Below are 57014 nucleotides of genomic sequence, written 5' to 3' on the forward strand. Positions count from 1 at the left end.
GCGCGCGGCCGGCCGCTGTCGCGCTTCGTGCCGGGTCTCGCGATCGTCGCCATCGCCGGGGCGGCGGCGGCGTGGCTCGCGCAGAACTACGGCGTGCCGGTGATCCTCGCCGGGCTGCTGATCGGCCTTGCCGTCAACTTCGCCTCCGCCGATGCGCGCACCCACGACGGGCTCGACCTCGTCTCGCGCCATGGCCTGAGGGGCGGGATCGTGCTGCTCGGCTTCCAGGTGACCGCCGCCCAGGTCGTGCAGATGGGGATCGTGCCCTTCCTCGGCCTCGCCCTCGTCATGACCGCTGCGCTCATCGCCGCGCTGCTCGCCGCGCGCGCGACCGGGCAGAGCCCCGCGATCGGCCTCCTCGCCGGCGGTGCGACCGCGATCTGCGGGGCTTCCGCCGCGCTCGCGCTCTACGGGGTGATCGGGCGCGAGCGGGTCGACCAGGCGCTCTTCACCCTGACGCTGGTGATCCTCGCCGCCGCCAGCGCCATCGCGCTCGTCACCTATCCGCCGCTCACCCAGATGCTCGGCTTTTCCGACGCGCAAGCGGGCTTTCTGGTCGGCGCCTCAATCCACGATGTGGCACAGGCGATCGGCGCAGGCTTTGCCGTCTCGGACATCGCAGGGGCGCAGGCGACGGTGGTGAAGCTCACCCGCGTCGCCCTGCTCGCCCCGCTGGTGACGCTGGCCGCCCTGTGGATCGCCCGCGTCGAGCCGCTCCCTGCCGGCGTGGGCCGCGCCAAGGTGCCGGTGCTGCCGGGCTTCATCCTTGCCTTCCTCGCGCTGGTCGGGGTCAATTCGCTGGTCACCTTCCCCGCCGACCTCGCCGGCCACGCGCTGATCTTTTCCAAGACCCTCCTCCTCCTCGCCGTCACCGCCACCGCGATGCGCACGCGGACCGACCTCCTGCTCGGCCTCGGCTGGCGTTCGGTCATGCCGGTGCTGGCGGCGACCATCGCCTCGCTGGCGGTCGCGCTCGCCTTTGCCGAATGGGTGATCCCGTGAGCGCGCCCTACGATCTCGCGGTGATCGGCGGGGGCGTGAACGGCGCGGGAATCGCGCGCGATGCGGCAGGGCGCGGCGCCAAGGTGCTGCTGCTTGAACGCGGCGACCTTGCGGAAGGCACCTCGTCCAACTCCACCAAGCTGATCCACGGCGGCCTGCGCTACCTCGAACATTACGAATTCGCCCTCGTGCGCGAGGCCCTGTCCGAGCGCGAGGTGCTGTGGGGCATCGCGCCGCACATCATCTGGCCGCTGCGCTTCATCCTCCCTCACCGCCCGGGCCTGCGCCCCAAGTGGCTGCTGCGGCTGGGACTGTTCCTCTACGACCACATCGGCGGGCGAAGGCGCCTGCCCCCGGCAGAGAGCGTGGACTTGACGCGCCACCCCGCCGGCGCGCCGCTCAAGAGCGAATACACCCGCGCCTTCGCCTATTCCGACGGCTGGGTGGACGATGCGCGCCTCGTCGTCCTCAACGCCCGCGATGCCGCCGACCGGGGGGCGGAGGTGCGCACCCGCTGCGAGGTCACGGCCCTTGCCCGCGAAGGCGACGTATGGCGGATCGAGGCCGGGGGCGAGACCTTCCATGCCCGCGCCGTGGTCAACGCCGCGGGCCCGCGCGTGCTCGACTTGCTCGGCCGCGCCGGCGAGCCGACCACCCAGAAGATGCGCCTCGTGCGCGGCTCGCACATTGTGGTGCGCAAGCTCTTTGACCACGACTATGCCTATTTCTTCCAGCTCCCCGACGGGCGGATCTTCTTCGCCATCCCCTACGAGAGCGACTTCACGCTGATCGGCACCACCGATGTCGATCACCACGAAGGCCTCGACGCGGTGAAGGCGAGCCCCGAGGAGATCGCCTATCTGTGCGAGGGTGCTTCGGAATATTTCCGCACGCCCGTGCGCCCCGCCGACGTGGTGTGGACCTATTCCGGCGTGCGCCCGCTCGTCGATGACGGCTCGGGACGCCCCGAGGCGGCGACGCGCGGCTACCGTTTCGAGATCGACGGCGGGGCGGACGGGAGCGCGCCGCTGCTCTCCGTCTTCGGCGGCAAGATCACCACCTACCGCCACCTCGCCGCCGAGGCGGTGGAGCGGCTCCAGCCCTTCCTCCCCGTCCTGCAAGGCGGCGACTGGACCGGCACGGCCCCGCTCCCCGGCGGCGACTTCGCGCGCGACGAGGCGGGGGCGAGGATGCGCGAACTCGGCCAGCGTTATCCTTTCCTCTCAGGACAAGACACCCGGCGGCTGATCCAGCTCTATGGCACCACCGCCTTCGCATTCCTTGGGCAGGCGCGGCAGGCGAGCGACCTCGGACAGGACTTCGGCCACGGCCTCACCGCCGCCGAGGTCGATCACCTCATGGCGCGCGAATGGGCGCGCACCGCCGAGGACGTGCTATGGCGCCGCACCAAGATCGGCCTGCATTTCACGCCCGAAGAGACCGCCGCGCTTGCCGCCTACATGACCGAAAGGATTCCCCCAGCATGACCCGTATCGTGGCCCTCGGCGGCACGGTGAACCCCGGCTCCTCCACCGAGCAGGCGCTGCGCCTCGCCGCGCTGATCGCGACCGGCGAGGGGGCGGAGGTGACGGTGTTCGGCGGGGATTACCTCGCCGCCCTCCCCCATTATCGCGGCCCCGGCTACGAAACCGCGATGGGGGCCGAGATGGTCGAGGCGGTGCGCGCCGCCGACGGCCTGCTGGTGGCTGCGCCCGGCTATCACGGCACCATCTCCGGCGTGGTCAAGAACGCGCTCGACTATCTCGAGGACCTTGCGCGGGACGAGCGCCCCTATCTCGATGGCCGTGCGGTCGGCCTCATCGCCACCGCCTTCGGCGACCAGGCCTCGATGTCGACCCTGCTCACCATGCGCGCGATCACCCATGCCCTGCGCGGCTGGCCGACCCCGATGGGAGCGACGATCCGCACCTACCAGGGGATGTTTTCCCCCGACGGCGAATGCCTCGACGAGCGCGCGCGCGGCCAGATCGAGCTGGTCGGCAAGCAGGTGGTGCTCGGCGCGCGGAGCTTCGCGGCCGGGAGGGACCTTGCGTGATGCGCGGGGCGTTGGATCGCGCGCTGGAGGCGATCGCCGCAGGGCGGATCGTCGTCATCGCCGGTGATCGGCTGCGCGGCGGCGACATCGACCTGATGTGCGCGGCACAGCACGTCACACCCGAGGCGATCAACTTTATGGCGACCCACGGGCGCGGGCTGATCTGCCTGTCGGTCACGCCCGAGCGGGCCGAGCGGCTCGGCCTCAGCCTCGTCAACCCCGGCACGGCGCGCCAGACCGGGCGGCCCTTCGCCCGCTCGATCGAGGCGGCCGAGGGCGTCTCCACCGGCATCTCCGCCGCCGACCGCGCGCACACGGTGCGGGTGGCAATCGCCGAGGGGGCGAGTTCGGCCCACATCCACTCGCCCGGCCATGTCTTCCCGCTGATCGCGCGCCCCGGCGGGGTGCGCGAGCGGCCCTCCGCCTGCGAGGCCTCGATCGACCTCGCCCGCCTTGCCGGCGCGGGCGATGCGGCGGTGATCTGCTCGATCATGCGCGACGACGGCGAGATGGCGCGGATCGACGATATTGCCGATCTTGTCGCCGCTTACGGGCTCGAAGTCGCCGATATCGGCGCTCTGATCGCAAGGCTCGAAGGGGCCGAAGCGTGAGCGGCGGCAGGCTCTCCCGCCGCGCGCTGATCGCCGGGGCGGGCACCGCCGCGCTCGCCGCGCCGGCCTTGGCGAAGCTCGGCGGGATGATCGATCTCGGCCTGCCGGGCGGGCCGAGCCTCAGGCCCACCACCCCCGATTTTCCCGGCAAGCAGGGCATGATCGTCCAGCGCATCCGCCCGCCCCTGCTGGAAGCGCCGATGGCGGTGTTCCGTGAGGGCGTCATCACCCCCAACGACCGGCATTTCGTGCGCTGGAACTGGCCGATGCCGACCGAGGTCAAGGCCGCCGATCACCGCGTGGCGGTGGGCGGGGCGGTGAAGCAGCCCGTGTCGCTGACGCTGGACGACATCGCGAGTGCGGGCGAACAGGTTGAGATCGTTGCGATAAACCAGTGCGCCGGGAACGGGCGCGGGCTCTCCGAGCCGCGCGTCACCGGCACCCAGTGGGGCAACGGGGCAATGGCCTGCGCCAAGTGGACGGGGGTGCGGCTCAAGGACGTGCTCGCCAAGGCGGGCGTCGCCGAGGGGGCGAAGCGGGTCCGCCTTGCCGGGCTCGACGTGCCGCTCACCGAGGGCGCGCCGCAGTTCATCAAGTCGATCCCGCTCGATATCGCGATGCGCGATGATGTGCTGGTCGCCTGGGCGATGAACGACGAACCCCTCCCGATCCTCCACGGCTTCCCCTTGCGGATCGTGGTGCCGGGGTGGTTTTCGACCTATTGGGTGAAGATGCTCTCGACCATCGAGGTGCTCGCCGGCGAGGATGAAAGCCATTACGTCGCAGAGACTTACCGATGGCCAACAGTGGCGGTGAAACCGGGCGACAAGGATTTTCCGACCGTCCCCATCACCGCCATGCCGCCCCGCTCCTTCATCACCAGCCATGCCGACGGCGCGGTGGTGCGCAAGGGCGAGCCGCTGACGCTCGAGGGGATCGCGATGGGCGGCAATGCGGCGCTCGCCAAGGTCGAGCTGGTCGGCGCCGGAAGCGGTGGGGGCGAGCCGGTCCCCTGCACCCTCGGCCCCGACGATCACGGTCCCTACGCCTTCCGCCGCTGGTCGGTGACGCTGCCGCAAGTCTCTGGCGACCTTGTGGAAATCGGCAGCAAGGCGACCAACCGCGAGGGCGCGAGCCAGCCCGACGCGCTGGTCTGGAACCCCTCGGGTTATGCCCGCAACGTGATCGAGCGCATCACCCTGAGGGCGCAATGAAGGTCCTTGTCGCCGCCGCCCTCACCCTCCCGCTGGCGCTGCTGGCGGGTTGTGATTCCCCTCCGACAGTCTCGTTCGAGGACGCCAGCCTCACCCTGCCCGACGATCCGAACACCCTGCCCGAGGGGCCGGGGCGGCAGGCGGTGATGGACAATTGCCTTGCCTGCCATTCGCCCTCCACCATGCTCCAGCAACCGAGGGTCCCGCGCGAAAAGTGGGAGGCGACGGTCGCCAAGATGGTCAAGCTCTACAAGGCCCCGGTCGATCCTGCCGCGATTCCGCAGATCGTCGATTACATGGTCGCGGTGCAGGCGCGCGGGGTCGATGTTCCACGTGAAACATCGCCTTAAAGGGGGTCTAGGCGGGGTCTGGAGGGGGTCTGCGCCCAACTTCGCCCCGGCAAGCCCCCCCTTGCGCCCACCTTGCACGAGGGCGCACAAGGGCCGGCGATGACCGACCCTTCCGCCCATCCCGACGATCCCCACTACGTCCACCGCACCGGCTGGCTGCGCGCCGCGGTGCTGGGGGCGAACGACGGGATCATCTCGGTCGCCTCGCTGATCATCGGCGTCGCGGCGGCGACCCCGGAACGCGGCGCCATCCTGATCGCGGGCAGCGCGGCGCTGATCGCGGGGGCGATGTCGATGGCAGCGGGGGAATACATCTCGGTCTCGAGCCAGGCCGACAGCGAGAGCGCCGACATCGCCCGCGAGGCCGAGGCGCTCGCCGCCACCCCGGCCGACGAGGAGGCGGAGCTTGCCGCGATCTACCGCGCGCGCGGCCTTTCGCAGGCGACCGCGGCAGCGGTGGCGCGCGAGCTCACCGCGAAGGACGCCCTCGGCGCGCACGTGCGCGACGAGCTCGGCCTGTCCGAACACCTCGCCGCCCGCCCCTTGCAGGCCGCGCTCGCCTCGGGCGCGACCTTCAGCGCGGCGGCCGCGGTGCCGCTCGTCGCTGCCTGGGCTGCCCCGGCAGGCGCGATCATGGCGAGCGTGGTCGCGGTCGCGGTGCTGAGCCTCGCGGTGCTCGGCGCGCTCGGCGCGCGGGCCGGGGCCGCGCCGCTGGTGCCCGCCACCCTTCGGGTCGTCGGCTGGGGCGTCTTCGCCATGGCCGCCACGGCAGCGGTCGGCCGGTTGTTCGGGGTGAGCGTCTGAGGCCTTTTCCCGGTCGGGGTCGAGCGGCGAACCATCCCCCGACGAGCCGCCCCGCGTCTGCGCCGTTCTCGGGCAGCCGATCAATTGAGGCATAAGCAGGATAGGGCTCCCACCGCGCGCTCGTGCCATGGTGCAGTTCCAGACGAGGAGGGGAACAGCCCCCGCGAAAAGGAACGCAACGCCATGGCTATCCGCAATCTTCTCAAGACTGTCACCCAGCGCCGCAAGCCGGCGGCCGAGCAGTCGCCCGACCTGCAGGTGGATTTCAGCTACACCCAGTGGCGCCACGCGCAGATGGAACAGCTGGTGAGCAACTACCAGCGCGCCTGCGACACCTGCGACAGCGCACCGGCCTAAATCTGGAAGGGAGCGCGCGACATCCCGCGCTCCCTCAGCTTTCCCCGCCGAAGCGCAAGATCACGCGGTGCCGGTATGTCTCGCCCGGCGCCAGGCGGACCGATCCGAAGTCCGGGCGATTGGGCGTATCGGGAAACATCTGCGGCTCGAGCGCGATGCCGTCGCCCTGCCGATAGGCTTTCCCCGCCTTCCCCACCAGCGTGCCGCCCAGGAAATTCCCCGAATAGAACTGCACCCCCGGCTCGGTCGAGAACACGGCGAGGCTGCGGCCCGATCCCGGGTGCGCGAGCGCGGCGAGCAGCCGCGGCTCGGCCGCGCGCGTGCGGGCGATGACCCAGTTGTGATCGTAGCCCCTGCCGATGGCGATCTGCGGATGGCCCGCGTCGCGCACCCGCGCGCCGATGGCGGTCGGCTCGCGAAAATCGAAGGGGGTGCCGGCGACGGGCGCGAACTCCCCGGTGGGGATCGCGGCCTCGTCGGTCGGCAGGAAGTGCTCGGCCGGGATGGCGAGGACATGGTCCATCGCCCCCTCGACCCCGCCCTCGCCCGCGAGGTTCCAGTAGGCATGGTTGGTGAGGTTGACGAGCGTCGGCCGGTCGGTGCGCGCCGCATATTCGATGGCGAGTTCGCCTGCATCGGTGAGGGTGTAGGTGGCGGTCACATGGAGCGTGCCGGGGAAGCCCTGGTCCCCGTCGGGGCTGACATGGGCTAGCCGCACCATCGGCTGCGGCGCGGCGCCGACCGCCGCGATCGTCCACAGCGCCCTGTCGAAGCCCACCGGCCCGCCGTGGAGCGCGTTGGAGCCGTTGTTGGCGGGCACGCGATAGGCCTCGCCATCGAGGATGAAGCGCCCGCCCGCAATGCGGTTCGCGACCCGGCCCACGCTCGCACCGAAATAGGCATCGCTGGCGAGGTAATCCCCAAGCGTCGCATGGCCGAGCGTCACGTCGGCGAGCGTGCCCTCGCGGTCGGGCACCAGCATCGCCTGAAGCGTCGCGCCCCAGGCGAGGATGGTGGCGCTCATGCCATTCGTCTGGGTCAGGGTGACGGCCTCGACGGCGCGGCCATCGGGCAGGTGGCCGAACGTGCGGCGGGTGGCGGAAGGGGTCGCTTTCATGCTGCGCTCATTTATATGATAATATATCCCGGGCAAGCGGCGCCTTCGCAGGCATCGCACAACCCTGCCGCATTAGGAGCCCCGCTTGCGCCCTTTCGTCATGTTCTGCCTCGCTGCCGCCGCCGCGCTCGCCAGCCTTGCGCCTGCCGCCTCGACCGCCAAGCCCGCAGCCCCCGCGCCCGCCGAGCCTTTCGTGCCGGTCTATCGCACCAACTTCCCCGATCCCTTCGTCATCGCGCACGAGGGGCGCTATCTGGCCTACGCCACCAACGCCGACCGCGACCGGGCCAACGTGCAGATGGCGGTGTCGGACGATCTGGTGAACTGGGCGCCGGTGAAGAACGGCAAGCGCCTGCATGATGCCATGCCGGTGCTCCCCGCCTGGGCGGAGCGCGGCTGGACCTGGGCGCCCGAGGTGCTGGCGCACGAGGGCCGCTTTCTCCTCTATTTCACCGCGCGCGAGCGGGCGAGCGGCCGGCAATGCACCGGGGTGGCTTCGAGCACGGACCCGATGGGGCCCTTCACCTCGGACGCGCCGGCGCCGCTGATCTGCCAGCGCGAGCTCGGCGGGACGATCGACGCGAGCCCCTTCCGCGATGCGGACGGCACGCTCTATCTCACCTACAAGGCCGATGCGAACGCGGTCGGCAAGCCCACCGACATCTTCGTCCAGCCGATGACGGCGGACGGGCTGGGGCTGACGGGCACGCCCGCGGTGCTGCTCACCAACGATGCGCCGTGGGAGGCGCACGTGATCGAGAGCCCGACGATGGTGCGCCGGGGCGATACCTACGTGCTGTTCTATTCGGCCAACCACTTCGGCTGGGAGCCGCACCAGCGCCTCAGCCCCTATGCGATGGGCTATGCCACCTGCGAGGGGCCGATGGGGCCCTGCGCCAAGGCGGCGGAGAACCCCATCCTCCACAGCTACGCCGACAAGGCGGCCGGGTGTCTCAGCGGGCCGGGGCACCAGGCGGTGTTCGCGGCCGAGGGGCGCGAGTGGATCGTCTTTCACGCCCACATCGCGCGCGGCGGGTGCCAGAACGCGATGAAGGGCCGGCAGATGTACATCGCCCCGCTCGGCTGGCAGGACGGCAAGCCGGTGATCGGCAGGAGCCTGCGAGCGGGCGCGGGCAAGTAGGCGATCGGGCTCCGTTCGCCTCGAGCGAAGTCGAGAGGCTGGTGGCAGGTGTCTCGACCCCGCTCGAGGCGAATGGGCGGGAACGCTGCCCCCGCCGCCGGCCTACCGCTCAGCGCCCGAAGCGGAAGCGCACCCCCAGCGACAGCGTGCTCTCGTCGTCGCGCAAGTAGCGGACGAAATCCGCCGCCGGGGCGCCGTTGCGCGCCGAGGTGAAGTCCTGCCGGAACCGCTCGCGGGTGATGTTGGTCCAGTCGCCGAAGATCGCGAAATCGTCGGTGAGGTTGTAGGACAGCGACAGGTCGAGGCGCCCGGCGGGCCGCGCGCGCTCGACGTAGATGTCGTCGCCGCGCAGCTGCTGGGTGGCGCGGAAGCTCGAACGGTCGTTGTAGGACAGCCGCGCCGAGGCGCCGTAACGCTCGTAGATCGCGACCACGTTGGCGTTCCATCGGGAGACGCCGTTCAGCTGGTCGGTGATCGGCTGGAGGGTGAGCGCCCCCGTGCCGTCGGGCTGTTCGGTCTTGGCGTCGAGATAGGTGACGTTGACCTGCACCCCGAACCCTCGCGCCCAGTCGGGCAGGCTGTCGAACTCGGCGAAGGCCTGCGCCTGCAATTCGGCCCCGGTGATCCGGCCCTTGCCGGTATTGACCGGCCCGGTGATCTCGACGACGCCCAGCGTCGGGTCGGTGATGCGGAAGGTGTTGGGCTGGATGAACCCGTCGATGCGGCGGTGGAAGCCGGTCAGCGAGATGAAGCCGGTCGGGCTGAAATACCACTCCACCGCGGCATCGAAGTTCCACGAGGTGAAGGGGTTGAGGAACGGGTTGCCCCCGCCGCCGCGGCGCGGATCGCTGTCGGTGCCGACCCCGCCCGGGGGCGGCGGGCCGAGCACCAGCGCGGGGTTCAAGTCCGCGAAGGTCGGCAGGGTGCGGGTCTTGGCGACCGCCGCGCGCAGCTGGATCTCGGGCGTGGCGCGGAAGCGGATGCTGGCGTTGGGGAGCCAGTTGTCGTTGGTCGATCCCTCGTCGATCTGCGGGATGCCGGTCGGCACCGGACCGGCGACGCGGGTCTTCACACGGACGTAGCGCAGGCCGACCGTCCCCTCGAGATCGCCCGATCCGAGGTTCACCTGGCCGTAACCGGCAAGGTTCTTCTCCGAGGCGGTGTAGAGCGTCGCGGCCTCGGCCGGGCCGGGGCCAAAGCCGACCAGCTGGCGGATCGCGGCGATGTTCTCGCGGATGCTGGCGTAGGTCGGCGCCGCCCAGCGGAAGGTGCCGCCGACATTGACGCCCCGGAACACGTCGAACTCGACCGGCAGCGCGGTCGCCGGGGTGAGCGCCGCCGGCCGGTCGAAACGCCCGGTGAGCTGCCGCAACGCGTCGCGATCGGTGTAGCGCACGCCCGCCTGGATCGAGCGGATGAAGGCGCCGTCGACGAGGTATTCGAGATCGCCCCGGAACTGCCAGTCGTCGCCCTGCGAGCGCTGGCTTTCCTCGAACAGCCCGTCGAAGAACTGCTGCGAGGGATCGGCAAGGTCGATGTTGGTGATCTCGAAGGCCGGGCGATCCGTGTCGAACCGGATCGTCGGCGCCCCTGTCCAGCGGCGGTCGACGCTTTCGGTCGATCCGGTGAAGGTGCTGTCGGTCCGCGCGATGTCGACGCGCAGGTTGAGCCGGTCGAAGGTGCCCTTGAAGCCGCCCGCGAACTGGTAGGTGTCGGTCTTGTTGAAGGTCGCGCCCTGGAAGGAGAACAGCGAGCCGGCGGGCGCATTGACCGTGCCCGAGCGCACGAGGTTGGTGCCCTCGCGGAACACGAGGCTCCCGGTCTGCGCCCCGTTGAACAGCTCGGCGGCGAGCAGGCGGTCGTCGATCTTGTTGCGGAAGCCCTGCCACAGGCCCTCGAGGTAGAACTCGATGTCGGGCGTGGGCTTGTACTGGATCGCGGCATTGACCGAGGGGCGCACGCGGTTGCCCGAACGGTAAAACAGCCGCTGGATATCGGGGAAGCGCGCCGCCTGCCCGGCGCCCGCATCGGCGATCAGCGTGCCGCCGGGGCCGTTGCGGAAGGTCTGGAGGAAATCGGTGTTGCTGATCTCGGCATCGAGATAGGTCATCTCGACCCGCGAGGCGTTGATCAGCACCCCGAACTCGCCGCCGTCGCCGACCTCCCAGCGCTTGGTCGCGAGGAGGTTGAAGTTGGGATCGAGCTTGCGGCCCTGCCGGGTGTAGAGCCCCCACACCGATCCGGCGAACTGGCCGTCCTCGAAATCGAAGGGCATCCGCGAGCGGACGTTGACGAGGCCGGCAAGCCCCGGCTCGACCAGATCGGCGGCGGAGGTCTTGTAGACCTCGAGCGCGGCGACGTTGGCGGCGGGGAAGTCCTGCAAGGCGACCACGCGGGTCTCGGCGGTGAAGATCTCGCGCCCGTTGTAGGTGGTGGTGAAGTTGGGCAACCCGCGCACCAGCACGTTCTGCGCCTCGCCGCCCTGGCGATAGACCTGCACGCCGGGGATGCGCGCGGCGATCTGCGCGGTGTTGAGATCGGGCAGCTTGGCGATGTCCTCGGCCACCACGGCGTCGATGATTTCGTCGGAGTTGCGGCGGATGTTGCGCACGCTCTCGAGGCTGGCGCGGATGCCGGTGACGACGATCGCCTCGCCTTCGCTCGTAGTGGCTGGCCCCGCCGGCTCGGTAGTGGTCTGCTGCGCCTGAGCGGTCGCGGCGAGCGACAGCGCGATGACCGACACGGTGGTCCGAGCCGGAATGATCCCACGCATCATGCTATCCCCTTTTTGTGGCGGCACCCCCTGCTGGGGCGCTTCTCGTCAGGTCGGCGCATAGGAGCGGTGCGGGCAAGAAAACCTGATTTATATTATAAATTGTAACCAGCCCCAGCCCTGTGGCTTGTGCGCCACAGGCCGCGCGGCTCACCACTCGGCGAGACTGCCGTCCGGGTGGCGCCACACGGGGTTGCGCCAACGGTGCGGGCTCGCGGCGGCGGCGCGCACCCGGTCCTCGTCGATGGCGATGCCGAGACCGGGGCCGGTCGGGATCGGCAGGTGCCCGTCGACCGGGGTGAGCACCGAGGGGTCGGTGCAGAATTCGAGGAGGTCGTGCCCCTCGTTGTAGTGGATGCCGAGCGACATTTCCTGGAGCACCACGTTGGGGGCCGAGGCGGCGAGTTGCAGGCACGCGCCGAGCGCGAGCGGCCCCAGCGGGCAATGCGGCGCGACCGCGACATCGTAGGCCTCGGCCAGCGCGGCGATGCGGCGGCATTCGCTGAGGCCCCCGGCGTGGCTGAGATCGGGCTGGATGATGTCGACCGCCCCGCTTTCCAGGATCGGGCGGAAGTCCCAGCGCGAATAGAGCCGCTCGCCCAAGGCAATCGGCGTGCTCGTCAGCGCGGCGATCTGCGGCAGGGCGCTGGCGTGTTCGGACAGCAGCGGCTCCTCGATGAACAAGAGCCCCAGCGGCTCGAGCAGGCGGGCGAGCTGCTTCGCCATCGGCCGGTGCAGCCGCCCGTGGAAATCGAGCGCGACGTCCATGCCCTCGGCCTGCGCGGCCTCGACCCGCGCAACCACTTCGGCAAAGCGCGGCGCTTCCAGCCAGGCGACGTCGGCGGTGGCGTTCATCTTGACCGCGGTGAAGCCCTGCGCCCGGCGCGCGGCGGCGGCCTCGGCGATGTCGGCGGGGCGATCGCCCCCGATCCAGGCATAGGCGCGCACCCGCTCGCGCACGCGGCCGCCCATCATCTCGTGGGCGGGAAGGCCGTGGTGCCGCCCCTTCCAGTCCCACAGCGCCTGGTCGAGACCCGCGAGCGCCGACATCAGCACCGCCCCGCCGCGGTAGAAGCCGCCGCGGTAGATCACCTGCCAGATGTCCTCGATGGCCCGCGGGTCGGCGCCGATCACCCGGTCGGCGATCGCCGCGAAGGCGCCCATCACCGCCTCGGCGTGCCCCTCGAGGCTCGCCTCGCCCCAGCCCACGCTGCCGTTGTCCGCCTCGATCCGCACGAACAGCCATCGGGGCGGAACGAGGAAGGTCTCGAGGCGGGCGATCTTCATGCGAGGCTTGTCCTTGCGAATATTTCCGAGCATCGTATTTATATGATAATTGAAGCGCGACAAGCGAGGACTGCGCGCGGGGCACGACGAGGAGAGCGGCTTGGATTGGCAGGGCCCTTACATCGCGGTCGACTGGGGCACGACCAACCGGCGCGCGTGGCGAATCGGCGCGGACGGCGCGGTCGCGGATTCCTGCGCCGACGATCGCGGGATCAGGACGGTGCCCGAGCACGGCTTCGCCGCCGAGGCGGAGGCGTTGCGCGCGCGGCTCGGCGACCTGCCGATGCTGCTTGGCGGGATGATCGGGTCCGACCGGGGGTGGCGCAATGTGCCCTACGTCCCCTGCCCCGCCGATGCGCGCGCGCTCGCGGCGGGACTGTGCCGCATCGACGCGCGCACCGCGATCGTGCCCGGCGTGGCGCAGCCCGATCCGGCCAGCCCCGAGGTGATGCGCGGCGAGGAGGTGCAGATCATCGGCGCCCTCGCCCGCGGCGCGCTCGCGCCGGGCGCGCTGGTGTGCTGCCCCGGCACCCATGCCAAGTGGGTGCGGCTCGAGGAGGGGCGCATCGCCCGCTTCGCCACCTGGATGACCGGCGAGGTCTTCGCGCTGATCTCCCGGCATTCGATCCTCGCGCCGCTGCTCGCAGGCGAGACCGTGCCCGGCGCGGGCTTTGCGGCAGGGGTCGAGGCTGCGGCGGACGGCGATCCGCTCGGGCACCTGTTCGCCCTGCGCGCCGGGGCCCTCATCGCCTGCCCGCGCGCGGATGCGCCGGGCTATGCCAGCGGCCTGTTGATCGGCGCCGAGGTGCGCGCCGCGCTCGCGCGTTTCGGCAGCGAGCCCCCCACCCTCATCGGCCGCCCGGACCTCTGCGCACTTTATGCCGCGGCCCTAACCCAGGTGCTTGGGCCCGCCGCCCCGTCCGCCACGGTGATCGACGGCGAGGCCGCGTTCCGGGCCGGGATCGGCGCCATCATCAGGGAAGTGGCATGACGAACCCCGCAACCTTCGCCCGCCTGCTCGCCCAGTGCCCGCTGGTCGCGATCCTGCGCGGGGTGCGGCCCGAGGAGGTCGAGGGCGTGGGCGCGGCGCTTGTCGAGGCGGGCATCCGGATCATCGAGGTGCCGCTCAATTCGCCCGATCCGCTCGCCAGCATCGCGCGGCTCGCCCGGGCGTGCGGGGCCGACGCGCTGGTGGGCGCGGGCACGGTGCTCGATCCCGCCGATGTCGGGCGGGTGGCGGACGCGGGCGGGCGGCTGATCGTCTCGCCCGGCACCGATCCCGAGGTGATCGCCGCCGCCGTCGCCGCCGGGATGGTCGCCGCGCCCGGCTACTTCACCCCGAGCGAGGGTTTCGCCGCCCTGCGCGCCGGGGCGCACGCCCTGAAGCTCTTCCCCGCCGAGGCCGCACCCCCTGCGGTGGTGAAGGCGCAGCGCGCGGTGCTCCCGAACAACGTGCCGCTGCTGGTGGTCGGCGGCATCACCCCGGACAGGATGGCCGCCTACCGCGCCGCCGGGGCCGACGGCTTCGGGCTCGGCAGCGCGATCTATGCGCCCGGCATGACCGCCGCCGACGTCGCCGCCCGCGCCCGCGCCTTCGTGTCCGCACTGGGGCAGGAGCACGCATGACGATCCGTGTCGCCATCATCGGCTTCGGCAAGATCGCCCGCGCCGAGCACGTCCCCGCCATCGCCGCCGACCCGGATTTCGAGCTGGTCGCCGTCGTCGCCCCCAACGGCGCGCAAGGCGCGGGCGTGCCGGTCTTCGCCAGCCTGGCTGCGATGCTCGCCGCCATGCCGGACGGGGTCGACGCGGTGAGCCTCTGCACCCCCCCGCGCGTGCGCCGCGCCATCGCCGCCGAGGCGATCGCCGCGGGGCTTGCGGTGCTGCTCGAAAAGCCGCCCGCTGCAACCTTCGGCGAGCTTCAGGACTTGGAGGCCCGCGCGCGTGCCGCCGGGACCTGCCTGTTCGCCGCCTGGCATTCGCAGCACGCCCCTGCCGTCGCCCCGGCTGCCGCGGCGCTGGCGGGCGAGACCATCACCCGCCTCGCCATCACCTGGCACGAGGACGTGACACGCTGGCATCCGGGGCAGGACTGGATCTGGGAGCCCGAAGGCTTCGGCGTGTTCGATGCCGGGATCAACGCGCTCTCAATCGCCAGCGCGATTCTGCGCGAACCGCTGTTCGTCACGGGCGCCGCGTTCACCATCGAGCCGGGCCGCCAGGCGCCGATCGCCGCTGCGCTGACCTTCGCGGGCGAGCGGCGCACCGCCACCTTCGATTGGCGCGCGACGGACGAGGAGGTGCGCGAGATCCACGTCGCCACCGCCGCCGGCCGCCGCATCGCGATCCGCGACGGCGGCGCGAGCCTCAGCCTCGACGGGGCGGAGCAGCCGCTCGGCCCCTTTGCCGAATACCCGGCGCTCTACCGGCACTTCGCGCGGCTGGTCGCCGAGCGGTCGGTCGCGGTCGACGCCGCACCCTTGCGGATCATCGCCGACGCGGCGCTGATCGCGCGCCGCCTCTCCACGGCTTCGCGTGCGTGAGGAATTGCACCCGCGCGCGTTATCTGCGAACCCGCCCGAAGATGCGGAACGGGGCGCAGCGCAGATGACCAGGACGGGGGCCGAGGGGGCCGGTCGCAATCTCACCTACACCTTGCTCGATGCGGTCGGGAAGGCGATCGTCACCGGGCATTACGATCATGTCGCATTTCCCACCGAGGGCGATCTGGCGCGGCAATATGCGGTCAGCCGTTCGGTCACGCGCGAGGCGGTCAAGATGCTCACCGCCAAGGGTCTGCTCGCCGCGCGCCCGCGCAAGGGCACCAGCATCCAGCCGCCGCGCGCCTGGAACCTGTTCGATCCCGACGTGCTGCGCTGGATGCTCGAGCGCAAGTTCTCGTTGGACCTGCTGCGCCAGTTCACCGAGCTGCGCATCGCCATCGAGCCGGTCGCCGCCGGGCTGGCGGCTGAGGCCGCCGATGCCGCGGGGATCGCGGGGATCGCCGCGGGCTACGACCGCATGGTCGCCGCCGAGGCCGGGAACGATGACGCGCTGGAAGCCGACATCGCCTTCCACATCGCCATCCTCGAAGCCTCGGCCAACCCCTTTTACGCGCAGCTCAGCGACGTGGTGTCGACCGCGCTCAGGACCTCGATACGCTTCACCAACCGCTTCAAGGGCCGCACCGCCAGCCTGCCGCAGCACCGCGCGGTGCTGACCGCGATCGAGGGGCGCGATGCCGATGCCGCGCGCACGGCGATGGCGGCGCTGATCGCCGACGTCATGGCGCTGATCGACGATGCCGAGCGCGCCGGGCCATGAGCGGCGCGGCCGAATGCCTCGCGGATGTCGGCGCCCGGCTCGGCGAGGGGCCGGTGTGGGTCGCGGCCGAGCAGGCGCTCTACTGGGTCGACATCCTCGGCAGCAGGGCGTTCCGCTGGCACGCGCACGAGGGCCTGCGCGACATCGCGGTGGAGCGCCCCGCGTGCTCGCTGCTGCCGCGCGCCTCCGGGGGCTTCATCGGCGGGGGGTATGACGGCTTCATCGCGGTGGACGCCGACTTCGCCGTCGCCGTGCTCGCCGATCCCGAGCCCGATCATCCCGGCAACCGCTTCAACGACGGCAAGATCGACCGCGCTGGGCGGCTCTGGGCCGGGACCATGGACCGCGCCGAGCGCGCCGCGAGCGGGTCGCTCTACCGGATGGACCGGGACCTGTCGTGGCGCCGCATCGACAGCGGCTACCGCGTCACCAACGGCCCCGCCTTCAGCCGCAACGGGCGGGTGATGTATCACACCGATTCCGCGCGCCAGACGGTCTATGCCTTCGACCTTGCCGAGGACGGCAGCGTGGGGGAGCGCCGCGTGCACCTGCAATTCGGCGAGGGCGACGGCTACCCCGACGGCATGACCGTGGACGCCGAGGATTGCCTGTGGATCGCCTTCTGGGACGGGTGGTGCGTGCGCCGCTTCTCGCCCGCCGGCGAGCGGCTGGCGCAGCTAGCCGTGCCGGTGCAGCGCCCCACCAGCGTCGCCTTCGGGGGCGCGGGGCTGGACGAGCTGTTCGTCACCTCGGCGGCGCGCGATCTCACGCCCGAGGAGCTGGAGGCCCAGCCGCAGGCCGGCGGCCTGTTCCGCCTGCGCCCGGGCGTCACGGGGATCGCCGAACTGCCCTTTGCGGGCTAGACCTCACATCATCTGCGCATAGAGCCGGTTCACGCGCCGCTCGGCATCGCGGAGCGCGGCGTCGACCGGCTTGGTGCCGGTGATCGCCGCCTCCAATTCCTCGCCGATCAGGCCCTGCACCGCGCTTTGCCGCTCGACATAGCCGGGGAGCTGCCGGCCGGTGCGCGCGAGGGCCGCGATGTCCTCGCGGTGGGGCAGGGCCTGAAACTCCGGCGTCGCCAGCACGGCGGCGAAGGCGGGGAGCTGCCCGGTGCGCGACCAGTCGTAATTGTAGCGCGCGAGGAAGCCGAGGAAGCGCGCCATCGCCGCCCGCTCGGCCCGGCTGCGGCTCGCCGCCGGAACCACCCAGGCGTGCCCGTCGACGAAGGGCGCCGGGCTCCCCCACAGCCGCGGGAAGGGGGCGACGGCGTAGTGCCCGTGGAGTGCGGAAGACCGCCGCGCCGCCTCGGCGTCATAGGGCCCGAGCATCCACGTGCCTACCGGGAAGATTCCGCCCCTGCCTTGCGTGAACGCAGCGGTGGCGGCGGGGAAATCCTGGTTGCGGGTGGTCAGCCCCTCGGCATTCAGCTGCCGCATCAGCGCGACCACGCGGCGCGCCTCGGGCGTGTCGAGGCGGACGTGCCGCGCGTCGGGGAAGATCGGCTGCCCCTGCGCCAAGAGGTAGGTGTAGAGGAAGGCGACCATGAAGTCGGGCGCGCTGACCTGCGCCTGGATGAGGTAGGGCTTGCCGGTCCGCTGCTTGAACTGCCGGGCCTGCGCGAGCAGCTCCTCCGGCGAGTTGGGCAGCACCGGCCTCCCCTCCCGCATTAACCCGGCCTCGGCCATCAGCGCGGTGTTGACGTGGAACAGCCGCCCGATCGTGTCCCACGGCATGGCATAGAGCCGCCCCTCCTTCTCCACCCCGGCGCGCGCGGCGGGGGTGAAGGCGGCGGGGTCGATATTCGCCTCAGCGAGCAGCGGCTCGACCGGCTCGATCAGCCCGCGCGAGGAATAGTCCGCGATCACCGACTGGTGCATGGTCACCAGATCGGGCGGATCGCCCGCCGCGATCTGCGCGGCGAGCTGCGGGTAACCCGGCCAGGCGACGACGTTGACCTTGACCCGGATATCGGGGTTCTCGGCTGCGAAGCGGTTGATGAGCGTCGTGAGGATCCCGCACTCGGTCTCGGCCCCCGCAACGTCGGTGCTTGCGCCATAGACCGCGCCGCACTCCCCGAAGAAGCGCTGGACGACGATCTCGGGCCGCTCGTCCGCAGGCTGGCACCCCGCCAGCAAGACCCCCGCGAAGCCGAAGGCAAGCGCCCGCTTCCGCATCACCGCACCGCCGTGCCGGCCATGGCGCGCACGATCTGCTTCTGGAAGGCGATGTAGACAACGAGTATGGGGATCGAGGCGAACACCGCCTGCGCCATCAGGAAGCCCAACCCGCTGGTCTGCGCATAGTTCATCTGCGCCGAGGCGAGGCCGACGGTGAGGGTGAAGTAATCGCTCGTGGTCGCCGAGATCAGCGGCCACCAGTAGTCGTTCCAGGCGGCAAGGAAGGTGAACACGCCCAGCGTCGCTTGCGCCGGGATGGTGAGCGGCAGCAGCACCTTGCGGAACAGCGTGAAGCGCGAGGCGCCGTCGAGCAGCGCCGCCTCGTCGAGCTCCTTGGGGATGGCGCGGAAATACTGCGTCATGAAGAACACGCCGAAGGAGCCGGTGAGGCTCGGCAGGATCAGCCCGGGGTAGGTGTTGTGGAGGCCTGCCCACGCGAACAGCTGGTGGCGCGGCAGGATCACCGCCTGCTCGGGCACCGCAAGGCCCAAGAGCACGATCACGAACAGCGTGCGGCGGAAGGGAAACTCGAGCCGCGCGAAGCCGTATCCGGCAAGGCTGGAGAGCACCAGCACGCCGATCGTCGCCCCGCTCGCGACGATCAGGCTGTTCAGCAGCCAGCGGGTGGTGAGCGAGCCCTTGAGGATCGCCGCGTAGTTCTCGAGCGTCCACGGCGGGGCGAAGGCCGAGCCGCTGTCGGCCATCAGCGCAGCGTTGCTCTTGAAGGACAGGAGCAGCGTCCACAGCATCGGCGCGAGCATGATCGCGGCGCCGATCAGCAGCAGCACGGTGACCAGCGGGGAGAGGCGGTCGCGCTTCACGCCCTCTGCTCCTCGTGGCGGATGACGAGCCAGTATTGCAGCAGGGTGACGGCGAGGATCATGCCGAACAGCAGCTCGGCGATGGCCGTGGCGTAGCCCAGCTCCCAGCGGCCGAAGGAGACCTCGAAGATGTAGAGCACGATGGTGCGCGACGCCCCGCCCGGCCCGCCGCCGGTCAAGAGCTGCGCCTGCCCGAAGATCTGCAATTGCGCGGCGGTCTGGAGCATCACCACCAGCAGCAGCGTGCGCCGGATCGAAGGAAGCGTGATGCGCCGGAACACCGTCCAGCGGCCCGCGCCGTCCAGGGCGGCGGCCTCGTAGATGTCGTGCGGCACCTGCTGGAGGCCCGCGAGAAACAGCATGATCGGAAAGCCCAGCGACCACCACAGCGTCGTCACCGCCAGCGCAGGGATGACGTAGGCGGGATCGGACAGGAAGGGGACGGGCGCGCGGCCCAGCGCCCCGAGGCCCACCGCCACCAGCCCCGCATCGGGCGTCAGGATGAAGCGCCAGATCAGGGTGACGATCGTCACCGACAGCACCAGCGAGGAGAAGAACACACCGCGCAGGATCGCGGCAAGGCGCGTCGCGCGGTTCAGGGCCAGCGCCAGCAGCAGGGCGATGACGGTCAGGGGCGGGACGATCAGCAGCGTCAGCGTCAGCGTGTTGGCGAAGGCCTGCCCCAGCACCGGATCGCCCAGCGCCTGCGCGTAGTTCGCCAGCCCCACCCATTCGCGCCGCCCGAACAGGTCGGCATTGTTGAGGCTGATCCACAGCCCCATGAGAAGCGGCACGATCAGGATCGCGGCATAGACGAGCAGGAACGGCCCGACGAAGGCATAGCCCACCCAGCCATCGCGCCGCGCCGCGCCGGTCATGCGCGCGGCCCGGGATGGTGGGCGGTGCCGTCGGCAGTGAAGACGTGCGCGGCCGCCGCGTCGACGGCGAGCGTCACCGCTTCGCCCGGGCGCACCGCGCTGAAGCCGGGGGCGTGGGCGATGATCTCGCTGCCGTCCGAGAGGCGTGCGTAGAGATATGTGCGGTCGCCGAGCCGCTCGACCAGATCGATCCTTGCGGGCAAGCCGGGGGTGGCAGGCGGGGCCAAGGTGACGTGCTCGGCACGCAGGCCGAGCGTGACCGGCGCGCCCTCCTCCAGCCCGGCAGCGGCGGGGATGGCGGTGGGAAGGTCCGCGCCGCACGGCAGGCCGATCCGCACGCGGGCCCCGTCATGCCCCGCCACCCGCGCCGGCAGCATCGCCATCGCGGGCGAGCCGACGAAGCCCGCGACGAAGGCGTTGGCGGGCCGGGCATAGACTTCCGCCGGGGTGCCGACCTGCTGGATGCGCCGATCGTTCATCACCACGATCCGGTCGGCGAGCGTCATCGCCTCGGACTGGTCATGGGTGACCATGACGAGCGCCGCATCGACGCGGGTTCTGAGCTGCGCGAGCTCCACCCGGGTGCGGCCCCTGAGCGCGGCATCGAGGTTGGAGAGCGGCTCGTCGAGCAGGAACAGCTTGGGCTTCTTGACGATCGCCCGCCCGATCGCGACCCGCTGGCGCTGGCCGCCCGACATCTGGCCGGGCTTCTTGTCGAGCTGGGTGGCGATCTCCAGCGTCTCGGCCGCCTGGGCGATCCGCCTGGCGATCTCGTCCTTCGGGACGCCCGCGTTGACGAGGCCGAAGGCCATGTTCTCGCGCACCGTCATGTGCGGGTAGAGCGCGTAGTGCTGGAACACCATCGCGATCCCGCGCGCGCCGGGGGCAAGGCCGTCGATCCGCTCGCCCCCCAGCCACACCTCGCCCGCATCGAGGCTCTCGAGCCCGGCGATGATCCGCAGCAGGGTGGACTTGCCCGAACCCGAGGGCCCGAGGAAGGCGACGAACTCGCCCGCGCCGATGGCGAGCGAGACGCCGTCGAGCACGCGCGTGGCGCCGTAGGACTTGGATACGTCGATCAGCTCGAGGCCGGACAAGGGTGATCCTCTTTTATCGTATTTATCTTACATTGCGTGACAAATACGGCGAGGTCAACGCAGGGCGCGTCAATAGTCGGCTGCGACCAGTCCTTCGATAACATGGTTCTGGATGACCGGCTCGAGCCGCTCGACGATCGTGCGGGCAGATGGTCGCGCACCACCGGCGGGAGGCTCACCAGCCACGGCGCCGTCGCCTGTGGGTCGTGGTGCGGGCCGTTGGCCGCGTCGGGCGCGTCGACCCCGATGACCAGCACCGGGCGCGGTTCGTCCGATGATCCCCTCGCCGTAGAGCCCGCCCAGAATATCCCCGGCCTCGTCTCCGCCTGCCGCAAAAGCGCTTGCCATCGGCCCACCCTGATTTATCATACAATTCAGATGCAACACCCGACTCCCGCCCTGGCGAGAGGCCATGAGGCAAGCCGATGGACAAAACCGACACGATCGAAACCTTCGAGGTCGAGGCCGAGGCCGACGGCATCGCGACCCGCTTCACAGTGCGATTGGGCGATGTCGAGAAGACCTACCGCATCCCCACGGGGCAGCATAACCACTACGCGGTGTTCTTCAGCGAGCTCGCCCGCGACTTCGGGACGCGCGCGCACCATCACCGCCCGATCCCGATCGACGGTGACATCGAGCCCGACTGGCGCCCGCTGATCCTCGAGAACCTCTCCCCCCGCACCACCGCGGGCTACGGCGACCCGGCGGTGCTCAAGACCGACGAGGGCTATTACCTCGTCGCCACCTCGAACGACGCGGTCGATGCCTTCCCGATCCTCCATTCGCACGATCTGGAAACGTGGACCCATGTCGGCTTCGTCTTCCCCGAGGGCGAGGCGCCCGAATGGACCGCGCACGGGCGCACCGTGGGCGATTACTGGGCGCCGGAAATGGCCAAGTGCGGGGACGAATACTGGCTGGTCTACACCGCCCGCCAGCGCTCCAACGCGCTCGCCATCGGGCTTGCCAAGGCGCCGCATCCCACCGGCCCGTGGACCGATATCGGCCACCCGCTGGTGAGCGGCTACGCGATCAACACCACCAACTACCCCGACGATCCGACCCAGCCGATGCTGAGCGGGGGCGTGATCGATTCGCACATCTTCATCGACGCGAACGGCGAGCGCTACCTGTTCTGGAAGCGCGATACCAACGGGGTCTGGCCGCGCCCGCTCGCCGGGCTGCTGCGCCGCCGCCCGGAGCTGGTCGACCGCCTCTTCGAGCACGACGCCGAACGCCGCGCCGCGCGTTTTGCCGCCGCCGTCCAGCCCTGGGCCAACACCCGCCGCCCGATGGAGCGGTTCTTCCTGATGCAGCCGCTGATCGAGGCGGTGCTCGACAACTGGGAGCGGGTCCGCACCATTCTGGCCGACATTCCCGAGGCCGATTTCATCCACGACGCGATGAGCACCCCGATCCACGCCCAGCGCTTGGACGAGAACGGCGAGCTGATCGGCAGCGACACCATCGTGCTGACCAACGACCAGGAATGGGAGGGCCACCTCATCGAGGGGCCGTGGGTGACGCTTCAGGAGGGGCGTTACTGGATGTTCTATGCGGGCAACGATTTCGGCACGCCCGCCTACGGCATCGGGGTGGCGGTCGCCGACCATCCGCTCGGCCCCTATGTGAAGCAGGACGGGCCGCTTTTGAAGTCGGTCAAGACGTGGTGGGCGCCCGGCCATGCCTCGGTCGCACCGGGATTGGACGGCAAGCCGCAGCTGTTCTTCCACGCCTTCTTCCCCGGCACCGGCGGCTACAACGCCTTCCGCGCGCTGCTGACGACAAAGCTCGCCTTCACCCGCGACCGGGTGACGCTGGGCTAGGCGCGCTCAGTCGTCGGCCTGCGCGCCGGGCGCCTCGGCCGGGAGGATCGCGTAGGTGACGATGTAGGCATCGTGGTCGGACAGCCGGCCGCCCGCGTCCTCGCCGTCGAACCACGCCTCGATCCGCACCGGGCGCAGCGCGATGCGCGCGCCGTCGTCGTAGATCTGGAGGTCCTGCGTATCCAGCCAGGGCGCATCGCCGTCGAAGCTCAGGCGGATTTCGCACGCCGGGCGCGCACGGCCCGCTGCGGCCTTGAGGCAATGGCGCCGCGCAAGCTGGAAGCCGTGCTGGGTCTCGAAGGCATCGAAGCGCTGCGGGCTGCGGCGCATGTTGAAATCGCCGCCGAGGATCAGCGGGCTGTCGGCGCGGCTCACCCGGTCGAGGAAGTTGGCAAGCTCGGCCGATTGCGCAAGATGCGCGGCGAGGTGCTTTTCGGGCGGGGCCTTGGAGGCGCGCTGCGAATTCATGTGGGTGGTGGCGATCTCCACCGGGTCGGCAAGGCCGGGCACCGCGATCCGCACCAGCATCGCCGACTTGTTGGCGAGGCAATCCCACCCGGCGCAGCTCGTCGGCCCGTAGGGCTGGCTGAAAGCCGCGAGGATCGGATAGCGCGAGGCGATCGCGAGCCCGCTGCCGGTGAAGCGCACCCCCCATTCGCCGCGCAGGATGTTGCGGCGGCGCAAAACCGGATCGCGGCTCCTCGGCAGGCCCGAGCGGGCGGTCGCGCGCGGCCCGATGGCAAGGTTGGGATGCGGGGTCGAGGCGGCGGTGCTGAGCGCGGCGGTGCTGAACGCCTCCTGGAAGACGATCACGTCGGGCAGGACCCCGGCCGCCTCCATCCGCGCGAACTCCTCGGTCATCGCGGCGAGAAAGGGCGCGCGCCCGGTCCGCGCCGGCCAGGTGAGGCCCTCGATGTTGTAGGTCATGACGCTGAGCGTCGCGGGCGCAGGCCCGGCGGGCGGCGCGGCGAGCGGGCTACGGCGCTCTGCCGGGTAGGAGACGCAGCCGGCGGCGGCAAAGGCGAGGCCGGCGAGGCAGACGGCGGCAAGCGTCGTGGCGGCGCGGCGCGTGCGGGGAATGCCGGGCATGATCGTCTCCCTGTCGCTCCTCTCCCCCCTGCGAGAGCGGCAATAGGCCGTCGGGGCGGCGGCGGCAACCCGCGCTGCCGAACATCGACCAGCGTCACGCCGCTTGCCGCATCGGTCGACGAAAGGCGGCCAGCCGTCTACCGACGGGCTAGGCGGCGCGGCGAGGCGCGCTATGCTGGGGAGAGGCAATTGCTTGCCGAACAGGGGATTACCATGCTCGAACTCACCGGCGTCAGCCACGTCTATCCCAATGGCACCCACGCGCTCGACAACGTCAACCTGTCGATCCCGAGGGGAATGTTCGGGCTTCTCGGCCCCAACGGCGCGGGCAAGTCGACGCTGATGCGCACGGTGGCGACGCTCCAGGCGCCAACGCAAGGCTCGATCCGCTTCGGCGACATCGACGTGCTGGCCGAGCCCGATGCCTTGCGCCGCACATTGGGCTACCTTCCGCAGGATTTCGGCGTCTATCCGCGTGTCTCGGCCTACCAGATGCTCGATCACATGGCGGTGCTGAAGGGCGTGACGGGCGCGGGCGAGCGCAAGACGATGGTCGAGCACCTGCTGAACCAGACCAACCTGTGGAACGTGCGCGGCAAGGCGATCGCGGGCTTTTCGGGCGGGATGCGCCAGCGTTTCGGCATCGCCCAGGCGCTGATCGGCGAGCCGGAACTCATCATCGTCGACGAGCCGACCGCCGGCCTCGACCCGGAGGAGCGCAACCGCTTCCTCAACCTGCTCGCCGGGATCGGCGAGAACGTGGTGGTGATCCTTTCGACCCACATCGTCGACGACGTCGCCGACCTGTGCCCGCGCATGGCGGTGCTGGCAGGGGGCAAGGTGCGGCTCGAGGGCGCCCCGCGCGAGCTGATCCGGCAGACGCAGGGCAGGGTGTGGCAGAAGACCGTGCCGCACACCCAGCTCGCCGATATGCAGGCGGGCCATGAAGTCATCTCGCACCGCTTCTTCGCAGGCGAGATCGTCGTCCACGTACTTGCCGATAGCCAGCCGGAAGGCTTTGCGCCCGTCGCCGGCGGGCTCGAGGATGTCTATTTCGCCACGCTCGCCGAAACCCGCCGCGCGCCCGCGCAAGCCGCGTAAGGGAGGCCGCCGCCGATGCTGACCGCACGCCTTGCCGCGTTCGAAATCCGCTACCAGCTCAGGAACCCGGTGTTCTGGGTCTCGGTCGCGATCTTCTTCCTCCTGGGCTTCGGCCTTGCCGCGTCCGAGAACGTCAGCTTCGCATCGCCCGGCGCGGTGCACGAGAATTCGCCCTTCACGCTGACCTTCGCGATGGCGATTTTCGCGACCTTCTACCTGTTCGTCATCACCTCCTTCGTCGCCAACGCGGTGGTGCGCGACGATGCCACCGGCTTCGGGCCGATGATCCGCGCGACGCCGGTAGGGCGCACCACCTTCCTTGCCGGGCGCTTCCTTGGCGGGCTCGCCATCGCGGTGCTCGGCTATCTCGCCGTGCCGTTCGGCATTGCGGTGGGCGCGGCGATGCCGTGGGTCGATCCGGAAACGGTCGGCCCGGGCGGGTTCATGACCTACGCCTGGCCGTTCCTCGTCATTGCCATCCCCAACCTGATCTTCTCCTCGGCGCTGCTGTTCAGCGTCGCGACGCTGACGCGCTCGATGCTGGCGAGCTATATCGGCGTCATCGTCCTTGTGATGGCCTATCTCGCGGTCAATGTCGCGGCCGGGGCGGATCCGGCGAACCTGCCGATCATGGCGAAGTTCGAGCCGCTCGGCACCGCCGCCATCGGCGAGGCGACGCGCTACTGGACGGCCGCCGACATGAACACGCGGCTGATCCCCTTCGAGGGCAACCTCATCGTCAATCGCCTCTTCACCCTCGCCCTTGCCGCGCTCTTCCTCGGGCTGGCGTGGTGGCGCTTCAGCATGACCGAGCGCGCGCCCTCCAGGCGCCGCCAGCGCAAGCTCGCCCGCGAAGCCGCCAGGCTGGCGAGCGCCGGCGCCGCGGTGCCGCGCACCCTCACCGCCCCCGTCACCCGCAGCTTCGGCTTCGCCCACGCGCTCGCCGCCTTCGGCACGCGCCTCAAGGCCGAGGTGCTGTTCGTCCTCAAGAGCCCCGGGCTGATCGTCCTGCTGCTCCTCGCGGTGCTGTTCTCGGCCTTCAACCTCGCCTTTGCCGAGACGGTTTTCGGCACGCCATCCTACCCGCTCACCGCCGGGGTGATCGAGACCCTGATCGGGTCCACGGCGATCTTCACGGTGATCGTCGCGGTGTTCTACGGGGGCGAACTCGTGTGGCGCGAGCGCGACGTGAAGATCGCCGAAATCCTCGATGCCGCGCCCGTCCCCGGCTGGGCGGTGTTCGTCCCCAAGATCCTCGCGATCCTCGCCGTCCTCGTCGGGCTCGAACTCGCCGGGATGGTGACCGGCGTGCTCTTCCAGCTCGCCAAGGGCACCGCCGATATCGACCTCGGGCTCTACCTTGCGGCCTACGTCTTCCCGCAAAGCGTCGACCTGCTGCTGGTCGCGGTGCTCGCGGTGTTCTTCCAGGTCGTGAGCCCCAACAAATATGTCGGCTGGGGCCTGTTCCTGGTGTGGTTCGTCGGCCGCATCTTCCTGTCGAACCTCGGCTATACCAATATGCTCTACATGTTCGGCGCGACCCCGGGCGAGCCGCTCAGCGACATGAACGGGACCGGCGGCTACTGGGTGGGCGGGCTGATTGGGCGCGCCTACTGGCTGTGCTTCGGCGTGCTGCTGCTGGTCTTCGCGCATTGGGCCTGGCCGCGCGGCACGGTGGTCGCCGTGCTGCCGCGCCTCAAGGCGGTGCGCCGGCGGATCACCCTGCCATCGGCGGGGCTCGCGTTCGCGGCAATCGCGGGGATGGTCGCGACCGGCCTTGTCATCCACCACAACATCAAGGTGCTCAACACCTACGAAACCAGCGACGAGGCCGAGGCGCGGCTTGCCGCCTTCGAGCGCCAATACCTGAAATACGAAACCCTGCCGCGCCCGGTCGTCACCGACGTGACCTTCGACATCGCCCTCTACCCGAAAGAACGCCGTGCCGAGATCACCGGCTCCTATGCCCTGCGCAATGACAGCGGCGTGCCGATCCGCGAGCTGCACGTGCGCCAGGGTGATCCCGACGTGACCTTCACGCGGCTTGCCATCGCCGGCGCGCAGCTCGCCAGTCACGACACCCGCCACGGCTACCGCATCTACCGCTTCGCCGCGCCGCTGGCGCCCGGGGCGACGACCCGGCTCGACTTCGCCTCGCAGGTGTGGCGACGCGGCTTTCCCAATGGGCAGCCCGAGACCGACATGGCGCTGAACGGCACCTTCCTCAACGCCAACACCTTTGCGCCGATCATCGGCATGGACCGCCGCGTGCTGCTCCAGGACCGCGTGGAGCGCCGCCGCCAGGGCCTTCCGGCCGAGCTGCGCATGGCGAAGCTCGAGGACACGTCCGCGCAAGCCGCAAACTACATCCGCGCCGACTGGGTCAATGCGCGCATAACCATCAGCACCGACGCCGACCAGGTGCCGATTGCGCCCGGCGACAAGGTTTCCGACCGGGTGGAGGGCGGCCGCCGCATCGCGGTGTTCCAGAGCCCGGCGCCGATCCTCGACTTCTTCTCGGTGCAGTCGGCACGCTATGCCGTGGCCGAAAAGCAGGCCGGGCCGGTTCGCCTGTCCGTCTATCACGATCCGCGCCACGCGTGGAACGTGCCCGCGATGCTCAGGGCGATGGAGACCTCGCTCGGCTATTACCAGCGCCATTTCGGGCCCTATCAGTTCGGCTATGCCCGGGTCATCGAGTTCCCCGGCTATGCGAGCTTCGCCCAGGCTTTCGCGGGCACCATGCCCTATTCCGAAAGCATCGGCTTTGCCGCCGACGTGCGCGATCCGGAAAAGATCGATTATGTCACCTACGTCACCGCTCACGAGGTCGCGCACCAGTACTGGGCGCACCAGATCGTCGGCGCGGACATGCAGGGATCGACCCTGCTGTCGGAAACGCTGGCGCAATACAGCGCGCTGATGGTGATGAAGCAGCTCTACGGCGAGGACAAGATCCGCCGCTTCCTCAAGTTCGAGCTCGATCGCTACCTGTCGGGCCGCAAGGGCGACGTGCTGGACGAACAGCCGCTGATCCGGGTCGAGAACCAGCAGCACATCCACTACCGCAAGGGCAGCCTCGTCATGTATCTGCTCCAGGAGCGGCTGGGCGAGGATGCGGTCAACCGCGCGCTCGCGCGGCTGGTGGCGGCATATCGCTTCAAGGGCGCGCCCTACCCGCGCAGCCTCGACCTCATCGCCGAGCTGCGCAAGGAGGCCGCCACGCCCGAACAGCAGGCGCTAATCACAGACTTGTTCGAGAAGATCACCGTCTATGACCTCAAGACCAAGCAGGCCGAAACGGTGAAGCTGGCCGACGGTCGCTGGAAGACGCGCATCTCCATCGAGGCGGGCAAGTTCTACGCCGATGGCAAGGGCAACGAAAAGCCGGCGAGCCTCGCCGAGGGGATCGAGGTGGGGCTCTTCACCGCGCGGCCCGAGACGGGAGCGTTCCGCAAGGCCGACGTGGTGGCGATGCGGCGCTATCCGATCCGTGGGGGGAGCCAGGTGATCGAGGTGGTGACCGACAGGCAGCCGAAGTTCGCGGGCGTCGATCCTTACAACTTCATCATAGACCGCAACTCGGACGACAACCTCGTGGAGGTCGACTCTCCGGCTAAGTAGGCGGGGCAACCGGCGCGGCGAGCCGACCAAGCAGGCGGAGCGTTTCGCGGGCGGAACCGGCTGGCGTGGTGCCCGCCAGTTCCAGTGTCACGGCACCGTGGAGGGTCGACCAGATGAGGCCCTCCATTGCCCGCGCCTCGGCTTTCGCCATCCCGCCGCGGATCAGCCCGTCGCCATAGACCGAAAGGGTGGCCCGCGCCCGCCGGACGGCGCGGCCCAGCGGGCCATCGCTTGCGTCGTCCTGCTGGTGAAGATCGAACATCAGGCGGTAGGTGTTGGCATTGTCGAGCGCGAAATCGACATAGGCGCGCGCGGCTGCCGCCCCCTTTGCCGCGGCATTTCCGGGGGTGGCGGCATAGGCTTCCTCCAGCAACGCAGCAAAGCGTTCGAAGCCGCGAATGCGCACCGCGACGAGGATGTCGTCGCGGCCCACGAAGTAACGGTAGGGCGTCATCGGGCTCACCCCCAGTTCGGCTGCGATCTGGCGCATCGAGACGTTTTCGGCGCCGCGGCGCGCGAACAGGCCTTCGGCGACATCGCACAGCCGGGTCTGGAAGGCGGCGAGATCCTCGTGCGTGAGCGAGCGGGTCATGGGCGGTCTCCGGGGGTGCGGACAAGGTCTGGCTCAAGTGGCTTGACGCCGCCATCTTACAGTGTAAATTTACAGTGTAAAGAGTGCCTCCCGGTTCGTTGGTTCGCACCTTCGCCGCGCGTGGAGCGCATGCACTATGTCAACTTGCAAGGAGCCTGCCATGCACCACATCGACACCGACTATCTCGTCATCGGCGCAGGCGCGGTGGGCATGGCCTTTGCCGACACGATCCTCGCCGAGACCGATGCCCATGTGACGATCGTCGATCGCCAGGCGCGCCCCGGCGGGCACTGGAACGATGCCTACCCCTTCGTCGCGCTGCACCAGCCCTCGGCCTTCTACGGGGTGAACTCGCTGCCGCTGGGCGAGAACCGCAAGGATACCCACGGGGTCAACGCGGGGCTCTACGAGCTTGCCTCGGGCGCGGAGGTCAGCGGCTACTATGACAAGGTGATGCGCCAGAAACTGCTGCCGACGGGCCGGGTGACCTGGCTGCCGATGTCCGAATGCCGGGGCGAGGACCGCGTGGTCTCGCTGATGTCGGGCGAGGAGACGCAGGTGACCGTGCGCCGCAAGGTGGTTGCATCCGCGCACAACAGCCCCGTCATCCCCGCCAATCACACGCCCCGCTTCACCGTCGCCGAAGGCGCGCGCGTGGTGCCTCCGGGCGAGCTCGCCCGGCTGTGGCTGGCGCCCGAGCGGCCCGATCGCTTCGTGGTGCTCGGCGCAGGCAAGACCGCGATGGACGCGGTCGGCTGGCTGCTGGCAATGGGCACGCCGGCAGAAGCGATCCAATGGATCAAGCCGCGCGAGAGCTGGCTCATCAACCGCACCACCACCCAGCCCGGCGCGGAGTTCTTCGACGCGGTGTTCGGCGCCCAGCTCGCCCAGATGCGCGCCTTTGCGCAAGGGACATCGCCCGAGGACATCTTCGCCCGGCTCGAAGCGGCGGGGATGATGCTGCGGATCGACCCTGCGGTGACGCCCACCATGTTCCACTACGCCACGATCTCCGAGGGCGAAGTGGCCGAGCTGCGCCGCGTCACCGATGTCGTGCGCAAGGGCCGGGTGACCGCGATCGGCCCGTCCGAAATCGTGCTGGAGGAGGGCACCGAGCCCGCCTCGGCCAAGGCACTCTACATCGATTGCACCGCCTCGGCGGTCGAACCGCGCGCGCCCCAGCCGATCTTTCAGGGCGACCGGATCGTGCCCCAGCTGGTGCGCGTGCCGCAGCCCTGCTTCTCGGCCGCGCTGATCGCCTTCGTCGAGGCGCATTACGAGGGCGACGATGCCAAGAACGCGCTGTGCCGCACGGTGCCCTTCCCGCATGATCTCAAGAGCTGGCTCACCACCAACATCATCAACATCATGAACCAGGGCGCGTGGTTCGCCGACGAGCGGCTGGGCACCTGGATCCGCCAGAGCCGGCTCGACGGGTTCGGCAAAATCGCCGCGGCGGTCGACCGGGAGGATGCCGAACGGACCGCGATCCTGAGGGATCTGCGCGCCACCGGCCCGGCGGCGGTCGCCAACCTGATGCGGCTGGCGAGCGCGGCTTAGGCCAGGAACAGCTCGGCCGCCGCGTCGATGATCGCGTGCGTGTCGAGCCGGTAGGTGCGGTAGAGATCCGGGAGGTCGCCGGTCTGGCCGAAGCGGTCGGTGCCGAGGGGGCTGATGCGGTGGCCCTTGACTCCGCCGAGCCACGAAAGGGCAGCAGGCGAGCCATCGAGCACGGTGACGAGGCCCGCGTCGGGGGCAAGCTCGCCGAGCAGCGTCTCGATATGGCTGGGCGTGCGCGCCCCACCCTGCCACCGCGCCGCGCGGGCGGCGCTCCAGTCGCGGTGCAGGCGGTCGGGCGAGGTCACCGCGAGCAGGCCGAGGCCGGGCAGGTCGTCCTGCAATTCTTCCCACGCCGCGAGCGCCTCGGGCGCGACCGCGCCGCTGTAGGCGATGGCCGCCTTGGCCCCCGGCAAAGGCGGGCGCAGCCAGTAGGCCCCGGCGATGGCGCCCGCCTCCCAGCTGTCGTCCGTGCGGGGCTGCTGCTCGATCTGGCGGGTTGTAAGCCTCAGATAAACCGAGCTCCCCCCGTCCGCCTGCATATGGTCGAAAGCCCACCGCATCAGCAGCGCGACCTCGTCGGCGAAGGCGGGCTCGAAGCTTTCGAGCCCCGGCTGGCCCATCCCGATCAGCGGCGTGTTGATCGACTGGTGCGCCCCGCCCTCGCCTGCCAGCGTTATCCCTGAGGGCGTGCCCACAAGCAGAAAGCGCGCGTCCTGGTAGCAGCCGTAATTGAGCGCATCGAGGCCGCGGGCGATGAAGGGGTCATAGACCGTCCCCACCGGCAGCAGCCGCGTGCCGAAATGCGGGGCGGCAAGGCCCAGCGAGGTCAGCAGCAGGAAGAAGTTGTGCTCGGCGATCCCCAGCTCGATGTGCTGGCCCGCAGTGTGCGCGCTCCACTTCTGCGCCGAGGGGATCTTCGCCTTCTGGAACACGTCGGCGAGCTCCTGCCGCCGGAACAGCCCGCGCTGGTTGACGAAGGCGCCGAGGTTGGTGGTCTGCGTCACGTCGGGCGCGGTGGTGACGATCCGGTCGGCGAGCGCCGCGTCGGACTTGGCGAGGTCGTAGAGAACCTTGCCGAAGGCAGCCTGCGTCGAGAGCACCGCCCCTTCCGGCACCGGCAGGCGATCCGGTACGGGCACGGCGGGCGCGCGGTGCTCGGGGGCCTTGCGGGCGATGGGGCTGTCCTTGACCAGCGCCTCCAGACGCGCGGCGAGGTTGTCGCCCAGCCCCGCCCACTTGTCCCATTCCTCGCCCGGCTGGATTCCGAGTTCGGCGCGCAGGCCTTCGATCTGCGCGGTGTTCATCATCCCCGAATGGTTGTCCTTGTGCCCGGCGAGCGGCAGGCCGTAGCCCTTCACGGTGTAGGCGATGAACAGCGTCGGCTGGTCGCCGGTGGCAGCGTCGAAGGCGTCGAGGAGCGTCTCGATGCAATGCCCGCCGAGGTTGGTCATGAGGCGAGCGAGGGCGGCGTCGTCATGGTCGGCGAGCAGTTCCTTGACGCCCCGGACACCCGCCAGATCCCGCTCGAGCCGCTCGCGCCACGCCGCGCCGCCGAGATAGGTCAGCACCGCGAAGTCGGCATTGGGGCAGTTTGCGATCCAGTCCTCCAGCGCCCTGCCGCCCGGGCGCTGGAACGCCTCGCGCTGGAGCCTGCCGTGCTTCAGCGTCACCACCCGCCAGCCGCAGGTCTCGAAGATGTCGTCGAACCGGCGGAACATCCGGTCGGCGGTGGTCGCGTCCAAGGACTGGCGGTTGTAGTCGACGATCCACCAGCAATTGCGCAGATCATGCTTGTAGCCCTCGATCAGGCACTCGTAGATGTTGCCCTCGTCCAGTTCGGCATCACCCATCAGCGCGATCATCCGGCCGGTGTCCGCCTCGGCGAGCTGGCCGTGCGCGACGAGATAATCCTGCACGAGGGAGCTGAAGGCGGTCACCGCCACGCCGAGGCCCACCGATCCGGTCGAGAAGTCGATCGGGATCGTGTCCTTGGTGCGGCTGGGATAGGACTGCACGCCGCCCAGCCCCCGGAAGCGTTCGAGCTTCTCGCGGGTCTGCTCGCTCAGAAGGTAGTGGATCGCGTGGAGCACCGGCCCGGCGTGGGGCTTCACCGCCACCTTGTCCTGCGGCCTGAGCGCGTGGAAATAGAGCGCGGTCATGATCGCCGTCATCGAGGCGCAGGAGGCCTGATGCCCGCCGACCTTCAGCCCGTCGCGCTTCGCGCGGATGTTGTTGGCGTTGTGGACGGTCCACGAGGAGAGCCACCTCAGGCGCTCCTCGATCCGGGTGAGGAGCGCGACCTGTTCGGCGCGCGCCGCTGCCACCGCGTCGCCTTCAGCCATCCGCCCAGCCTTCGCCGCCACTGCACCCGTTCCTTCCGCTGACATGGGAGCGGGCCATAGCGCCCGGCAGGCGGGTGCGTCCACCATCCACGCGCTCCGCCCGCGCGGCGCAGGGCGAGGGTCGGCGGCATTCTCTCCCGGCCTTCATGCGTATGGCATGGTGGCTGTAGTTCATCCCCGCGCCCGACGCCATCCCCGTCGCGGAGGCCCGCAGGCTGCTGCGCCGCACGACCTTGGCGGTGATCCCGATCTGTCTCAGCTACCTTGGCTATGCCCGTAGGGCATCCATCGTCCGCTGAACTGCAAAAGCGTTTTCGCTCCCAGGTCCGGCACGGCGTCAGCGCGGCGCGGCGCCCTCGATGAACAGCCGCCAGCTCCGCTCCACCCAGGGTTTTACTTCCTCCTGCGCGACCGGGCGTCCGGTGACGCACCACTGCAGCAGCAGGCCCGCCGTCATCTCGAGCGCCATCTCGGCCAGCAGGGCGGGATCCTCCGGCCCCAGCTCGCCGCCCGCCTGCGCCTCGCGCACCAATTCGGTGCAGCGCGCGATCAGCGGGTCGCTGTCCGGATCATGCAGGATCGCGGCGATTTCCGGAAAGCGGATCGCCTCGGCAACGGTCATGCGGTAGAGCGCCACCATCTGCGGGTCGACGGCGGCGTGCGCGGCGCGCAGGACGATGTCCCTGAGCCGCTGGAGCGCGCTGCCCGCCTCACCCTCCTCCCCGCCGCGCGCTTCGACGATGTAGAGCATCGAGCGCTCGATGCAGGCACGGAACAGCGCCGCCTTGTCGGGGTAGCGGCGGTAGATGGTGTGCTTGCCGACCCGCGCATCGCCGGCGATCGCAGCGATCGAGGTCGCCTCGTAGCCGCGCGTCGCGAACAGGCGCATCGCGGTGTCCAGCACCTTGTCGGTCAGCTGGGCGGATTCGTCCAGACTGGGACGCCCGACGCGCACCTTGGTCTTGCAGCCTTTCATCTCGCGGGGCTCGATAAACCGCTTGCGCCGGAAAGGGAAGCCGCTATGAAACGGCACGTATCCGTTCCATTTATTGCAGCCCTGTCATGAACACCCCCCTCTCCCGCTCACGGCATACGGGCCTGATCGCGCTGCTCGGCGCGGGCGCGGTGCTGTCGGGCTGCGTGTTCGCAGGCCCCATTCGCCCGGCCGAGGTGGCCGTCCCCCCCGCCTTCGAAGGCGAGCGCGGCGCGCTTCCCGCCGCGGCGCTCGACCGCTGGTGGACCGCCTATGGCGACCCGCAGCTCGAACGGCTGATCGAAACGGCGCTGGCGCGCGGCGCCGATGCACGCGCGGCCGAGGCGCGGCTGCGCGAGGCGCGGGCGATTCGCCGCGGCGCACTCGCCGACTACAACCCGCAGGGCGACCTCAGGGCCGGGGCGCAGGGGCAGAACACCGAGTTGCTGCGCGGCGGCGATTTCGGCATCGGCAACGCGCCCGGCGCCCCGGGCACCGGGACCGGCACGGATCAGGGTCAGGGCGATCAGAACCCCTTCCTGCAACAGGGCCTCGTGCGCTCGGCCAATATCGGCTTCGATGTCTCCTGGGAGCTCGACCTGTTCGGCCGCCGCGGCGCGGCCCGGCGCGAGGCCGAGGCGAACCTTGCCGCCGCGCGCTTTGCCTACGAGGCCAGCCGGGCCAGCCTTGCCGCGCAGGTTGCGGACGCGCTGTTCGCCGCGCGCGGGCTGGCGCTGGAGCGGGAGGACGCCGCCGTCACCCTGCGCATCCAGCAACAGCTGCGCGCCACCGCCGTGACCCGCGCCGAACGCGGCCTCGGCGCGGAGACCGACGTCGCCCGGATCGACGCCGATCTCGCGGCCGCCGAGGCCGAGCTCGCCCGGCTCGACGCCGAGCTTCAGGCCAATGCCCGCGCGCTCCTCGTGCTGACCGGCACGCCCTTCGAGCCGACCGCCACGCTCCCGCTCGAGCCGCTGCTGGCCGCCCTCCCCCCCACCCCCGACGCGCTGCCGGGGGAGCTCCTCGCCCGCCGCCCCGACGTGCGCGAGGCGCAGGCGCGGCTGGCGGCGGCGGCGGGGCGCCTGAGGCTCGACGAGCTCGCTTTCTTCCCCCGCGTCACCCTGACGCCCGGCGTCGGCCTCAGCGACAGCCGCGGCGGGATCTTCGATGCGACAAGCTTCGTGTGGACCATCGCCGCCGGGATCACCGCACCTATCCTCGACCGCCCGCGGCTCGCTGCCCAGTTGCGCGGGCAGGAAGCGCGCACAGAACAGGCGGTGATCGCCTACGAGCAGGCGGTGCAGACCGCCTTCTCGGAAAGCGATCAGGCGCTCCTGCGCCTCGCCGCCGACCGCCGCCGCGTCACCGCGCTGACGGCCGGCGAGGTCCGCGCCCGCCGCGCCTTCGAGGCCGCGCAGCAGCTTTATGCGCGCGGCCTCACCGATCTTGCCACCCTGCTCGATGCAGAGCGCGCCTACCGGGCCAGTCGCACCAATGCGGTCCAGTCGCAGGTGCAGGCGCTGCGCCGTTCGGTGCAGGTCTTCAACGCCCTGGGCGGCGGCTGGAACCCTGCTGCCGCTCCCGCCTCCTCTCCCCCGCAACAGGACACCCCATGACGATCCGCGCCGGCGCGCTTCTTGGCGCCTTCCTTCTGCTCGCCGCCTGCAACAACGGGACCGAGGTCCGCAAGGAGACCCCGGAGGATCAGGCACGCGCGGTCAGCGTCACGCCGGTGGCGATGCGCCCGCTCGAGGTCGCGATCAGCGCCTCCGGCCGCCTCGTCCCGCGCGAGGAAGCGGCAGTGGGCGCCGAACTGGCGGGCTACCGCGTCGCACAGGTCCTCGCCGAGGAAGGCGACGTGGTGCGCGCAGGCGCAGTGCTGGCCCGGCTCGACGCGGGTCTCCTCGAGGGCGAGATCGCCCGCGCCCGCGCTGAAGTCGCCCGCGCCGAGGCGGGCGCCGCCCGGGCGCGGCTCGAGGCCGAGCGGGTCGACGGGCTCGACAACACGGGGGTGCTCGCCCAGGAGGCGATCGACCAGCGCCGCATCGCCCGCCGGGAAAGCGACGCAGCGCTCGCCGCTGCACGCGCGCAGCTCCAGGACCTCACCACGCGGCGCGCGCGGCTCACCCTTCGCGCGCCCGTCGGCGGCACGATCATCGCCCGCTCCATCGCCCCCGGCAGCATCTCGGGCGGGGGGACCGAGCCGCTGTTCCGGATCGCCCGGGGCAGCCTCATCGAGCTTGCCGCTGAGGTCACGGAGGCGGACCTCGCGCGCATCCGGCGGGGTGCGCCCGTCGCGGTGACGCTGCCTGACGGAACAGCCGTTTCGGGCGAGGTGCGCATGATCCAGCCGCGCATCGAGGAGGCGAACCAGCTCGGCATCGTGCGTGTCAGCCTGCCGGTGCGGCAGGATCTGAGGGCCGGAGGAACCGCCACCGCGCGCTTCGAGGGCACCGTGCGCAACGTCCTCGCCGTGCCCGAGGCGGCGATCCAGTATGGCGCACAGGGGCCTTCGGTGATGGTGCTCGCCCCCGGCAACCGCGCCAAGCGCATGGCGGTGCGCACCGGCACACGCGCGGGCGGCTACGTGGAATTGCTGCAAGGCCCCGCTGCCGGCACGCAGGTGCTGCTGAGCGGCGCAGCCTTCGTGCTCGAGGGCGACATCGTTCGCCCGGTCAAGGCCGGCGCAGCGGGAGCGCCCCGCCGATGAGCCTGCGCGTCTCTGCCTGGGGGATCAGGAACCCGATCCCCGTCTCGGTCCTGTTCCTGGCCCTCGCGCTGGCCGGGATCGCATCCTATTTTCTGCTGCCGATCAAGCAGTTCCCGGACGTCAGCTTCCCGGTCGTGCAGGTCTCCGTCACCCAGAACGGCGCGGCGCCCGGCGAGCTCGAGACTCAGGTTACCCGGCCCGTCGAGGACGCCGTGGCCGGAATCGCCGGGGTCAAGACCGTGCAATCGACCGTGGTGCTCGGCGGCTCGACCACCACCATCGAGTTCCAGATCGGCGAGGACGAGCAGAAGGTGACGGACGAGGTCCGCACCCGAATCGCCCAGATCCGCGCGAGCCTGCCGCGCGACATCGACGAGCCGATCGTCCAGCGGCTCGAGGTCACCAACGCGCCGATCGCCACCTGGGCGGTGGCGGCGCCCGGCATGACCGTCGAGCAGCTCTCGTGGTTCATCGACAATGACCTCACCCGCCGCTTGCAGGGCCTCCCCGGCGTTGCGCAGGTGAGCCGCATCGGCGGGGTCGAGCGCGAGATCAACGTCACGCTCGATCTTGATCGGATGCGCGGGCTCGGCCTCACCGCGCCCGACGTCAACCAGGCGCTATCGCGCTTCAACCTCGATGCGCCGGGCGGCACGGCCCGGGTCGGCGCGCGCGAGCAGACCATCCGCGTGCTCGGCGAGGCCGAGACGATCGACGCCCTGCGCGCGCTCACCATCCCCACCGGGCAGGGGCGACAGGTGCGCCTTGCCGACGTTGCCTCGATCGGCCCGGGCGCGGCCGAGGAACGCGCCTTCGCGCGGCTCGATGGCCGCCCGGTCGTCGGCTTCCAGGTCAACAAGACCAACCAGGCGAGCGACATCGCGGTCGAGGACGCGGTGATCGCGGCGCTCGAGCAGCTCGAGGCCGAGCGCAAGGACGTCACCGTCACCAAGCTGGTCTCGACCGTCGACGAGACCCGCGCGAGCTATTCGGCGACCGTCCACGTGCTGATCGAGGGGATGCTGCTCGCCGCGCTGGTCGTGTTCTTCTTCCTGCGCGACTGGCGCGCCACCGCCATCGCCGCGGTCGCCATGCCGCTGTCGCTGGTGCCGACCTTCACCTTCATGCTGTGGTTCGGCTTCAGCCTCAACATCGTCACCCTGCTGGCGCTGACGCTGGTGATCGGCATCCTCGTCGACGACGCGATCGTCGAGGTCGAGAACATCGAGAAGCGCATCGAGCGCGGGGAATCCCCCTACAAGGCGGCCTTCTTCGGCGCCGACGAGATCGGCCTTGCGGTGGTCGCGACCACCATGACGATCGTCGTCGTGTTCGTGCCCGTGTCCTTCATGGGCGGGATGGCGGGCCAGTATTTCCGCGAGTTCGGCCTGACGGTCGCGGTCTCGGTGCTGCTTTCGCTGCTGGTCGCGCGGCTGGTCACGCCGCTGATGGCGGCCTATTTCCTCAAGGACAAGAAACGCCACACCGAGCGGCCCCCCTTCGAGGGCCGCTACCGCCGCACGCTCGACTGGGCGCTCGACAACCGCTGGAAGGCGGTGGGGCTCGGGGGCGCGTTCTTCGCCGGATCGCTGTTCCTCGCCTCGCTGCTGCCGACCGCCTTCGTGCCGGCGACGGATTCGGGCTTCCTCTACCTCAAGCTCGAAGGCTCGCCCGGCTCGACCGCGCGCGACATGGAGCGGATCGTCGCGGACACCACCCGCATCCTGCGCCGCGAGCCCGACGTCGCCAATGTCTTCGCGCAGGTCGGCTCGACCGCGAGCGTCGGCCCCAACCTCGGCGCCGCCGGAGTGACGGACGGGACGATCACCGTGGTGCTGAAGAAGGACCGCCAGCTTTCGACCGAAGCCTTCAAGCAGACGATCCGCCCGCTGCTGCGCCGCGTGCCCGATGCGCGGGTGACGACGCAGGGCGGCTGGGGCACCGCCGACGTCGAGATCATCCTCGCCAGCAATGACGGCGACGCCCTGCAGGTCGCCGCCGACCGGCTCCAGCGCGAGATGCGCGGGCTCAAGATCATCAGCGACGTACGCACCACCACCCCGCCGCCCGGCGGCGAGCTCATCATTCGGCCTCGCCCCGCCGATGCCGCGAGGCTCAACGTCACCTCCGACGCGCTTGCCTCGATCATGCGGGTCGCGACGATCGGCGATATCGACGCGAACGTGCCCAAGCTCTCCGAGGGCGAGCGCCGCATCCCGATCCGCGTCCGCCTGCCCGAAGGCGCGCAGACCGATCTCGCCACCCTCGGCGCCTTGCAGGTGCCGACCAGCGACGGGCGCACCACCGCCCTGTCGGCGGTCGCGGACCTCAGCTTCGAGGCGGGCCCGGCGCAGATCCAGCGCTTCGACCGCGAGCGCCGCATCGCCGTGCAGGCCGACCTCAACGGCGCGCCGCTCGGCACCGCGCTCGCGGCGATCGGCGAACTGCCGGCTTTCACCAACCTTCCCGCAGGCGTGCGCCACGCGGCCTATGGCGAGGCGGCGGACCTTGCCGATCTGCAGCGGAACTTCGGCCTCGCCATCGCTGCGGGCGTGCTGCTGATCGTGGGGGTGCTGATCCTGCTGTTCAGGAGCTTCTTCCTGCCGATCACGATCCTCTCGGCGCTGCCGCTGTCGGTGGGCGGGGCGTTCCTCGCACTGCTGGTCACGGGCCTGTCGCTGAGCCTGCCGGCGATGATCGGCTTCCTGATGCTGCTGGGCCTGGCCGCGAAGAACTCGATCCTGCTGGTGGAATACGCGATCGAGCGCGAGCGTGAGGGGATGGGCCAGCGCGAGGCGATCATCGCCGCCTGCCGCGAACGCGCACGGCCGATCGTTATGACGACGCTCGCGATGATGGTCGGGATGCTGCCCACCGCGCTCGCCATCGGCGAGGGCGCCGAGTTCCGCCAGCCGATGGCCGTGGCGGTGATCGGCGGGCTGATCTCCTCGACCGTGCTTAGCCTTGTGCTGGTGCCGGTCGTCTACGAGATCATCGACGGCTTCGAGCGGCGGATCAAGCCGCGCCTCGCCGCGCTCGTGACCGCCCCGCCCGAGGATGCGCACCGACTTGATGCCGAAGGGGCCGGCTAAAAGGGGCGCCCCAAAGTCCGGTGGCGGAGCAGGAGGGGTTGGATCTGACGTCCCGAACCATCACTAATGAAGAGAGATTTTTCGGGACTATCTAATTTTCTCCCACTCCATACCCCGGATTCCTGGCGAGCCTGCACGCCCGGGCTTGAAGCGCTTGGATTAGGGCAGCCGCTTTACGGTATGGCGGCTCCGTACCTTTCGTGGTGGGCTTCGCTCAGTTCCCTTCCGATCGGATAGATCGGCAGTGGCTTGGCGCCAAAAGGCGTGACGGCCATCAGCCAATCAAGCCGGGCCTTCGCATCAGTGGCATTGCCAAGATCAAGCCCGAGCCATTCGTCGAAGGCACGCTTCAGGTCAGGGTTCTGGGCCAGCATGGCCTCCGCCAGCGGGACAGAATTGTATCGTTCAAGGCTCGCGCGCGGTTCCAGCAGACGGTGGAAGAAGCCCCATGAAAACACAGAATCCACCGCCTCCGGTTCGAGCAGTGCCGCCGCAAGCAGGCCGCGCGGCTGATTGTAGGGAACCCGTAGGGAGCCTGCTGGCATGGTGACCGGGCTCATCTCGTGCACCATTTCGCCGGCCATGCGCACGCGGGTATCATAGACCGGCTCCAACCGGGCATTGCGGATTGCGACCTGATCCAGCGTCATCGTGCGCGGCGTGTCGGTGCGTTCATAGGCAATGCCATGGAGGTCCAGCAGTGCGATCACCGCCGTCTCGTGCGCAGGCACCCACCAGGCGGCGGGCAAGGTGACCGAGGCAGCCGGGCGCTGACCGTTCACCGGCATCTGCCATTGTTCGGTGTGGCCCAGATAGCGCACTTCCTCCACCCCCGTTGCGGGTGAGGTGTAGCGTTCATAAGCAACCCCGGTGAACGGGATCGTCTCGATCGGGGTGTCATCCCGTTCCCATCGCACCACCAGCGTTTCGGGCCGCGCCGCGCGGTCTGCGGCAATGGCCGCTTGCAGCGCGGGCAAATCGCTCGCGGCGGTCTGCAGGGCGCCTTCGATCATCGCGTAGGCGCCGAGCACCCGCTGGCGATAGGGCTTCAAATTGTGCATCTCGACGAGCACGGTGGGGATGCGCGCGTAATCACCGTATCCTGTGGAATAGCGCGGCCCCTCTGAGGACACGCGCAGACCCTTGGTGATGTCGCTCGGGTCGATCGCGGCAGGGTAGAAATGGGGGTTGTGGCCCATGCTGCGAACGTGGTCGTCGACCCCGCTCTGGAACACCCCATTGAGCCAGCGCGTGATCGCTTCGGACTGTGCATAGCGGCCCCATCCCGCGAAGGTGTAGGTCACATCATAGCCGTGGTCGAACCCGTCCGAGACGTGCACATCCACATACAGCACCGGATCAGCTTCGCGCAGCAAACGCAGCATCGCGCGGGTTTCGGGGGCGTCGGCCTTGGCGTAATCGCGGTTGAGGTTGATGCCTTGCGGCGTGTTGCGGGTGCCGGGATTATCGGGGCCGCGCAAGTGGGGGCCGTTCAAGGGACTGGCGCGTTCGTGACCGTCGATGTTGTAGATTGGCACGAACAGGAGATCCACCGCGTCAACCAGCCCCGATTTGCCGCGCAGGGCGATGTCGCGCAGCAGCATCAGGCCCGCGTCCTTGCCATCGATTTCGTGCGCGTGGATGCCCGCCTGCACCAGCACCGCGGGCTTAGCCACTGGGCCCTTACGCACACGCACGTAGTAGAGATCGCGCCCCTCGGCAGTCGTGCCAAAAGAGTGGAGGCTCACCAGCGGGGAAGCTGCGGCGAGACGTTCGAGCCACGCACGGGTCTCGGTATAGCTTGGCGTTATGCGGAAGCCGTCACGCTCGGCAGGCGTGATCCACGGGTCATCGCTGGGCGCGATCAGTGCTTGGCTCGCGCCTTGCCAGGGCAGTTCGGGCGGCAGCGGGGGGCGGTTTTGCGCGTGGCTGGCCGCTGCCCACAGCAGACTGGCCACAAAAAACCCTGAACGCTTTCGCACCGCAAATCCCTCCGTCATTCGGACGCCGGGGTAAAGGCGGGTGCCATTTCGAGCAAGGCAGGATCATAGGGCGGATCGCGGAACAGGAGCGGGTAGTGGAACGCACGAAGGCGCGCATGATAGGCGCGCACCTCGTCTTCATAGGCGATCATTGCGGCGGCATCGGTGCCGGCAAGATGCTGGAAATAACGTTCCACCAGCGATGCAGGCGAGAACAGCGCCGCCCGGCCCGCCGCCGCATCGCGGGCCAGCCGCCCGGCGCGGTATTGCTGCGACAGGGGCTCGGCTGTCTGGTCGCCGACCTGCTGGAAAGCGAAATACCACTTCCACGAGAACGCCGGGCCAACATCGCCATATTCGGCCCATTGCGGGTGGCTTTCAAGGAAGGGCTGCATGGTCGCCTCCTTGGGGATATCCCACGCGCCGTTTACGCTTTCGCGCTGGAGCAGCAGGATATCGCCCCCATCGGGCACCGGATGCCGCGCATCGATCACCGCCCCAGAAAGCGCGGGCAGCAGCAGCGACAGCGAGAGCCATACCCCGATCAGGACGGTGAGGATGGTGGCGGGTGCGGTGTTGATCCTGCCGATCCGGTCAGCGATGAGCCACCACACGCCCAGCATCGCCAGCACCATCGCACTGGCCCGCGCCACGACGCCTGCGCCTGCGCCTTCGATTGCCGCGCCACCCCAGAACGGCACGAGCAGCGCAAGTGCCAGCGCGGCGAAGCGCACCCCTGCGCGTGGGCCCCACACCGCGCGCTCACGCCCGGCGGTGGCGAGCAGACGATCGTGCCGCCCCGCCACCCGCTCGCCCCCGCGCAGATCGTAGAGCAACAGGATCAGCAACAGCGGCGCGACTGTCGCGGCCAGAAAGGCAAAGTCGAACCGGCCGACCAGACCGAAATCGGCATTGCGGGTGTCGGCCTCGTGGATCTGCCCTTCCAGCGCCAGCATCCGCACCCGATGCAGCCAAGGGCTTGCATCGCGCTGACCCAGCGCAGCGAAGGCGAACTCGGATGGCGGGGCATAGGTGAGGTGGAAGGCATAATAGGCCGCCCCGCCCCAGTCCGATTGGCCGGCAATCGCATTGGCCCGGTCAGCCGCGTCCTCTTCGATCAGCACCGCGATGGTAGCGCGCTGTTCGCGCACCTCGGCGATACCGAAGCTGACGGCGGCGACCGACAGCGCGAAGGTCAGCGCAAGCCACACGATCGCGGCCCGGTCGCGCAGCATGAAGCGCGTCTCGCGCAAGACGGCGGCAATCACGGCTGCAACCTGCGCGCGCCGAAGGCAATCAGGGCTGCCAGTGCAGCCAGCCACCCGGCCAGCAATGTCAAAGGCAGAAGCGCACGCGACAGGCGATCACCCGGCGCATCGGGGGCGAAGCGGAAGGTGTCAAGCACCCGCCACGCCTCGGCGTTCACACGCGTGCGGGCCTCGGCTTCGGGATCGGATGATCGCTTGGAATCGTCGGCATAGGTCAGCTCGGTCGCGTGCATGTCATTCAGCGCCTGCACAAAGCCGAACCGCACCGCCTCTGCCTCGCGCAGGAAGCGGTGATGGGTGGCAAGATCGGTTCCTGCCAGCGCGCGCGAGGCCGCGCCCACCGCCAGCGTCGGCGAGGCGATCGCAAAGGCACCGAAAACCTGCGATTGCCGCGCTTCGGCCTGCATCCGGCGTGTCGCATATTCATTGAGCAGCCGGGTCAGCTTTTCTTCCGATGCGCCTGCCACAACCCCACGAAAGTTGACCGGCAATTCCTCGACGGTCGCCACGCCATAACGGTCGAGCAGATCCTGCTTGAGCTTGTCGAAGGCCGGATCGGCGGCATTGTGGCCATCGCCCAGCTTGCGCTCTTCCGCGAGCATGACGAGATCGCTCTCGATCTTGCCGGGGGCATCCACGAGGGTGCTTGCGGCATTGATGCCGACGCGTGGCACCACCAGCACCATCGCCAGCCAGCACGCCGCCAGCACGCCAAGCGCTGCGGAACGGGCGCGCACCAGCGTTGAAACCGCCAGCACCAGCGCCGCCCACACCATCAGATAAAGCCCGTAGCCCGCGACGAGTGCCAGTGCCGGGCCTGCCGCCTCGCCAGCTGCCACGCCATAGAGGGCAATTACCGCCAACGGCAGCATGAACACCGCCACCACCGCCAGCAGCGCCAGCGCCTTGCCGCCTGCCAGCATCAGCCCGGTTTGGCCTTACGCCAGCAGCACCGCGAGCGTCCCGCTCTCGCGCTCGCGCAGCACCACGCCGTGACCGATGATGATCAGCAGCAGCGGCAGCAGCAGTTGATACAGCGCCGCCGGGGTCAGCGCGGCAAAGCCGCCCATGTTGGCAGAGGCCTTGGCATCGGCAAACATCGCGGTGTTCTGGCGATGGCCTTCAAGGAAGATCGATTGCCCGGTGACCGCATCCACTCCCGGATCGAACACGGCAAGCGGCGGTGGCAGGCGGAAGGCATAGTGGCCGTAATGCACCATGCGGTGCGGGTGACGATCGGGCTGGGAGAAGAACGCCGTCTCGGCCGCCTCCTGCTGCGCGGCGCGCTGAACGCCTTGTGTGCTCAGCCGGTTCAGCGTCAGCGCGCCGGTGGCCGCGATCAGCACCGCGACGATCAGCATAGCGCCCACCACCATGCGCGAACGTAGCCACAGCCGCCATTCCTCGCGCGCGATCCTGAAGGCGGGGCTCATGCCGCAGCGCGCCCGGCAAAGGCGGCATGGACGGCTTCGGTGTCGATCCGGCCCTCTGCTCCGGCCGTAAAGCTACCCACCAGTCGCCCGTCGCGCAGCAGGCCCACCCGGTCCGCCACATGGCATGCGCCATAGACGTCATGGGTCACCATCAGGATGGTGCGCCCCTGATCGGCGAGCGATCGAACCATCGCGTGAAATTCATCAATCGCCACCGGATCGAGCCCCGAAGTCGGCTCGTCGAGCAACAGGATCGGCGTCTCGCGCAGCAGCGCCAGCGCAATCGCGGTCTTCTGGCGCATCCCCTTCGAAAAGGACTGCATCCGCCGCGCCCTTGCCTCAGGCGGCAGCGCTACCCGATCGAGGCTTTCGTCCATCGCCGCCCGGCTCACCTCTTTGTCGGCAAGGCCGAGGAAATAGTCGAGGTTTTCGTAAGCCGTCAGATGGCCATAAAGCGTCGCCGCCTCAGGCAGATAGGAAATCGCCGCGCGTGCGGCGGCGATATCGGCGTGCACCTCGCGCCCCTCCACTCGCACATGCCCGCCAGCAGGGGTGAGAAACCCCAAAAAGGCCAGCAACGTGGTGGATTTACCCGCCCCGTTGCCGCCAAGCAGCGCATAGGTCTCCCCCGCCGCGACGCTGAAGGAGACATCGTCGAGCACCGGTTTGCCGTCGCGCGCGATCACAAGGGATTGCGCTTCGAGCCTGATCGTCATCGGCTGGCCTCTAGAACCTGTAGCTGGCCGTCACCCGCGCGGTGCGGGGGCTTCCGGGCAGCAGCCACAATTGCGAAAAGGAATTGGCGAACCAGCGGGTGTTAAACAGGTTGTCGATATCGGCGCGCAAATGCACCCCGCCGCCGATCTCGCCTTCGGCGAACAGGCGCGCCAGAGTGTAGGCGGGCAAATCGAAATCGCGCCCGACTTCGCCCAGGCGATTGCCGACATGGAGAACTCCGCCGCCAAAGCGAACATCGCGCTCCGCCACTCGTGCAGTGTAAGCCAGCTGCACGTTCAGGGTATGATCGGGGATGTTCAGCAAGCGGCTGCCCGCAGGCACCGGCAGGCCGAAATTTGGGTCGGCCACGGCGTTATCGACCTGCGCATCGACATAGGCATAGGACACCCACAGATCGAGGCCCGGCGCGATTTGCCCGTTGATGTCAAATTCGAATCCTTTGCTGCTCGCTTCGCCCGCCGCAATCTGGAAATCGGCGTTGACCGGGTCGGCCACCAGAATGTTCGACTGGCGGATCGAAAACACGCTCGCCGTAGCGCTGAGGCGGCCATTGCGGGACGCATACTTCACCCCGCCCTCAATCGCTTCGGACTGGTTGGGATCGAAGGCATTGCCGCCGAAATCAGTGCCCGACAGCGGGCGGAAATTCTCGCCATAGGTGGCGTAGAACGCGATTTGCGGCGTCACCTGATAGACCAGCCCCGCTTGTGGGCTGAAACGGTCGGTTGCGAAACGGGTGATGCGGCCATTGGCGCGATTAGTGACGGCCTGCGAATAATCGTCATACCGCCCGCCGATGCGCAGCTGCAGGGCTTCGTTGAAGCTGATCTGGTATTGGCCATAGATGCCCGTGCTTTTCTGCACCTCGACCCGGTCAGTCAGCGGGCCGGGGGTTGCGGGCGGGAAGCGGCCATAGACCGGATTGAACACATCAATGGCCTGCAATTGCTGCTGGCTGGGATTGGTCGCAAGGCTGGGCGCGCGGACGCGCAGGAACACCTGATCGTTTTCGAACCGGTCGGTGTCGACGCCGATCAGGACCCGATGGCCGATATCGCCGCTCGTGAAATTGCCAGCGATCTCGCCGCGCGCGACGAAGTATTCGGCATCATACTGGCGAAAACGGCGCTGGCGGGTGAGCGTGCGACCATCGCGCAGCAACAGCTGGCGGCTGCCGGTGAGTTCTGCCTCGGTTGAGAAACCGCTCAGTTCCGTATCGCGGTAATTGACCCCGAACAGGGCGCTCCAATTGTCGGAGAAATCGTGCTGCAATTCGATTTGATGGCCGAAGACTTTCGCAATGTTCGGCCCATCGCCCGGCTCCCCCAGAAAACGGCTGCGTGGCACCGCGTCAACATCCCCGTTGATCGCCACCACCCCGCGATCGAACGGAACTTCCTGGCGAGCATATTCCAGTTCGTACACCAGCCGGGTCGCGTCAGAGAACTTGATCGCGACTGACGGCATGAACCCGTAACGCTGCGTCTCGATGGTGTCGCGGAAACTGCCCGCATCCTCGAAGAAGCCGACAAGGCGCACCCCGACGGCATCCGAAAGCGTGGTTTGGACATCAGCCTCGCCGCGCCAGAAATCGAACGATCCGCCCATCATGCGGACTTCGCCTGCGGTCTCGAACCGCGGGCGCTTGGTGACGAGGTTGATAGTGCCGCCCGGCTCGCCGCGCCCGAAGAGCGCGGCGCGGGGGCCCTTGAGCACTTCCACCGATTCGATCCCGGCGATGTCGCGGGGTCCGGCAAAGCCCCGCCCGGCGTTGAAGCCGTTCACAAGGTAATTGCTCGGCAGGTTTTCGTCGCCAGCGAAACCGCGAATGGCAAAGGCATTCCACAGCCCGCCAAAGTTGTTCTGCCGCGCTACCGAAGCTGAAAGATCAAGCGCACTGACCAGATCGAGCGCATTGACATCGCGCAGTTGCTGCTGGCCGATGACCTGTTCGGCCTGCGGAATTTCCAGCTCGGCAAATTCACCGCGATAGGCCTGCCGGGTGGCGGTGACGGTGATCTGGCCGCTTGCATTCTCGGGCGCGGTCTCCTCCAGGGTTTCAGCAAAGGCGGGCGCGGCGAGACCCAAAAGAGGCATCGCGACACTGACAAGAGCGTGCGTGCGGCAGAGCGACATGAAATTTCCCCGTTAACGATTGGCCCGGTTGAGGTTGCAAAACGAGCTTGCCGATCGCGCGGTCCGCCAGATGTTACAACGTTACATCGCGCTCTAGGCAAACAGAGTTACAAGTCAATCGGGTCTTTATTCGATCGGCACTCGTTCCGAACGGCGATAGGGCAGGGTCGATGCCAGAAGCCATCTGGTCATGCCAGCGTCACTGGTACGCACCCATCAAGACCGCCTGCAACTGATTGACAGGCTCGACGTCGATCAGATCGCAATGATGGGATCTTGAGAGCCCTCGATGCCCGCACCTTCGGGTGGACAACCGACGATGCAGTTCATTGGTCGCTCCGAGGGCCAAGCACTGCCTTCTTCGGGGAGCGGTTGTGGCAACACGAGCAATTTAAGCTGAAAAATTCAACGATTAGCGAGGGGTGGCGGAGCAGGAGGGATTCGAACCCTCGATACGCTTTTGACGTATACACACTTTCCAGGCGTGCGCCTTCGACCACTCGGCCACTGCTCCGTTTGCCGGCTAGGGCAAGGGGGGGCCGATAGCCGCGAATGGATTGCTTCGCAAGGCGCGTGGTGGCACCAAGCGCGGCCATGAGAACTCTGCTTCCGGCCGCCTCGGCTGCGCTCGCCCTGACCGTGCCGCTTGCCGCGCAGGACGCCGCGAAGCCGGCCGCGCCCGCCCCTTCCGAGATCGTCGCTGCTGCACCCCGGGCCGACTGGACGCCGATCCCGGCCGAGGACCTGCTGGTGATGACCCTCGCGCCCGATGCCGATGGCAAGCCGCGGCAGGTGGTGATCCAGCTTATCCCTGCGCCTTTCTCGCAAGGCTGGGTGCACAACATCCGCCTGTTGGCGCGGGCCAAGTGGTACGACGGCATCTCGGTCAACCGGGTGCAGGACAATTACGTCACCCAGTGGGGCGATCCCAATTACGACAACCCGGAAGCGACGGGGAAGCCGAAGCCCTTGCCCCAGGGGCTGAAGGTGATGACGCAGGCTGAGTATGCGGCTCCGGCAAGCATCATCTGCTGCGACATCAACGGCAACCACAACATCCCCAAGCAGGGCTGGTGGCCCAGATCGGACCATTTCCGGCTGAGGGATTCCTACTCGCAGAACCCCGGAATACTGAACGGGTTTCCCGCCGCACATGATCGCACCTCGGTCTGGCCCACCCACTGCTACGGGATGGTCGGCGTCGGGCGGAACTACTCGCCCGACACGGGATCGGGCGCGGAGCTTTACACCGTGATCGGTCATGCGCCGCGGCACCTCGACCGCAACATCGCGCTCGTCGGGCGGGTGGTCGAGGGGATGCAGTTCCTCTCCTCGCTCCCCCGGGGTTCGGGCGATCTCGGGTTCTACACCGCCGCAGAGGCAGACAAGCGCACCCCGATCCTGACGGTCCGGGTGGCGAGCGACCTGCCGCCTGCCGAGCAGCCGAAGTTCGAATACCTCTCGACCGAGAGCGGGACCTTCGCGGCCTATGCCGAGGCCATCGCCAACCGGCGCGATCCCTTCTTCATCGTTCCGGCAGGGGGCGCGGACATATGCAACATCAAGGTGCCAGTGCGGCGGGTCGTGGCCGGACAGTGAGCCCCGGCAGTGTTTCACGTGAAACACACAAGAGCGCCCGGCAAGAAGGGGTCTAAGCAGGGTCTGGGAGGGGTCTAGGCCGGGTCTGGGCCGGGTCTGGGCCCGGGCAAGGCCGCGTTGACGCTGCCCCAAGCGCCGCCTGGCATCAGCCGGCCGCGCGCTCCATCAGTTCGATGCGGTTGCCGAAGGGATCTTCGGTGAAGAACCGCGCGTAGCCGGCAATCGGCGCGTCGTCGCGCACCACGCAGCCCGCCTCGACCAGCCGCGCGCGCAGGCCGGCGAGATCCTCGACCAGGAATGCCGGGTGCGCCTTTCTAGCGGGGCGGAAGTCGGGATCGACGCCGATGTGCAGCGCCGCGCCGCCGCCGGTGAACCAGCAGCCGCTCGGCGACAGGCTCGAAGGCTTCGGCACCTCGACCATCCCGAGCAGCCCCACGAAGAACGTCCGCGCCCGATCCTCGCCGCCCGCCGGGATCGCCAGCTGGATGTGATCGAGCCCGATGACGCCCAAGCTACTGCCGCTCCGCCTGCGCCACCGCGTCGCTCGCGCGCAGGGCCGAAACGATGCGGTTCAAATGCCCCGCGTCCTGCACCTCGACCTCGATGTCGTAGGTCACGAAAGGCGGATCGAGCTGCGACTGCATCAGACGGATGATATTCGCCTTGTTCTGCGCGAAGATCCCCGCCATCTCGGCGAGCGTCCCCAGCCGGTCGTAGATCGTCACCGACAGCTGCCCCGCCGCCCCGACCGAACGGCTGCCCCAGGCAAGGTCGATCCAGTCGCTGTCGACGCCGCTCGCAAGCTCGAGGCAGTCGATCGCGTGGACCAGCACCGGCTCGCCCTTGCGGCGGATGCCGATGATGCGGTCGCCGGGCACGGGGTGGCAGCAGGTCGCGAGCTCGAAGGCGACGCCGGGGGTGAGGCCGCGGATCGAGATCGCCCGCTCGCGCCGGGTCCAGTCCTCGTCCTCGTCGATCCCGGCGGTGCAGCCGGGGACCAGCGCCTCCATCACCGCGCGGTCCGAGATCTTGGCCGCGCCGATCGCGTACATGAGGTCGTCCGGCTCCTCCATCCCGAGCCGTTCCACCGCCTCGCGGATCGCCTTCTTGCCGATCTTGGCGGGCACGCGGGCGGAGATCTCGTCGAACAGCTTGGCGCCGATGCTGGCGACCTCGGCGCGCTCCTTCATGCGCACCGCGCGGCGGATCGCGGCGCGGGCCTTGCCGGTGACGACGAAGGCGAGCCAGGAGAGCTGCGGGCTGGCGTGGGGGTTCTTGATGATCTCCACCACGTCGCCATTGGCGAGCGGCGTCCGCAGCGGCATATGGCGCCCGTTGATCTTCACGCCCGCCGTTTCCAGCCCCAGCCTGGTGTGGACCGCAAAGGCGAAGTCGACCGCGGTCGATCCCTTGGGCAGCTGGAACAGCGCGCCCTTGGGGGTGAAGGCGAAGATGCGATCCTGATAGATCGCCATGCGGGTGTGCTCGAGCAATTCCTCGGCATCATGGCTGGCATCGACGATCTCGATGAGGTCCCTGAGCCAGCCCACCTCGCCATCAGGCCGGTCGCCCTGCTTGTAGGCCCAGTGCGCGGCGAGACCGAACTCGTTGCGGCGATGCATCTCGCGGGTGCGGATCTGCACCTCCACGCGCATCGAGTTCTCGTACATCAGCGAGGTGTGCAAGGACCGATAGCCGTTCGACTTGGGGGTCGAGATGTAATCCTTGAAGCGGCCCGGCAGGAACTGCCAGGTGGTGTGAAGGATGCCGAGCGCCCGGTAGCAATCCTCCTCGCTTTCGGTGAGGACGCGGAAGGCCATGATGTCGGTGACCTGCTCGAAGCTGACATGGCGCTCCGACATCTTGTGCCAGATCGAATAGGGGTGCTTCTCGCGCCCGTAGACCTCGACCTTGAGCCCGGCCTCGGCAAGGCGCTGCTTGATCTTCAGCGCGATGGCATCGACCTGCCCGCCGTCCTGCGAGCGCAGTTGTTCGAGCCGGTTCGTGATGGTGGCATAGGCCTCCGGCTCCAGCTCGCGGAAGGCCAGCGCCTGCATTTCGTGCATATACTCGTACATCCCCACCCGCTCGGCGAGGGGGGCGTAGATATCCATCGTCTCGCGGGCGATGCGCTGGCGCTTTTCGGGCTTCTTGATGAAGTGGAGCGTGCGCATGTTGTGCAAACGGTCCGCAAGCTTCACCAGCAGCACGCGGATGTCCTCGGACATGGCGAGCAGGAACTTGCGCAGGTTTTCGGCCGCGCGCTCGTTCTCGGGCATGGCCTCGATCTTGGAGAGCTTTGTCACCCCGTCCACCAGCCGCGCGACCTCGGGGCCGAAATGGGCCTCGATGTCGTCGATGGTGGCGAGCGTGTCTTCCACGGTGTCGTGGAGCAGTGCGGTGATGATGGTCGCCTGGTCGAGCTTGAGGTCGGTCATTAGCCCCGCGACCTCGACCGGGTGACTGAAGTAGGGATCGCCGCTCGCGCGTTTCTGCGAGCCGTGCTTCTGCACGGTGTAAACATAGGCGCGGTTGAGCATCGCCTCGTCGGCGTCGGGGTCGTAATCGAGGACCTTCTCGACGAGTTCGTATTGGCGGAGCATCTTGGGGAATATGTGCGCCGCAGCATCACGGGGCAAGGGCGGAGTTGTCCTCGGCGCGAAAGGGCGTTATAACCGATGTATGAACAAGCCGTCAAATCATGCCCGCAGCATCAAGGTCACGCGCATCGGCAACTCGGCCGGCATCATCCTGCCCAAGGAGCTCTTGGCACGCCTCAGGGTGGACATTGGCGATGATGTCTATGTGTCCGAAGCGGCGGACGGCCTGCGTGTCACAGCCTCTGATCCCGATTTCGAGATGCTGATGGATATGGCCGAGGGCATCATGCGCAAGGACCGTGACATCCTCAAGGTTCTCGCGAAGTAGCATGACGGCTGGACGCCGGGAGCCGATCTGGCTCGACAGCCGCATCGCACACGCGGTCCACGACCGGCAGCTTGCCGAACACGGCGGCGGGGCCGGCGTGCGGGACGAGGGTGCGTTGGAGTCGGCGCTGGCACGACCGATCAACCAGTGGGCCTATGGATCTGACGATCTTGTCGCCCTGGCTGCGGCCTATGCCTATGGTATCGCCCGCAACCATCCCTTCGTGGACGGCAACAAACGCACAGCGTGGATTTTCGCCCGCCTCTTCCTCATGGCTAACGGGGTCGAAATCCACTTCGACAAGGTCGAGGCCATCAACATCGTCATCGCCCTTGCCGCAGGCGAACTTTCCGAAGAGGAACTCGCCGACTGGTTCCGCAAGCGGGTGGTCTCGGCCGGTTAGTCGCGCGCTATGACCACGTCGCTCTGGGCGGCAGGCTCATCAGGATCGCGTCGATGTTGCCGCCGGTCTTGAGGCCGAAGATCGTGCCGCGGTCGTAGACGAGGTTGAACTCGGCATAGCGGCCGCGGAATTCGAACATCTGCGCCTCGTCCGCCGCATCGAAGGGCTGGTTCATGCGCTTCCTGACGATCGCGGGGAAGACCTCGAGGAACTGCTTGCCGATGTCCTGGATGAAGGCGAAGTTCGCCGCGAAGCTCGTATCGTCGGTGCATTCGAGGTGGTCGCAGAAGATCCCGCCGACACCGCGATGGACCTTGCGGTGGGGGATGTAGAAGTAGTCCTCCGCCCACTTGGCATAGCGTTCGTAGTAATCGCTCCCGTGCGGATCGCAGGCGGCGCGCATCGCGTCGTGGAAGGCAGCCGTGTCCTCGGCGTAGGGGATCGGCGGGTTCAAGTCCGCGCCCCCGCCGAACCACGCCTTGGTGGTGGTGAGGAAGCGGGTGTTCATGTGGACGGCGGGCACGTGCGGGTTGGTCATGTGCGCGACGAGGCTGATGCCGGTCGCGGCAAAGCCGGGGTTCTCCGCGCTCGCCCCGTTGATGCTGCCGGCGAATTCCTTGGCAAAGCTGCCGCGCACGGTCGAGACGTTGACGCCGACCTTCTCGAACACCTTGCCCTTCATGAGGCCCTGCACCCCGCCGCCGGGATCGGGATTGCCCTCCTCGTGCCGGTCCCAGGCGGTGTACTGGAAGGCGGCGTCAGACCCCGCCTCGCGCTCGATCGCCTCGAATTCGGCGCAGATCTGGTCGCGCAAGGATTCGAACCACGCGCGGGCCTCGGCGCTCTTGTCCGACCAATCCATGTTCAGCCACCCTCCCGTTCGCCCTGAGCTTGTCGAAGGGCTGCGCTTCCTGTTGCCTGTCCGATAGAAGAAAGGGCAGGCCTTCGACAAGCTCAGGCCGAACGGAAATTTTCAGTTGTGCGAGACTTGGGCATCAGCCACAGCAGCCCGATGGTTCGCGCTATGTTCGCCCCCTTCGCCTTCGCCGGTCACGAGCTTGCCCTCGGGGCCGCGCGCGCTCTCTACTGGCCGGCGGAGCGGGCGCTGCTGGTTGCCGACCTCCACCTGGAGAAAGCGAGCTGGTTTGCCGCAAGGGGCCAGATGCTGCCGCCCTACGACAGCCGCGACACGCTCGAGCGGCTGGCCGACGCCGTGAAAGCGACCGGCGCACGGCGGGTCATTACGCTGGGCGACAATTTCCACGACGATGCGGGCGCGCTGCGGCTTGATCCCCACGCTTGCGGAATGCTCGAGGCGCTGACCCGTGCGCTCGACTGGGTGTGGATCACCGGCAACCACGACGAGGCGCTGCCACGCGGCTTCGGCGGCACGATCCTGCCCGAACTCGCCATCGGCGGCGTGATCCTGCGCCACGAGGCCCGCCCCGGAGAGACCGCCCCGGAGCTGTCCGGCCACTATCATCCCAAGCTCAGGATCAGCGTCAGGAACCGCAACATCGCCCGGCCCTGCGCCGTCTTCGGTCGTAGCGCCGGCGGGGGCGATCGGATGATCCTCCCCGCTTTCGGCTCGCTGACCGGCGGGCTCGATGCCGGCCATCCGGAGATCCTCGGCGCGCTGCAACCGGCCCGCCGCATCGAGGCGCTGATGCCCGCCGGCGGGAAGATCGCGCGCTTCCCGCTGTGGCAGGCAGCGGCGTGAGACTCCACCTAGCGCTGCCTTCGGTTTCGCACTACATAGCCGCCACCAGACACGACTTCAGGAGAATGCCCCATATCTCGTCCACCCCGGCGCTCGTTGGCCCCGCCCGTCAAAAGCGGCCCTCGCTACGATTTCATGATCAACGTCCCCAAGGTCCGCGTCATCGACGATGAAGGCGAAAACCTGGGCGTGATGTACACCCGCGAAGCGATCGAACAGGCCAACGAAAAGGGCCTGAACCTCGTCGAAGTGTCCCCCAACGCGGACCCGCCGGTGTGCAAGTTCCTCGATGTCGGCAAATATCGCTACGAGGCGCAGAAGAAGGCGAACCTCGCGCGCAAGACGCAGAAGACGCAGGACATCAAGGAAGTGAAGATGCGTCCGAACATCGACACGCATGATTATGACGTGAAGATGCGCAACGTCCACAAGTTCATCGACCAGGGCGACAAGGTGAAGATCACCCTGCGCTTCCGCGGCCGTGAAATGGCGCACCAGCACCTCGGGATGGACCTTCTGAAGAAGGTGCAGGACGACGTCGCCGAATACGCCAAGGTCGAGGCTTTCCCGCGCCTCGAAGGCCGCCAGATGCTGATGGTGCTCGCGCCGAAGTAGGCACCCGGCCGGCAACGAATCGGACAGGGGCGGGCCGCGCGGTTTCCGCCCCTTTTCCTTGCCCCTCATCCCGCTGCGGCTTGCGGTTCCGCCGTGCCTGCTGATACGCCCTCGCCCGATGCACGGGGGAGAGCGCACCGCATGATCGCACGCCGGATCGGCCTTGCGCTGGGGCCGCTGGCCTTTGCGCTGACGCTCCTTCTCGCTCCGCCTGCCGGGATGAGCGCAGGCGCCTGGGCCGTCGCGGGCCTCACCGTCTGGATGGCGGCCTGGTGGATGACCGAGGCGGTGCCGCTGACCGTCACCGCGCTCCTTCCCTTCATCGTCCTCCCCCTCGCCCGCGTCTCGAGTGCCGAGGCGACGGCGGCGACCTATTACTCGCCGATCCTGTTCCTGCTGCTGGGCGGGGCGTTCATCGCGCTCGCGATCGAGCGCACCGGGCTGCACCGGCGCCTCAGCCTCGCTATCCTGCGCGCGGTCGGGGCGAATGGCGGACCGGGGCGGCTGCTGCTCGCCTTCATGATCGCCGCCGCGCTGCTCTCGATGTTCATCTCCAACACCTCGACCGCGCTCATCATGATGCCGATGGCGCTGGCGGTGCTCGAAGGCGGCGGGAGCGTGCCTGACGCCGAGGGCGACGCGCCCTCAAGTAGCGAAGCGGTAGGGCAACAAGGAATCCAGCAGGATGGCATAGCGGGCGCCCTCCCCATGGGCGTCGCCTTCGCGGCGAGCATCGGAGGCCTTGGCACCATCGTCGGCTCGCCCACCAATGCCATCGCCGTGGGCCTGCTGGACAAGATCGTCGGCGTGCGGATCACCTTTCTCGAATGGTCGCTCTACGGCGTGCCGATGGTGCTGCTCGGCGTACCGCTCGCAGGCTGGATCATCGCCCGGGTGGAGCGGGTGGCGGCGCACCCGTTCGACATCGCCGCCGCGCGCGCCGCGATCGATGCCCATGCCCGCTGGACCGCGCCCGAGCTGCGCCTTGTGCCGATCTTCGTCCTCGCCTTCCTTGCCTGGGTCACCCAGCCGCTGGTCGCCCCGCTGCTGCCGCCGGGATCGTGGACCGACGGCACCATCGCTGTGATCGCGGCGCTCGCGCTGTTCCTGCTCCCCGACGGCACGGGCCGTCCGCTGCTGGTCTGGCAGGAGGCCGAGCGGGCGCCGTGGAGCGTGATCTTCATGTTCGGCGGCGGCCTTGCGCTGGCGGCCGGGATGCAGGCCTCGGGCCTTGCCGACTGGACCGGGCAGGCGCTGCTGCCGCTCGCCAGCTGGCCGCTGATCGCGGTGGCGCTGGCGGTGGTGGCGCTGGTGATCGTCGTCACGGAATTCGCGAGCAACGTCGCCACCGCCACGGGGATCGTGCCCGTCGTCGGCGCGCTGGTGGTGGCATTGGGGGCCGATCCCATCCTTCTTGCCCTCCCCGCCGCGCTCGCCTCGAGCTGGGGCTTCATGCTCCCCGCCGGCACCGGCCCCAACGCGATCGCCTGGGCGACCGGGCGCATCCGCATCGGGCGGATGGTGACGGCGGGCGCGCTGCTGGACGTGGCAGGCGCGCTGCTCATCGTCGGCGTGGTGTGGTTCATCGCGGCGCTGGTCTGAAATCTTCGGACCTGCGCTTGAAAGGATCGTGCGCGCGCGATACCTCCCGCCCAGCACAGCGGCGGCAGCGGAGAGGCGTTCCTGCGGAGGTTAGGAACGGGCGCCCTGCCTTGTCGCGACCGGCTCCCGCCTTCCTGGGAGCGTGAGCCATAGGAAGGAGCGTTGCCATGACCGACGCCGTCGATGCCGTCACCACCCCCACCCCCCGCCGCAAACCGAAGCCCAAGCGGCGCGAGATCAACGGCCGGCCGCTCAGCCCCGCCACGCTGATGATGGGCCACGGATTCGATCCCGTCCTCTCCGAAGGCTCGCTCAAGCCGCCGATCTTCCTGACCAGCACCTTCGCTTTCGAAAGCGCGGCCGCCGGCAAGCGCCATTTCGAGGGCATCACGGGCTTGCGCGAAGGCGGCGCGGAGGGCCTCGTCTATTCGCGCTTCAACGGCCCCAACCAGGAAATCCTCGAAGACCGCCTCGCGGTGTGGGACGGGGCCGAGGACGCGCTGACCTTCTCCAGCGGGATGACCGCGATCTGCATCCTGATGATGGCCTATGCCAGCCAGAACGACGTGATCGTCCATTCGGGGCCGCTCTATGCCGCGTCCGAAGGCTTCGTTGCCAAGGTGCTGAGCCGATTCGGCGTCACCTATGTCGACTTCCCGGCCGGC

General features: G+C 69.0%; 48 protein-coding genes and 1 tRNA gene (1 of these 49 running past the window's edge). 28 read left to right on the forward strand and 21 right to left on the reverse strand.

Features of this window, described 5'->3' with window-relative positions; all coding sequences use genetic code 11:
• The 8 genes from OPU67_RS11270 to OPU67_RS11305 all read left to right on the forward strand — a co-directional run.
• On the forward strand, positions 1 to 1002 hold a 1002-nt coding region (locus OPU67_RS11270), incomplete at its 5' end, for a YeiH family protein (protein WP_267619634.1).
• A complete protein-coding gene (locus tag OPU67_RS11275) occupies positions 987 to 2489 on the forward strand; it encodes a glycerol-3-phosphate dehydrogenase (protein ID WP_267619635.1) in 1503 nt (500 codons plus the stop codon). The genes OPU67_RS11270 and OPU67_RS11275, both read left to right, overlap by 16 nt.
• A complete protein-coding gene (locus OPU67_RS11280) occupies positions 2486 to 3058 on the forward strand; it encodes an NADPH-dependent FMN reductase (protein WP_267619636.1) in 573 nt (190 codons plus the stop codon). Before OPU67_RS11275 ends, OPU67_RS11280 begins: the two co-directional genes overlap by 4 nt.
• Positions 3058 to 3669, forward strand: a complete 612-nt coding sequence (locus OPU67_RS11285; protein ID WP_267619637.1) for a 3,4-dihydroxy-2-butanone-4-phosphate synthase — start codon at positions 3058 to 3060, stop codon at positions 3667 to 3669. The genes OPU67_RS11280 and OPU67_RS11285 overlap by 1 nt, the downstream gene beginning before the upstream one ends.
• The gene (locus tag OPU67_RS11290; protein ID WP_267619638.1) at positions 3666 to 4883 is read left to right on the forward strand and encodes a molybdopterin-dependent oxidoreductase; all 1218 of its coding nucleotides are present in this window, start codon (positions 3666 to 3668) and stop codon (positions 4881 to 4883) included. The genes OPU67_RS11285 and OPU67_RS11290 overlap by 4 nt, the downstream gene beginning before the upstream one ends.
• Positions 4880 to 5233 (forward strand): cytochrome c, encoded by a 354-nt coding sequence (locus OPU67_RS11295; RefSeq protein ID WP_267619639.1) that lies wholly within the window; start codon positions 4880 to 4882, stop codon positions 5231 to 5233. The genes OPU67_RS11290 and OPU67_RS11295 overlap by 4 nt, the downstream gene beginning before the upstream one ends.
• 99 nt (positions 5234 to 5332) lie before the next feature.
• On the forward strand, positions 5333 to 6037 hold the full coding sequence (locus OPU67_RS11300) for a VIT1/CCC1 transporter family protein (protein WP_267619640.1): 705 nt from the start codon (positions 5333 to 5335) through the stop codon (positions 6035 to 6037).
• Positions 6038 to 6220: 183 nt separating this feature from the next.
• Positions 6221 to 6394: a hypothetical protein gene (locus tag OPU67_RS11305; protein WP_267619641.1), complete on the forward strand. Its 174-nt coding sequence runs from the start codon at positions 6221 to 6223 to the stop codon at positions 6392 to 6394.
• A 34-nt stretch (positions 6395 to 6428) separates the two neighbouring features.
• On the opposite strand, the gene OPU67_RS11310 is transcribed toward OPU67_RS11305, so the two are convergent.
• Positions 6429 to 7511 carry an aldose epimerase family protein gene (locus tag OPU67_RS11310; protein WP_267619642.1) on the reverse strand — a complete coding sequence of 361 codons (1083 nt, stop codon included), beginning with the start codon at positions 7509 to 7511 and terminating at the stop codon, positions 6429 to 6431.
• An 85-nt stretch (positions 7512 to 7596) separates the two neighbouring features.
• Between OPU67_RS11310 and OPU67_RS11315 the strand changes: the two genes are divergently transcribed.
• Entirely contained in the window at positions 7597 to 8652 is a 1056-nt protein-coding gene (locus tag OPU67_RS11315) for a glycoside hydrolase family 43 protein (protein WP_267619643.1), read from the forward strand.
• A gap of 109 nt (positions 8653 to 8761) precedes the next feature.
• Here the strand turns inward: OPU67_RS11315 and OPU67_RS11320 are convergent, their stop codons facing one another.
• Entirely contained in the window at positions 8762 to 11428 is a 2667-nt protein-coding gene (locus tag OPU67_RS11320) for a TonB-dependent receptor (RefSeq protein ID WP_267619644.1), read from the reverse strand.
• Positions 11429 to 11575: 147 nt separating this feature from the next.
• On the reverse strand, positions 11576 to 12712 hold the full coding sequence (dgoD, locus tag OPU67_RS11325) for a galactonate dehydratase (RefSeq protein WP_267619645.1): 1137 nt from the start codon (positions 12710 to 12712) through the stop codon (positions 11576 to 11578).
• A gap of 49 nt (positions 12713 to 12761) precedes the next feature.
• Between dgoD and OPU67_RS11330 the strand changes: the two genes are divergently transcribed.
• From OPU67_RS11330 to OPU67_RS11350, 5 genes are all read left to right on the forward strand, one after another.
• Positions 12762 to 13703 (forward strand): 2-dehydro-3-deoxygalactonokinase, encoded by a 942-nt coding sequence (locus OPU67_RS11330; protein ID WP_267619646.1) that lies wholly within the window; start codon positions 12762 to 12764, stop codon positions 13701 to 13703.
• Entirely contained in the window at positions 13700 to 14338 is a 639-nt protein-coding gene (locus tag OPU67_RS11335; protein ID WP_267619647.1) for a 2-dehydro-3-deoxy-6-phosphogalactonate aldolase, read from the forward strand. Before OPU67_RS11330 ends, OPU67_RS11335 begins: the two co-directional genes overlap by 4 nt.
• Positions 14335 to 15255: a Gfo/Idh/MocA family protein gene (locus OPU67_RS11340; protein ID WP_267619648.1), complete on the forward strand. Its 921-nt coding sequence runs from the start codon at positions 14335 to 14337 to the stop codon at positions 15253 to 15255. The genes OPU67_RS11335 and OPU67_RS11340 overlap by 4 nt, the downstream gene beginning before the upstream one ends.
• Positions 15256 to 15319: 64 nt before the next feature.
• The gene (locus tag OPU67_RS11345; protein ID WP_267619649.1) at positions 15320 to 16036 is read left to right on the forward strand and encodes a FadR/GntR family transcriptional regulator; all 717 of its coding nucleotides are present in this window, start codon (positions 15320 to 15322) and stop codon (positions 16034 to 16036) included.
• Positions 16033 to 16899: an SMP-30/gluconolactonase/LRE family protein gene (locus OPU67_RS11350; RefSeq protein WP_267619650.1), complete on the forward strand. Its 867-nt coding sequence runs from the start codon at positions 16033 to 16035 to the stop codon at positions 16897 to 16899. Before OPU67_RS11345 ends, OPU67_RS11350 begins: the two co-directional genes overlap by 4 nt.
• Positions 16900 to 16902: 3 nt before the next feature.
• Here OPU67_RS11350 and OPU67_RS11355 read toward each other — a convergent pair whose 3' ends face one another.
• From OPU67_RS11355 to OPU67_RS11370, 4 genes are read right to left on the reverse strand one after another with little or no spacing between them, the layout of a single operon-like run.
• Complete coding sequence (locus OPU67_RS11355) at positions 16903 to 18213, reverse strand: ABC transporter substrate-binding protein (protein ID WP_267619651.1); 1311 nt, start codon at positions 18211 to 18213, stop codon at positions 16903 to 16905.
• Positions 18213 to 19037 carry a carbohydrate ABC transporter permease gene (locus OPU67_RS11360; RefSeq protein WP_267619652.1) on the reverse strand — a complete coding sequence of 275 codons (825 nt, stop codon included), beginning with the start codon at positions 19035 to 19037 and terminating at the stop codon, positions 18213 to 18215. Before OPU67_RS11360 ends, OPU67_RS11355 begins: the two co-directional genes overlap by 1 nt.
• Positions 19034 to 19915: a carbohydrate ABC transporter permease gene (locus OPU67_RS11365; protein WP_267619653.1), complete on the reverse strand. Its 882-nt coding sequence runs from the start codon at positions 19913 to 19915 to the stop codon at positions 19034 to 19036. The genes OPU67_RS11360 and OPU67_RS11365 overlap by 4 nt, the downstream gene beginning before the upstream one ends.
• Positions 19912 to 21012, reverse strand: coding sequence for an ABC transporter ATP-binding protein (locus OPU67_RS11370; protein WP_267619654.1), 1101 nt, complete (start codon positions 21010 to 21012; stop codon positions 19912 to 19914). Before OPU67_RS11370 ends, OPU67_RS11365 begins: the two co-directional genes overlap by 4 nt.
• A gap of 425 nt (positions 21013 to 21437) precedes the next feature.
• Here OPU67_RS11370 and OPU67_RS11375 point away from each other — a divergent pair, with 425 nt between their 5' ends.
• A complete protein-coding gene (locus tag OPU67_RS11375) occupies positions 21438 to 22841 on the forward strand; it encodes a family 43 glycosylhydrolase (RefSeq protein ID WP_267619655.1) in 1404 nt (467 codons plus the stop codon).
• 6 nt (positions 22842 to 22847) lie between these two features.
• Here OPU67_RS11375 and OPU67_RS11380 read toward each other — a convergent pair whose 3' ends face one another.
• Positions 22848 to 23930 carry an endonuclease/exonuclease/phosphatase family protein gene (locus OPU67_RS11380; RefSeq protein WP_267619656.1) on the reverse strand — a complete coding sequence of 361 codons (1083 nt, stop codon included), beginning with the start codon at positions 23928 to 23930 and terminating at the stop codon, positions 22848 to 22850.
• Between the two features lie 213 nt (positions 23931 to 24143).
• Here OPU67_RS11380 and OPU67_RS11385 point away from each other — a divergent pair, with 213 nt between their 5' ends.
• Together OPU67_RS11385 and OPU67_RS11390 are read left to right on the forward strand one after the other, a co-directional pair.
• A complete protein-coding gene (locus OPU67_RS11385; protein ID WP_267619657.1) occupies positions 24144 to 25031 on the forward strand; it encodes an ABC transporter ATP-binding protein in 888 nt (295 codons plus the stop codon).
• Between the two features lie 15 nt (positions 25032 to 25046).
• On the forward strand, positions 25047 to 28655 hold the full coding sequence (locus OPU67_RS11390) for an ABC transporter permease/M1 family aminopeptidase (RefSeq protein WP_267619658.1): 3609 nt from the start codon (positions 25047 to 25049) through the stop codon (positions 28653 to 28655).
• Here OPU67_RS11390 and OPU67_RS11395 read toward each other — a convergent pair.
• Entirely contained in the window at positions 28648 to 29247 is a 600-nt protein-coding gene (locus tag OPU67_RS11395; RefSeq protein ID WP_267619659.1) for a TetR/AcrR family transcriptional regulator, read from the reverse strand. The genes OPU67_RS11390 and OPU67_RS11395 overlap by 8 nt on opposite strands.
• A gap of 160 nt (positions 29248 to 29407) precedes the next feature.
• On the opposite strand from OPU67_RS11395, the gene OPU67_RS11400 reads away from it, so the two are divergent.
• Positions 29408 to 30808 carry an NAD(P)-binding protein gene (locus OPU67_RS11400; protein WP_267619660.1) on the forward strand — a complete coding sequence of 467 codons (1401 nt, stop codon included), beginning with the start codon at positions 29408 to 29410 and terminating at the stop codon, positions 30806 to 30808.
• Here the strand turns inward: OPU67_RS11400 and OPU67_RS11405 are convergent.
• Positions 30805 to 33150 (reverse strand): transketolase, encoded by a 2346-nt coding sequence (locus OPU67_RS11405; protein WP_267619661.1) that lies wholly within the window; start codon positions 33148 to 33150, stop codon positions 30805 to 30807. The two genes, OPU67_RS11400 and OPU67_RS11405, sit on opposite strands and share 4 nt — an antisense overlap.
• Before the next feature lie 337 nt (positions 33151 to 33487).
• On the reverse strand, positions 33488 to 34183 hold the full coding sequence (locus tag OPU67_RS11410) for a TetR/AcrR family transcriptional regulator (protein WP_267619662.1): 696 nt from the start codon (positions 34181 to 34183) through the stop codon (positions 33488 to 33490).
• Positions 34184 to 34212: 29 nt separating this feature from the next.
• On the opposite strand from OPU67_RS11410, the gene OPU67_RS11415 reads away from it, so the two are divergent.
• The 3 genes from OPU67_RS11415 to OPU67_RS11425 are packed head-to-tail and all read left to right on the forward strand — an operon-like array spanning position 34213 to position 39925.
• A complete protein-coding gene (locus OPU67_RS11415) occupies positions 34213 to 35739 on the forward strand; it encodes an efflux transporter outer membrane subunit (RefSeq protein ID WP_267619663.1) in 1527 nt (508 codons plus the stop codon).
• Positions 35736 to 36833: an efflux RND transporter periplasmic adaptor subunit gene (locus OPU67_RS11420; RefSeq protein ID WP_267619664.1), complete on the forward strand. Its 1098-nt coding sequence runs from the start codon at positions 35736 to 35738 to the stop codon at positions 36831 to 36833. Before OPU67_RS11415 ends, OPU67_RS11420 begins: the two co-directional genes overlap by 4 nt.
• Positions 36830 to 39925: an efflux RND transporter permease subunit gene (locus OPU67_RS11425; protein ID WP_267619665.1), complete on the forward strand. Its 3096-nt coding sequence runs from the start codon at positions 36830 to 36832 to the stop codon at positions 39923 to 39925. The genes OPU67_RS11420 and OPU67_RS11425 overlap by 4 nt, the downstream gene beginning before the upstream one ends.
• Positions 39926 to 40098: 173 nt before the next feature.
• On the opposite strand, the gene OPU67_RS11430 is transcribed toward OPU67_RS11425, so the two are convergent.
• The 7 genes from OPU67_RS11430 to OPU67_RS11460 all read right to left on the reverse strand — a co-directional run bounded on the left by OPU67_RS11430 (position 40099) and on the right by OPU67_RS11460 (position 47996).
• Positions 40099 to 41925 (reverse strand): M14 family metallopeptidase, encoded by a 1827-nt coding sequence (locus OPU67_RS11430; protein WP_267619666.1) that lies wholly within the window; start codon positions 41923 to 41925, stop codon positions 40099 to 40101.
• A complete protein-coding gene (locus tag OPU67_RS11435) occupies positions 41922 to 43175 on the reverse strand; it encodes a DUF3526 domain-containing protein (protein ID WP_267619667.1) in 1254 nt (417 codons plus the stop codon). Before OPU67_RS11435 ends, OPU67_RS11430 begins: the two co-directional genes overlap by 4 nt.
• Positions 43172 to 44098 carry a DUF3526 domain-containing protein gene (locus OPU67_RS11440; protein WP_267619668.1) on the reverse strand — a complete coding sequence of 309 codons (927 nt, stop codon included), beginning with the start codon at positions 44096 to 44098 and terminating at the stop codon, positions 43172 to 43174. Before OPU67_RS11440 ends, OPU67_RS11435 begins: the two co-directional genes overlap by 4 nt.
• A 15-nt stretch (positions 44099 to 44113) precedes the next feature.
• Positions 44114 to 44608, reverse strand: coding sequence for an ABC transporter permease subunit (locus tag OPU67_RS11445; protein ID WP_267619669.1), 495 nt, complete (start codon positions 44606 to 44608; stop codon positions 44114 to 44116).
• Entirely contained in the window at positions 44605 to 45294 is a 690-nt protein-coding gene (locus tag OPU67_RS11450; RefSeq protein ID WP_267619670.1) for an ABC transporter ATP-binding protein, read from the reverse strand. The genes OPU67_RS11445 and OPU67_RS11450 overlap by 4 nt, the downstream gene beginning before the upstream one ends.
• A gap of 40 nt (positions 45295 to 45334) precedes the next feature.
• A complete protein-coding gene (locus OPU67_RS11455; RefSeq protein ID WP_267619671.1) occupies positions 45335 to 47482 on the reverse strand; it encodes a TonB-dependent siderophore receptor in 2148 nt (715 codons plus the stop codon).
• Positions 47483 to 47905: 423 nt separating this feature from the next.
• A tRNA-Ser gene (locus OPU67_RS11460) sits at positions 47906 to 47996 on the reverse strand.
• 80 nt (positions 47997 to 48076) lie between these two features.
• Here OPU67_RS11460 and OPU67_RS11465 point away from each other — a divergent pair.
• Positions 48077 to 49081 carry a peptidylprolyl isomerase gene (locus OPU67_RS11465; RefSeq protein WP_267619672.1) on the forward strand — a complete coding sequence of 335 codons (1005 nt, stop codon included), beginning with the start codon at positions 48077 to 48079 and terminating at the stop codon, positions 49079 to 49081.
• Between the two features lie 145 nt (positions 49082 to 49226).
• Here the strand turns inward: OPU67_RS11465 and OPU67_RS11470 are convergent, their stop codons facing one another.
• Both OPU67_RS11470 and OPU67_RS11475 read right to left on the reverse strand, forming a co-directional pair.
• Entirely contained in the window at positions 49227 to 49592 is a 366-nt protein-coding gene (locus OPU67_RS11470) for a VOC family protein (RefSeq protein ID WP_267619673.1), read from the reverse strand.
• A gap of 1 nt (position 49593) precedes the next feature.
• Positions 49594 to 51684, reverse strand: a complete 2091-nt coding sequence (locus OPU67_RS11475) for a RelA/SpoT family protein (protein WP_267619674.1) — start codon at positions 51682 to 51684, stop codon at positions 49594 to 49596.
• 79 nt (positions 51685 to 51763) lie between these two features.
• Here OPU67_RS11475 and OPU67_RS11480 point away from each other — a divergent pair, with 79 nt between their 5' ends.
• Complete coding sequence (locus OPU67_RS11480; RefSeq protein ID WP_267619675.1) at positions 51764 to 52009, forward strand: AbrB/MazE/SpoVT family DNA-binding domain-containing protein; 246 nt, start codon at positions 51764 to 51766, stop codon at positions 52007 to 52009.
• Between the two features lies 1 nt (position 52010).
• Complete coding sequence (locus OPU67_RS11485; protein ID WP_267619676.1) at positions 52011 to 52412, forward strand: type II toxin-antitoxin system death-on-curing family toxin; 402 nt, start codon at positions 52011 to 52013, stop codon at positions 52410 to 52412.
• 7 nt (positions 52413 to 52419) lie between these two features.
• Here the strand turns inward: OPU67_RS11485 and hemF are convergent, their stop codons facing one another.
• Positions 52420 to 53274 carry an oxygen-dependent coproporphyrinogen oxidase gene (hemF, locus tag OPU67_RS11490; protein ID WP_267619677.1) on the reverse strand — a complete coding sequence of 285 codons (855 nt, stop codon included), beginning with the start codon at positions 53272 to 53274 and terminating at the stop codon, positions 52420 to 52422.
• 150 nt (positions 53275 to 53424) lie between these two features.
• On the opposite strand from hemF, the gene pdeM reads away from it, so the two are divergent.
• The 4 genes from pdeM to OPU67_RS11510 all read left to right on the forward strand — a co-directional run.
• A complete protein-coding gene (gene pdeM, locus OPU67_RS11495) occupies positions 53425 to 54132 on the forward strand; it encodes a ligase-associated DNA damage response endonuclease PdeM (RefSeq protein WP_267619678.1) in 708 nt (235 codons plus the stop codon).
• A gap of 135 nt (positions 54133 to 54267) precedes the next feature.
• Positions 54268 to 54747 carry a translation initiation factor IF-3 gene (gene infC / locus OPU67_RS11500; protein ID WP_267619679.1) on the forward strand — a complete coding sequence of 160 codons (480 nt, stop codon included), beginning with the start codon at positions 54268 to 54270 and terminating at the stop codon, positions 54745 to 54747.
• Between the two features lie 141 nt (positions 54748 to 54888).
• A complete protein-coding gene (locus OPU67_RS11505; RefSeq protein ID WP_267619680.1) occupies positions 54889 to 56349 on the forward strand; it encodes an SLC13 family permease in 1461 nt (486 codons plus the stop codon).
• A 167-nt stretch (positions 56350 to 56516) separates the two neighbouring features.
• On the forward strand, positions 56517 to 57014 hold the 5' portion of the coding sequence (locus tag OPU67_RS11510; RefSeq protein WP_267619681.1) for a cystathionine gamma-synthase family protein. 816 nt of this gene lie beyond the right edge of the window; the window shows 498 of its 1314 coding nt (coding positions 1-498); its start codon is at positions 56517 to 56519; the stop codon falls past the right edge of the window.

It is taken from the genome of Erythrobacter sp. WG, from assembly GCF_026586795.1.
GTDB lineage: Bacteria > Pseudomonadota > Alphaproteobacteria > Sphingomonadales > Sphingomonadaceae > Erythrobacter.

Coding starts and splice junctions, on each gene's coding strand:
- OPU67_RS11485 (WP_267619676.1), top strand. CDS start 52,011: ATGACGGCTGGACGCCGGGAGCCGATCTGGCTCGACAGCCGCATCGCA.
- OPU67_RS11395 (WP_267619659.1), bottom strand. CDS start 29,247: ATGACCCGCTCGCTCACGCACGAGGATCTCGCCGCCTTCCAGACCCGG.
- OPU67_RS11390 (WP_267619658.1), top strand. CDS start 25,047: ATGCTGACCGCACGCCTTGCCGCGTTCGAAATCCGCTACCAGCTCAGG.
- OPU67_RS11355 (WP_267619651.1), bottom strand. CDS start 18,213: ATGCGGAAGCGGGCGCTTGCCTTCGGCTTCGCGGGGGTCTTGCTGGCG.
- OPU67_RS11455 (WP_267619671.1), bottom strand. CDS start 47,482: ATGTCGCTCTGCCGCACGCACGCTCTTGTCAGTGTCGCGATGCCTCTT.
- OPU67_RS11310 (WP_267619642.1), bottom strand. CDS start 7,511: ATGAAAGCGACCCCTTCCGCCACCCGCCGCACGTTCGGCCACCTGCCC.
- OPU67_RS11445 (WP_267619669.1), bottom strand. CDS start 44,608: ATGAGCCCCGCCTTCAGGATCGCGCGCGAGGAATGGCGGCTGTGGCTA.
- OPU67_RS11475 (WP_267619674.1), bottom strand. CDS start 51,684: ATGCTCCGCCAATACGAACTCGTCGAGAAGGTCCTCGATTACGACCCC.
- OPU67_RS11380 (WP_267619656.1), bottom strand. CDS start 23,930: ATGCCCGGCATTCCCCGCACGCGCCGCGCCGCCACGACGCTTGCCGCC.
- OPU67_RS11440 (WP_267619668.1), bottom strand. CDS start 44,098: ATGCTGGCAGGCGGCAAGGCGCTGGCGCTGCTGGCGGTGGTGGCGGTG.
- OPU67_RS11375 (WP_267619655.1), top strand. CDS start 21,438: ATGGACAAAACCGACACGATCGAAACCTTCGAGGTCGAGGCCGAGGCC.
- OPU67_RS11430 (WP_267619666.1), bottom strand. CDS start 41,925: ATGACGGAGGGATTTGCGGTGCGAAAGCGTTCAGGGTTTTTTGTGGCC.
- dgoD (WP_267619645.1), bottom strand. CDS start 12,712: ATGAAGATCGCCCGCCTCGAGACCTTCCTCGTTCCGCCCCGATGGCTG.
- OPU67_RS11425 (WP_267619665.1), top strand. CDS start 36,830: ATGAGCCTGCGCGTCTCTGCCTGGGGGATCAGGAACCCGATCCCCGTC.
- OPU67_RS11415 (WP_267619663.1), top strand. CDS start 34,213: ATGAACACCCCCCTCTCCCGCTCACGGCATACGGGCCTGATCGCGCTG.
- OPU67_RS11385 (WP_267619657.1), top strand. CDS start 24,144: ATGCTCGAACTCACCGGCGTCAGCCACGTCTATCCCAATGGCACCCAC.
- OPU67_RS11345 (WP_267619649.1), top strand. CDS start 15,320: ATGACCAGGACGGGGGCCGAGGGGGCCGGTCGCAATCTCACCTACACC.
- hemF (WP_267619677.1), bottom strand. CDS start 53,274: ATGGATTGGTCGGACAAGAGCGCCGAGGCCCGCGCGTGGTTCGAATCC.
- OPU67_RS11335 (WP_267619647.1), top strand. CDS start 13,700: ATGACGAACCCCGCAACCTTCGCCCGCCTGCTCGCCCAGTGCCCGCTG.
- OPU67_RS11365 (WP_267619653.1), bottom strand. CDS start 19,915: ATGACCGGCGCGGCGCGGCGCGATGGCTGGGTGGGCTATGCCTTCGTC.
- OPU67_RS11465 (WP_267619672.1), top strand. CDS start 48,077: ATGAGAACTCTGCTTCCGGCCGCCTCGGCTGCGCTCGCCCTGACCGTG.
- pdeM (WP_267619678.1), top strand. CDS start 53,425: ATGGTTCGCGCTATGTTCGCCCCCTTCGCCTTCGCCGGTCACGAGCTT.
- OPU67_RS11420 (WP_267619664.1), top strand. CDS start 35,736: ATGACGATCCGCGCCGGCGCGCTTCTTGGCGCCTTCCTTCTGCTCGCC.
- OPU67_RS11480 (WP_267619675.1), top strand. CDS start 51,764: ATGAACAAGCCGTCAAATCATGCCCGCAGCATCAAGGTCACGCGCATC.
- OPU67_RS11505 (WP_267619680.1), top strand. CDS start 54,889: ATGATCGCACGCCGGATCGGCCTTGCGCTGGGGCCGCTGGCCTTTGCG.
- OPU67_RS11400 (WP_267619660.1), top strand. CDS start 29,408: ATGCACCACATCGACACCGACTATCTCGTCATCGGCGCAGGCGCGGTG.
- OPU67_RS11285 (WP_267619637.1), top strand. CDS start 3,058: ATGCGCGGGGCGTTGGATCGCGCGCTGGAGGCGATCGCCGCAGGGCGG.
- OPU67_RS11305 (WP_267619641.1), top strand. CDS start 6,221: ATGGCTATCCGCAATCTTCTCAAGACTGTCACCCAGCGCCGCAAGCCG.
- OPU67_RS11300 (WP_267619640.1), top strand. CDS start 5,333: ATGACCGACCCTTCCGCCCATCCCGACGATCCCCACTACGTCCACCGC.
- OPU67_RS11340 (WP_267619648.1), top strand. CDS start 14,335: ATGACGATCCGTGTCGCCATCATCGGCTTCGGCAAGATCGCCCGCGCC.
- OPU67_RS11405 (WP_267619661.1), bottom strand. CDS start 33,150: ATGGCTGAAGGCGACGCGGTGGCAGCGGCGCGCGCCGAACAGGTCGCG.
- OPU67_RS11280 (WP_267619636.1), top strand. CDS start 2,486: ATGACCCGTATCGTGGCCCTCGGCGGCACGGTGAACCCCGGCTCCTCC.
- infC (WP_267619679.1), top strand. CDS start 54,268: ATGATCAACGTCCCCAAGGTCCGCGTCATCGACGATGAAGGCGAAAAC.
- OPU67_RS11295 (WP_267619639.1), top strand. CDS start 4,880: ATGAAGGTCCTTGTCGCCGCCGCCCTCACCCTCCCGCTGGCGCTGCTG.
- OPU67_RS11350 (WP_267619650.1), top strand. CDS start 16,033: ATGAGCGGCGCGGCCGAATGCCTCGCGGATGTCGGCGCCCGGCTCGGC.
- OPU67_RS11275 (WP_267619635.1), top strand. CDS start 987: ATGGGTGATCCCGTGAGCGCGCCCTACGATCTCGCGGTGATCGGCGGG.
- OPU67_RS11320 (WP_267619644.1), bottom strand. CDS start 11,428: ATGATGCGTGGGATCATTCCGGCTCGGACCACCGTGTCGGTCATCGCG.